The 55566-nt window shown below is 70.6% G+C and carries 61 protein-coding genes (2 of these 61 cut by a window edge); 33 read left to right on the forward strand and 28 right to left on the reverse strand.

Annotation, left to right across the window (positions count from 1 at the left end; genetic code table 11):
- On the forward strand, nt 1-180 hold the 3' portion of the coding sequence (locus AB0J02_RS09335) for a hypothetical protein (RefSeq protein WP_363192965.1). Its footprint begins 12 nt before the window's first position; only the last 180 of its 192 coding nucleotides appear in the window; the start codon falls outside the window, past its left edge; it ends in the stop codon at nt 178-180.
- On the opposite strand, the gene AB0J02_RS09340 is transcribed toward AB0J02_RS09335, so the two are convergent.
- From AB0J02_RS09340 to AB0J02_RS09350, 3 genes are all read right to left on the reverse strand, one after another.
- Nucleotides 171-1100, reverse strand: a complete 930-nt coding sequence (locus AB0J02_RS09340; protein ID WP_363192966.1) for a winged helix-turn-helix domain-containing protein — start codon at nt 1098-1100, stop codon at nt 171-173. The genes AB0J02_RS09335 and AB0J02_RS09340 overlap by 10 nt on opposite strands.
- Nucleotides 1101-1176: 76 nt before the next feature.
- On the reverse strand, nt 1177-1881 hold the full coding sequence (locus AB0J02_RS09345) for an HAD family hydrolase (RefSeq protein ID WP_363192967.1): 705 nt from the start codon (nt 1879-1881) through the stop codon (nt 1177-1179).
- Between the two features lie 62 nt (nt 1882-1943).
- A complete protein-coding gene (locus AB0J02_RS09350; RefSeq protein ID WP_363192968.1) occupies nt 1944-2840 on the reverse strand; it encodes a GntR family transcriptional regulator in 897 nt (298 codons plus the stop codon).
- 240 nt (nt 2841-3080) lie between these two features.
- Here AB0J02_RS09350 and AB0J02_RS09355 point away from each other — a divergent pair, with 240 nt between their 5' ends.
- Complete coding sequence (locus AB0J02_RS09355) at nt 3081-3272, forward strand: hypothetical protein (protein WP_363192969.1); 192 nt, start codon at nt 3081-3083, stop codon at nt 3270-3272.
- A 20-nt stretch (nt 3273-3292) separates the two neighbouring features.
- Here AB0J02_RS09355 and AB0J02_RS09360 read toward each other — a convergent pair whose 3' ends face one another.
- Nucleotides 3293-4213: a winged helix-turn-helix domain-containing protein gene (locus AB0J02_RS09360; protein ID WP_363192970.1), complete on the reverse strand. Its 921-nt coding sequence runs from the start codon at nt 4211-4213 to the stop codon at nt 3293-3295.
- A 213-nt stretch (nt 4214-4426) separates the two neighbouring features.
- On the opposite strand from AB0J02_RS09360, the gene AB0J02_RS09365 reads away from it, so the two are divergent.
- A complete protein-coding gene (locus AB0J02_RS09365; protein ID WP_363192971.1) occupies nt 4427-4612 on the forward strand; it encodes a hypothetical protein in 186 nt (61 codons plus the stop codon).
- Nucleotides 4613-4704: 92 nt separating this feature from the next.
- On the opposite strand, the gene AB0J02_RS09370 is transcribed toward AB0J02_RS09365, so the two are convergent.
- Nucleotides 4705-5982: a GNAT family N-acetyltransferase gene (locus AB0J02_RS09370; protein WP_363192972.1), complete on the reverse strand. Its 1278-nt coding sequence runs from the start codon at nt 5980-5982 to the stop codon at nt 4705-4707.
- A 79-nt stretch (nt 5983-6061) separates the two neighbouring features.
- Entirely contained in the window at nt 6062-6595 is a 534-nt protein-coding gene (locus AB0J02_RS09375; RefSeq protein WP_363193050.1) for an ABC transporter substrate-binding protein, read from the reverse strand.
- A gap of 259 nt (nt 6596-6854) precedes the next feature.
- Here AB0J02_RS09375 and dtd point away from each other — a divergent pair, with 259 nt between their 5' ends.
- Complete coding sequence (gene dtd / locus AB0J02_RS09380) at nt 6855-7292, forward strand: D-aminoacyl-tRNA deacylase (RefSeq protein ID WP_363192973.1); 438 nt, start codon at nt 6855-6857, stop codon at nt 7290-7292.
- A 23-nt stretch (nt 7293-7315) separates the two neighbouring features.
- On the opposite strand, the gene AB0J02_RS09385 is transcribed toward dtd, so the two are convergent.
- The 6 genes from AB0J02_RS09385 to AB0J02_RS09410 all read right to left on the reverse strand — a co-directional run bounded on the left by AB0J02_RS09385 (nt 7316) and on the right by AB0J02_RS09410 (nt 12127).
- Nucleotides 7316-8281, reverse strand: coding sequence for a folate-binding protein (locus tag AB0J02_RS09385; RefSeq protein ID WP_363192974.1), 966 nt, complete (start codon nt 8279-8281; stop codon nt 7316-7318).
- A gap of 76 nt (nt 8282-8357) precedes the next feature.
- Nucleotides 8358-8804, reverse strand: a complete 447-nt coding sequence (locus AB0J02_RS09390) for a transcriptional repressor (RefSeq protein ID WP_363192975.1) — start codon at nt 8802-8804, stop codon at nt 8358-8360.
- A 30-nt stretch (nt 8805-8834) separates the two neighbouring features.
- Entirely contained in the window at nt 8835-9407 is a 573-nt protein-coding gene (locus AB0J02_RS09395) for an FABP family protein (protein ID WP_363192976.1), read from the reverse strand.
- A 247-nt stretch (nt 9408-9654) separates the two neighbouring features.
- Nucleotides 9655-10530 (reverse strand): hypothetical protein, encoded by an 876-nt coding sequence (locus AB0J02_RS09400; RefSeq protein ID WP_363192977.1) that lies wholly within the window; start codon nt 10528-10530, stop codon nt 9655-9657.
- Nucleotides 10527-11405, reverse strand: coding sequence for a hypothetical protein (locus AB0J02_RS09405; RefSeq protein WP_363192978.1), 879 nt, complete (start codon nt 11403-11405; stop codon nt 10527-10529). Before AB0J02_RS09405 ends, AB0J02_RS09400 begins: the two co-directional genes overlap by 4 nt.
- Nucleotides 11402-12127: a hypothetical protein gene (locus AB0J02_RS09410; protein ID WP_363192979.1), complete on the reverse strand. Its 726-nt coding sequence runs from the start codon at nt 12125-12127 to the stop codon at nt 11402-11404. The genes AB0J02_RS09405 and AB0J02_RS09410 overlap by 4 nt, the downstream gene beginning before the upstream one ends.
- Before the next feature lie 255 nt (nt 12128-12382).
- Between AB0J02_RS09410 and AB0J02_RS09415 the strand changes: the two genes are divergently transcribed.
- Nucleotides 12383-12547 (forward strand): hypothetical protein, encoded by a 165-nt coding sequence (locus AB0J02_RS09415; protein WP_363192980.1) that lies wholly within the window; start codon nt 12383-12385, stop codon nt 12545-12547.
- A 75-nt stretch (nt 12548-12622) separates the two neighbouring features.
- Here AB0J02_RS09415 and AB0J02_RS09420 read toward each other — a convergent pair whose 3' ends face one another.
- The 8 genes from AB0J02_RS09420 to AB0J02_RS09455 all read right to left on the reverse strand — a co-directional run bounded on the left by AB0J02_RS09420 (nt 12623) and on the right by AB0J02_RS09455 (nt 17827).
- The gene (locus tag AB0J02_RS09420; protein ID WP_363192981.1) at nt 12623-12886 is read right to left on the reverse strand and encodes a DUF3099 domain-containing protein; all 264 of its coding nucleotides are present in this window, start codon (nt 12884-12886) and stop codon (nt 12623-12625) included.
- A gap of 124 nt (nt 12887-13010) precedes the next feature.
- Entirely contained in the window at nt 13011-13298 is a 288-nt protein-coding gene (locus tag AB0J02_RS09425) for a DUF1416 domain-containing protein (protein ID WP_127832476.1), read from the reverse strand.
- Nucleotides 13299-13346: 48 nt separating this feature from the next.
- Nucleotides 13347-14192 carry a sulfurtransferase gene (locus AB0J02_RS09430; protein ID WP_363192982.1) on the reverse strand — a complete coding sequence of 282 codons (846 nt, stop codon included), beginning with the start codon at nt 14190-14192 and terminating at the stop codon, nt 13347-13349.
- Nucleotides 14193-14347: 155 nt separating this feature from the next.
- Nucleotides 14348-14428 (reverse strand): putative leader peptide, encoded by an 81-nt coding sequence (locus tag AB0J02_RS09435; RefSeq protein ID WP_350203226.1) that lies wholly within the window; start codon nt 14426-14428, stop codon nt 14348-14350.
- A gap of 202 nt (nt 14429-14630) precedes the next feature.
- Nucleotides 14631-15359, reverse strand: coding sequence for a DUF2993 domain-containing protein (locus tag AB0J02_RS09440; protein ID WP_363192983.1), 729 nt, complete (start codon nt 15357-15359; stop codon nt 14631-14633).
- 165 nt (nt 15360-15524) lie between these two features.
- A complete protein-coding gene (locus tag AB0J02_RS09445) occupies nt 15525-16769 on the reverse strand; it encodes a hypothetical protein (RefSeq protein ID WP_363192984.1) in 1245 nt (414 codons plus the stop codon).
- Nucleotides 16770-16775: 6 nt separating this feature from the next.
- The gene (locus tag AB0J02_RS09450; protein WP_363192985.1) at nt 16776-17030 is read right to left on the reverse strand and encodes a MoaD/ThiS family protein; all 255 of its coding nucleotides are present in this window, start codon (nt 17028-17030) and stop codon (nt 16776-16778) included.
- A 35-nt stretch (nt 17031-17065) separates the two neighbouring features.
- Nucleotides 17066-17827, reverse strand: a complete 762-nt coding sequence (locus tag AB0J02_RS09455) for an alpha/beta hydrolase (RefSeq protein ID WP_363192986.1) — start codon at nt 17825-17827, stop codon at nt 17066-17068.
- A gap of 316 nt (nt 17828-18143) precedes the next feature.
- Here AB0J02_RS09455 and AB0J02_RS09460 point away from each other — a divergent pair, with 316 nt between their 5' ends.
- The 6 genes from AB0J02_RS09460 to AB0J02_RS09485 all read left to right on the forward strand — a co-directional run bounded on the left by AB0J02_RS09460 (nt 18144) and on the right by AB0J02_RS09485 (nt 23657).
- A complete protein-coding gene (locus tag AB0J02_RS09460; RefSeq protein WP_363192987.1) occupies nt 18144-18941 on the forward strand; it encodes a response regulator transcription factor in 798 nt (265 codons plus the stop codon).
- Between the two features lie 53 nt (nt 18942-18994).
- Complete coding sequence (locus tag AB0J02_RS09465; RefSeq protein ID WP_363192988.1) at nt 18995-20017, forward strand: LacI family DNA-binding transcriptional regulator; 1023 nt, start codon at nt 18995-18997, stop codon at nt 20015-20017.
- A 99-nt stretch (nt 20018-20116) separates the two neighbouring features.
- A complete protein-coding gene (locus AB0J02_RS09470; protein WP_363192989.1) occupies nt 20117-21262 on the forward strand; it encodes a trypsin-like peptidase domain-containing protein in 1146 nt (381 codons plus the stop codon).
- Between the two features lie 36 nt (nt 21263-21298).
- Nucleotides 21299-21469: a hypothetical protein gene (locus AB0J02_RS09475; protein ID WP_363192990.1), complete on the forward strand. Its 171-nt coding sequence runs from the start codon at nt 21299-21301 to the stop codon at nt 21467-21469.
- Between the two features lie 41 nt (nt 21470-21510).
- A complete protein-coding gene (locus tag AB0J02_RS09480; protein WP_363192991.1) occupies nt 21511-22242 on the forward strand; it encodes a response regulator transcription factor in 732 nt (243 codons plus the stop codon).
- Complete coding sequence (locus tag AB0J02_RS09485; RefSeq protein ID WP_363192992.1) at nt 22239-23657, forward strand: HAMP domain-containing sensor histidine kinase; 1419 nt, start codon at nt 22239-22241, stop codon at nt 23655-23657. The genes AB0J02_RS09480 and AB0J02_RS09485 overlap by 4 nt, the downstream gene beginning before the upstream one ends.
- Nucleotides 23658-23679: 22 nt before the next feature.
- Here the strand turns inward: AB0J02_RS09485 and AB0J02_RS09490 are convergent, their stop codons facing one another.
- On the reverse strand, nt 23680-24942 hold the full coding sequence (locus AB0J02_RS09490) for a DUF2993 domain-containing protein (RefSeq protein ID WP_363192993.1): 1263 nt from the start codon (nt 24940-24942) through the stop codon (nt 23680-23682).
- Between the two features lie 131 nt (nt 24943-25073).
- Nucleotides 25074-26915 (reverse strand): bifunctional metallophosphatase/5'-nucleotidase, encoded by a 1842-nt coding sequence (locus tag AB0J02_RS09495; RefSeq protein WP_363192994.1) that lies wholly within the window; start codon nt 26913-26915, stop codon nt 25074-25076.
- Between the two features lie 178 nt (nt 26916-27093).
- On the opposite strand from AB0J02_RS09495, the gene mshD reads away from it, so the two are divergent.
- The 13 genes from mshD to pstB all read left to right on the forward strand — a co-directional run bounded on the left by mshD (nt 27094) and on the right by pstB (nt 40712).
- The gene (gene mshD, locus AB0J02_RS09500; protein WP_363192995.1) at nt 27094-28029 is read left to right on the forward strand and encodes a mycothiol synthase; all 936 of its coding nucleotides are present in this window, start codon (nt 27094-27096) and stop codon (nt 28027-28029) included.
- 130 nt (nt 28030-28159) lie between these two features.
- Nucleotides 28160-28573, forward strand: a complete 414-nt coding sequence (locus tag AB0J02_RS09505; protein WP_363192996.1) for a GntR family transcriptional regulator — start codon at nt 28160-28162, stop codon at nt 28571-28573.
- Complete coding sequence (locus AB0J02_RS09510; protein ID WP_363192997.1) at nt 28570-29466, forward strand: ABC transporter ATP-binding protein; 897 nt, start codon at nt 28570-28572, stop codon at nt 29464-29466. The genes AB0J02_RS09505 and AB0J02_RS09510 overlap by 4 nt, the downstream gene beginning before the upstream one ends.
- Nucleotides 29463-30467 (forward strand): hypothetical protein, encoded by a 1005-nt coding sequence (locus tag AB0J02_RS09515; RefSeq protein ID WP_363192998.1) that lies wholly within the window; start codon nt 29463-29465, stop codon nt 30465-30467. The genes AB0J02_RS09510 and AB0J02_RS09515 overlap by 4 nt, the downstream gene beginning before the upstream one ends.
- Nucleotides 30464-31405: an ABC transporter permease gene (locus AB0J02_RS09520; RefSeq protein WP_363192999.1), complete on the forward strand. Its 942-nt coding sequence runs from the start codon at nt 30464-30466 to the stop codon at nt 31403-31405. The genes AB0J02_RS09515 and AB0J02_RS09520 overlap by 4 nt, the downstream gene beginning before the upstream one ends.
- Nucleotides 31402-32361, forward strand: a complete 960-nt coding sequence (locus tag AB0J02_RS09525; RefSeq protein ID WP_363193000.1) for a hypothetical protein — start codon at nt 31402-31404, stop codon at nt 32359-32361. Before AB0J02_RS09520 ends, AB0J02_RS09525 begins: the two co-directional genes overlap by 4 nt.
- 166 nt (nt 32362-32527) lie before the next feature.
- Nucleotides 32528-34954 (forward strand): RNA degradosome polyphosphate kinase, encoded by a 2427-nt coding sequence (locus AB0J02_RS09530; RefSeq protein ID WP_363193001.1) that lies wholly within the window; start codon nt 32528-32530, stop codon nt 34952-34954.
- Nucleotides 34935-35921, forward strand: a complete 987-nt coding sequence (locus AB0J02_RS09535) for a CHAD domain-containing protein (protein WP_363193002.1) — start codon at nt 34935-34937, stop codon at nt 35919-35921. The genes AB0J02_RS09530 and AB0J02_RS09535 overlap by 20 nt, the downstream gene beginning before the upstream one ends.
- Nucleotides 35918-36367, forward strand: a complete 450-nt coding sequence (locus AB0J02_RS09540; RefSeq protein WP_363193003.1) for an NUDIX hydrolase — start codon at nt 35918-35920, stop codon at nt 36365-36367. Before AB0J02_RS09535 ends, AB0J02_RS09540 begins: the two co-directional genes overlap by 4 nt.
- A 194-nt stretch (nt 36368-36561) precedes the next feature.
- On the forward strand, nt 36562-37692 hold the full coding sequence (pstS, locus tag AB0J02_RS09545; RefSeq protein ID WP_363193004.1) for a phosphate ABC transporter substrate-binding protein PstS: 1131 nt from the start codon (nt 36562-36564) through the stop codon (nt 37690-37692).
- A 115-nt stretch (nt 37693-37807) separates the two neighbouring features.
- A complete protein-coding gene (gene pstC, locus AB0J02_RS09550) occupies nt 37808-38815 on the forward strand; it encodes a phosphate ABC transporter permease subunit PstC (protein WP_363193005.1) in 1008 nt (335 codons plus the stop codon).
- Nucleotides 38812-39888 (forward strand): phosphate ABC transporter permease PstA, encoded by a 1077-nt coding sequence (gene pstA / locus AB0J02_RS09555; protein WP_363193006.1) that lies wholly within the window; start codon nt 38812-38814, stop codon nt 39886-39888. Before pstC ends, pstA begins: the two co-directional genes overlap by 4 nt.
- 47 nt (nt 39889-39935) lie before the next feature.
- Entirely contained in the window at nt 39936-40712 is a 777-nt protein-coding gene (pstB, locus tag AB0J02_RS09560; protein WP_363193007.1) for a phosphate ABC transporter ATP-binding protein PstB, read from the forward strand.
- A gap of 108 nt (nt 40713-40820) precedes the next feature.
- Here the strand turns inward: pstB and AB0J02_RS09565 are convergent, their stop codons facing one another.
- Both AB0J02_RS09565 and AB0J02_RS09570 read right to left on the reverse strand, forming a co-directional pair.
- Nucleotides 40821-41819, reverse strand: a complete 999-nt coding sequence (locus AB0J02_RS09565; protein WP_363193008.1) for an inorganic phosphate transporter — start codon at nt 41817-41819, stop codon at nt 40821-40823.
- Between the two features lie 9 nt (nt 41820-41828).
- A complete protein-coding gene (locus AB0J02_RS09570) occupies nt 41829-42449 on the reverse strand; it encodes a DUF47 family protein (protein WP_324767024.1) in 621 nt (206 codons plus the stop codon).
- Nucleotides 42450-42649: 200 nt separating this feature from the next.
- Here AB0J02_RS09570 and AB0J02_RS09575 point away from each other — a divergent pair, with 200 nt between their 5' ends.
- Nucleotides 42650-43021: a metal-sensitive transcriptional regulator gene (locus AB0J02_RS09575; protein WP_363193009.1), complete on the forward strand. Its 372-nt coding sequence runs from the start codon at nt 42650-42652 to the stop codon at nt 43019-43021.
- A gap of 74 nt (nt 43022-43095) precedes the next feature.
- Here AB0J02_RS09575 and AB0J02_RS09580 read toward each other — a convergent pair whose 3' ends face one another.
- On the reverse strand, nt 43096-43281 hold the full coding sequence (locus AB0J02_RS09580) for a hypothetical protein (protein WP_363193010.1): 186 nt from the start codon (nt 43279-43281) through the stop codon (nt 43096-43098).
- A gap of 99 nt (nt 43282-43380) precedes the next feature.
- Nucleotides 43381-44211 carry a hypothetical protein gene (locus AB0J02_RS09585; RefSeq protein ID WP_363193011.1) on the reverse strand — a complete coding sequence of 277 codons (831 nt, stop codon included), beginning with the start codon at nt 44209-44211 and terminating at the stop codon, nt 43381-43383.
- Between the two features lie 118 nt (nt 44212-44329).
- On the opposite strand from AB0J02_RS09585, the gene AB0J02_RS09590 reads away from it, so the two are divergent.
- A complete protein-coding gene (locus AB0J02_RS09590; RefSeq protein ID WP_363193012.1) occupies nt 44330-44479 on the forward strand; it encodes a hypothetical protein in 150 nt (49 codons plus the stop codon).
- An 88-nt stretch (nt 44480-44567) separates the two neighbouring features.
- Nucleotides 44568-46148, forward strand: coding sequence for an FAD-binding oxidoreductase (locus tag AB0J02_RS09595; RefSeq protein WP_363193013.1), 1581 nt, complete (start codon nt 44568-44570; stop codon nt 46146-46148).
- Between the two features lie 298 nt (nt 46149-46446).
- Here the strand turns inward: AB0J02_RS09595 and AB0J02_RS09600 are convergent, their stop codons facing one another.
- Nucleotides 46447-47166 (reverse strand): phosphatase PAP2 family protein, encoded by a 720-nt coding sequence (locus AB0J02_RS09600; RefSeq protein WP_363193014.1) that lies wholly within the window; start codon nt 47164-47166, stop codon nt 46447-46449.
- Nucleotides 47167-47344: 178 nt separating this feature from the next.
- Complete coding sequence (locus AB0J02_RS09605; protein WP_363193051.1) at nt 47345-48355, reverse strand: bifunctional lytic transglycosylase/C40 family peptidase; 1011 nt, start codon at nt 48353-48355, stop codon at nt 47345-47347.
- A 335-nt stretch (nt 48356-48690) separates the two neighbouring features.
- On the opposite strand from AB0J02_RS09605, the gene AB0J02_RS09610 reads away from it, so the two are divergent.
- The 6 genes from AB0J02_RS09610 to AB0J02_RS09635 all read left to right on the forward strand — a co-directional run.
- Nucleotides 48691-48999, forward strand: coding sequence for a hypothetical protein (locus AB0J02_RS09610; RefSeq protein WP_344535914.1), 309 nt, complete (start codon nt 48691-48693; stop codon nt 48997-48999).
- Between the two features lie 229 nt (nt 49000-49228).
- Nucleotides 49229-50038: a hypothetical protein gene (locus AB0J02_RS09615; RefSeq protein ID WP_363193053.1), complete on the forward strand. Its 810-nt coding sequence runs from the start codon at nt 49229-49231 to the stop codon at nt 50036-50038.
- On the forward strand, nt 50028-51380 hold the full coding sequence (locus AB0J02_RS09620) for a hypothetical protein (RefSeq protein ID WP_363193015.1): 1353 nt from the start codon (nt 50028-50030) through the stop codon (nt 51378-51380). The genes AB0J02_RS09615 and AB0J02_RS09620 overlap by 11 nt, the downstream gene beginning before the upstream one ends.
- Nucleotides 51377-52936 (forward strand): SCO6880 family protein, encoded by a 1560-nt coding sequence (locus tag AB0J02_RS09625; protein ID WP_363193016.1) that lies wholly within the window; start codon nt 51377-51379, stop codon nt 52934-52936. Before AB0J02_RS09620 ends, AB0J02_RS09625 begins: the two co-directional genes overlap by 4 nt.
- A gap of 38 nt (nt 52937-52974) precedes the next feature.
- Complete coding sequence (locus tag AB0J02_RS09630) at nt 52975-54390, forward strand: ATP-binding protein (RefSeq protein ID WP_363193017.1); 1416 nt, start codon at nt 52975-52977, stop codon at nt 54388-54390.
- Nucleotides 54391-54402: 12 nt separating this feature from the next.
- On the forward strand, nt 54403-55566 hold the 5' portion of the coding sequence (locus tag AB0J02_RS09635) for a type VI secretion protein (protein ID WP_363193018.1). 471 nt of this gene lie beyond the right edge of the window; 1164 of the gene's 1635 nt are visible here — the first part of the coding sequence; the start codon lies at nt 54403-54405; its stop codon lies off the right edge, out of view.

Below are 55566 nucleotides of genomic sequence, written 5' to 3' on the forward strand. Positions count from 1 at the left end.
TGGCAAGTCCTGACGCCGCTGATCGGCTACGGCGTGGAACAGTTCCTCCAGTCCAGATACGGGGTGTTCGGCGTCCTGGCGCTGGCCGCCCTGACCCTCTTCCGGTCGGCCGAGCACAAGTCCACCCCGTGGGCGTTCGCCGGAGCCCTCCTGATGTTCCTGCTCCTGGCTCAGGCCTGACCCCTGGCCACGTGGTCCCAGATGCCGTCGAACATCATCTGCTCGGCCTGCACGAAGGCCGCCTCGTCGCCTCTGCTGCCGGCGTCGAAGACGAACATGGGTGTGTCGAAGCCCTCCACGTCGCACAGCGGCACCGGGTTCGCGCCCTCGTACTCCTCGATCTCCCGCAGGAATCTGCCCGGAATGTAGTGGCCGACGAGAGCCTCCCGCCGGTTGAGCAGATACGCCTTCCGGCTGGGGGTGCCGAGGGTGTAGCGGAAGTCGACCCGCGCGTCGATGCCGGTGCGGCGCAGGCCCGCGATGGTGTTGGCGAGGACCGTGGTCTGGGCCTCCCGCTGGGCGCGGCTGCGCTCCTTGACCGCTCTGTCCAGCTTCTCGTCGTGGCCCCAGCCCTTGTCGGGCGAGGGGTAGTCGAAGTCCTGGTCGAGGCGGGGCAGCAGCACCCGCAGCCGCACGGACTCCGGCCGCGCGTCGCCCTCGTACACCCGGCGCAGCGGCTCCCCCAGCGCCGTCATCAGCGTCTCCGCCGTCAGGCAGGCCACGTCCACCCGCACCCGCGGCTCCCCGAACGCCGCCACGAGCCGCGGTCCGAGGATGCTCCGCGCCGCCCGGGAACCGCCGGGGTGCCGGGGTGCCGTCGGCGCCGCCGCCACCACGGGCGGGCTGCCCTTGCTCACGTTGGTCAGCAGGCCGTCCGCCTGGAGGCGCTGCAGCGCGTGCCTGATCGCGCCGCGCTCCACGCCGAACTCCTCGGAGAGGGCGGCCTGCGTGGGCAGTCGGCCGCCCGTCTTGAGCACACCGGTTCTGATGCGCTCCCGCAGGATGCCGGCGATCTCGTCGGCGGTGGGGTTGGGGTGAGGGGTGGGGGTGGGGGTGGGGTTCTCTTTGTGGTTCACCGCGACGTACTCCCGTCCCGCCATGCCACGTTCCGTCAACCCTACGTCAGTTGGCTGCCAACTCCCCCCGGCCTGCCTCCGGGAACTGGAACGGCGCAGATCAGGAGGGCGTCCGCAGGATGGTGAGGATCGGCTCCAGGGAGCCGATCACACGGCGTGCCCCCGCGTCGCGCAGGCGTCCCGCCTTGCGTTCGCTGCGCGCGTACCCCAGGAAGGCGACGCCCGCGGCCTGCGCGGCGTAGAGGTCCGTCGGGGTGTCCCCGATCATGAGGGCGCCGCCCGGGGCCGCTCCCATGGCCCGCAGGGCGCGGTTGAGGCAGTACGGATCGGGCTTGAGGAGCCTGAGGTCCTGGGTGCGGCCGTAGATGTGCGGCTCGAAGCACCCGGAGAGGCCGCGGCCCTCGATGTAGCGCCGTGCCGCTTCGGGCGAGTTGTTGGTGGTGATGGCGAGCCGGGCGCCGACCGCGGTCCAGGTGCGGATCAGCGGGTCGGCGTGCTCGGTGGGCCAGGCCGAGTGGACGGCCCGCAGCTCCTGCTCGGTGAGACGTTTCTCCATCTCGATGACCAGGTCGCTGTCCGGGCGCTGGAGCCCCAGGCTGCGCAGCGCGCCGTGCGGGTCCTCGTCGGTGCGTTCCGCCGTGGTCAGCACCTCGCCCAGGCCCTGCTCGTCCAGCCAGTGGACCTGCTCCCGCGCGATCACCGGCGCCGGTATCCCCGCGAACAGCCGGCAGATCGGCCCGTCGAAGTCGAAGAGCACGTGCCGTACGCCCCGGACCAGCTCGGCCAACCGGTCCGATTCGCTCAACTCCCTTTCGTTTTCGCTCTCTTGGGACACGGGATCGGTCTGATTCGTCGTATCTGAGGTCACTAGGAGAGTGTGAGGTCGGACGTGATGGTTTCCCAGAGGGCGGTGAACCACTTCTGCGACTCCTCCACGAACGCGCGGTCCCGGTGGCCCGCGCGCTTCTCGAAGGAGAACAGCAGGGCCTGGGAGCCGGTGGCGGCGTACATCTCCAGCTTGGTGCCGCTGTCGATCTCCTCCTCGCGGCGCGTGACCAGGTAGTACGAGAGGAGCGCCTCCGCGTCGTTGAGCAGGTAGAGCTTGACCGGGGGCGTGAACGGCAGGGCGCGGAAGGTGACCTGGACGTCGATGCCGTGGGAGGAGCGCAGGGAGCGCAGGTTGTGCCGCAGGACCTGGCCCTGGGCGTTGCGGGTGGAGAGCCAGCGCTGGTGCACCGCCTCGTCGTCGGCCCGGTCGGTGCTGTCCGTGTCGTCGGGGACCGGGACGGGGAAGGCGAGGTCGATGTCGCGGCCCGGCAGCAGGATGCGGACGTCGATGGCCTCGGGGCGCATCCGGCCCTCGTGGATGAGGCGCAGCGGTTCGCCGAGGGCCAGCATCAGGGTCTCGGAGGTCATGCAGACGGCGTCGATGCGCACCTTGGGCGAGGTGAACGCCTCCACCAGGCGGGGGGCCAGCGCGACCATGGTGGGCTGCGGTGCGTCGCGGCCCGGGTTGACGGTGGCGATGCGCGGCGGGCTGCCTTTGCTGACGTTGCTCAACAGGCCGTCGGACTGCAGGAGTTGGAGGGCCTGGCGGACCGTGCCGCGCTCCACGCCGAACTCGTCCGCCAGCGTGGCCTGGGTGGGCAGCCGGTCGCCGGCCTTGAGCCGGCCGGCCCTGATCCGCTCGCGCAGGTCGTCGGCGATCTCCTGGGGCGAGAGCCTTCTGCTGTGGTGCAACGTCGCGTCTGCTGTGTCAGCCATGTCTGCCACGCTCTCCTGGGTCACAACCAAACGCTACAACTTCCGTTGATTTGGCGGCAGTTGTTGTTGGCTTGTTTATTTCTGGCGACCAAGTGGGGACAACCATAGTGCAGTTGGTCGCCAACTTGGCGCAAGATGGCCACGGATGGCGAACAAGTGAACCAACCGCCCCTCACCACCCAGGCCCGATCAGGACCAACCAGCTCCACCGATGCCGTCGTCGATGCAGGAGGAAACGTCATGGCTTTGCTGAGCCTCCTCTCCGCGGTGTTCGTGATCACCTTCGAGCAGCTCGTCCAGTGGCACTACGGACCGGCCGGCCTCGCCGGTCTGCTCCTGCTGACGATCGGCGCCAAGGCGAGGAACTCCACGTGCAGTTCCGTCGGCGGCGTCCTGCTCGCGATCATGGTGGCCGGCCCCGCGCTCCACTGACCCACACCGAGGAACAGCCGCTACGAGTCCAGCGTCAGGTCCGTGCTGATCGTGTTCCAGAGGCTGTTGAACCAGAGGTGCGACTGCTCCACGAACGTCGTGTCGCGCAGCCCCGACCCGTGCTCGAACGCGAACAGCATCTGCCGTACCCCCTGCGCGTCGTAGACGTCCACCCGCTCGTGGTCGAGCTGCTCGTCGCGCCGGGTCAGCGTGTAGTACGCGAACAGCGCCTGCGCGTTGTTGAGCAGGTAGAGCTTGACCGGCGGCGTGAACGGCAGGGCGCGGAACGACACCCGCACGTCGATGCCGTGCGTGGCGCGCAGGGCCAGCAGGTTGTGCCGCAGCACCTGCCCCTGCGCGTTGCGCTGCTCCAGCCAGTTGCGCCGCAGTCTGCCGCCCGTCACCCCGTCCGCCCCCACCGCGGCGTCGGCCGGCGCGGGGAAGGCGAGGTTGATGTCCCGGCTGGGCAGCAGCACGCGTACCCGCACCTTGGCCGGTTTTATGCGGCCCGCGTGGATGTGGCGCAGCGGTTCGCCCATGGCGAGGGTCAGCGAGACCGACGTCAGGCACAGGGCGTCGATCTCCACGTCCTGCCTGCGGAAGGCGGCCGAGACCTTCTGGGACAGCGCGGCCATCGTCAGCTGCGGGGGCGCGCCGGGTCCGCTGAACGCGGCCTGCGTGTTCTCCGCGACGGTGGCCGGGCTGCCCTTCGAGACGTTGGCCAGCAGGTGTTCGGACTGCAGGATGCGCAGCGCCTGGCGTACGGCGGAGCGCTCCACCCCGAAGTCGTCCGCCAACTGGGCCTGAGTAGGCATGCGTTGGCCGGGACGAAGAAGCCCGGACCGAATCCGGGCGCGCAGCTCATCAGCCACTTCGCGGTACGTCCACTGCGCCCGCTCCGGCTGGCTCCGTCCATTGACGGCAGCATGCTCCCCGTTCACAGCCGAACCCTACAACTTCCCGCCATCTTTGGGGAGTTGAGAAGAAGGTGGTTATGAGTCGCGTCAGCGGAGATAAGTACCTGTGAGTTGGTGACCAACTTGGGCGACATGGCGGACAACCTCGGGGGTTGGCGTCGGCCACACAGGTTGGTCTACGTCACCGCAATGTCGTCGGAGTTGGTCACCACTCGAACCCGAAGGAGGACAGTCCCCATGCCGGTCTTCGCCATCCTCATCGCCGCCCTCGCCATCGGATTCGAGCAGCTCATCCAGTGGAAGTACGGCCCGATGGGCATCCTCGCCTTCGTCGTGCTCACCATCGGACTCAAAGCCAAGAACACCATGCTCAGCGGCGTCGGGGCCGTCGTCCTCGTCATGCTGCTGGCCCAGAGCGGCTGACCGGGCTCTCCTCCGGAGGGGAGCCGGGAGCCCGGTCGGTCAAGCACCTCCTGCGCGCGTCCCGCGCCGCGTACGAGGGTGCGCCGCGCGATTCAGAACATGTCGGGGCACCACGGTCGCCGCGGCGTACGCAGCAGGGCGTCGGCGGCGACGGCGGCGCCCGCCTCCTCCTCCACCAGCCGGCCCAGGGCGGCCAGCCGCACCGCGGACGCGTCGCCCAGCCAGAGCGCACCCAACTCACCGATGTCTAGGGTGACTTGTGCCGCGTCGGTACTCGGCTCGCAGACCGCGCCCCCGGGCGTCGCCGCCAGCCGGAACCGTCCCCCGGCGAGCCCGGCCCGGTCCCGCACCTCCAGGACCAGCTCCCCGCTCGCCTCGTACGAGCGTGCCTCCAGGGCCCGTACGACATCCAGGATCCGCACCCACAGGAAGTCGGCCTGCGTCACGATGCGGGCGGCGCGCGGGTCGGGCAGCAGATGCGGCACCAGATCGTCGGTGGCGCGGCCGCCCGTCCTGACGGCCGTGACCCAGTCGGCCGAGCAGACGTAGGTCCACAGCGCCCGCTCGGCCGCCGGGGTGACCCCGGTCAGCTTCAGCACCTGCGCCGTGTTCCCCGGCATCTTGCTCTCGCCCCAGTGGCCGTCGCACCGGTACACGACCAGCCCCTCCACCTCGCCCCGCGCGTTGCGGTACACGGCGTGGAAGGGCTCGGCCCAGACGTCCTCGGGCGTCTGCCACAGACCCGTCTCGTACTGCCACCAGAAGTCGTCACGGGACACGACACCGGCGACCCGGGCGCGCAGCCGCTCGTGCAGCTCGGGCCCGATCTTGCGCACCTCGTCGGCGTCGGCCAGGTCGATCCGGCCGCCGTCGTCCGGGCCCGACCAGCGCGGGTCGAAGCCGGCCCGCACCACGTCGATCTCCCACTCCGTACCGGTGGCCGCGGGCCCGAACCCGTACCGCCCGTAGATCCGGTACTCGGCGGCGATCAGGGTCGCCGCGACATCGCCGCGCTCCTTCGCCTCGGTGAGGTCGGCGGCCATCATCCGGCTGAGCAGGCCGCGGCGGCGGTGGGTGGGGCTGACGGTCACGTTCGTGACGGCGTCGGTGGGGACCGTGGCGCCACCGGGGACGCTGAGGTGCTGCGCGAACGAACGGAACGTGGCGACCTGCCGCGTCCCGCCGTCGCCCGTGGGGGCGAAGGCCGCACGGGTACGGGCGAGATCGAAGTGGGCGAGGCGCTTGGCGGCCGTCTCCGGCGACGCGGCCGGGGAGCGCAGGAACCCGGTGTTGAGAGCACGGCACCACGCGGGCAGCTCGTCCTCGGTGATGGCCCGTATGTCGATGTCTTCGCTGGAGCGGCTGGTCATGACCCCACGCTAGGCGTGGCGATGGGGGTTGTCGCCCGGATTCCCGCCGGGCCCGGCCGCCCCACCGCGCCGGGCCGCGTCAGCCGTTCAGCAGGTCGGCGACCTGTGCCTCGCCCTCGCGGTAGCGGCGCGCGATCTCCGCGCTGCAGTCGTCCGCCGTGCGCTGCAGGAGCTGGCGGCGCCGCGAGACCTGCTGCTCGTAGCGGACGAGGCGGCCCATCGCCGCGTGCAGCTCGTCGTCCGTGCGGGCCGCCAGGTCGGAGAGCTCGACCTCGGAGAGCATCTCGGCGGCGAGGCGCCGGAACTCCTCACTGTGCGGGGTGCCCAGCGTGACGTGCCGGGCCGACGACCGCTGCCGCGTGGGCTGGTCGCGCAGGATCTCCGAGAGCCGGTCCACGACGGGCGACTCCGGGTCGCGGCGCCGGCCCAGCTCGGCCCGCAGGATGTCGATACGGCCCTGGAGCAGCCGGCGTACGTAGCTCAGGTCGGCCTCGTCCTGCTGCGCGTCCCGGCGCACCCGGCGCAGCTCGGGCAGGCGCAGGTCCGAGAGGTCGTGCTCGGGGACGGCCGGCAGCTCGGGGCTTCCGGTGCGCTGCGCGGGCGGCCGGGCCATCGAAGCGACCCGGCCGGTGTGCGTCAGGGAGACAGGATCCCCGGGCGGGCTCGTACTCGATGTGTGGCTCATGGCATGAGCATCCATGGTCTGCTTACCGTCCCCTCGACCGGACTGACGCGGCGCGCCATCGGCGCACTACGTGTGAGCATGGTGCCACTCCTGGTGCCCGCTCTGTGCGCGAGTACCCCATATCCGCCCCGGATGGGGGGTTCGGGTGGGGTCGGGAGCGGGCCGTGGGGCACGGCATGATGGCCGTATGCGTGCAGTGGTACAGCGAGTGGACGGCGCGAGCGTCGTCGTGGACGAGGACAACCAGCGGAAGACCGTCGGCGAGATCAAGGGCGAGGGCCTGTGCGTCCTCGTCGGGGTCACGCACGAGGACACCAAGGAGAAAGCGGCCCAACTGGCCCGCAAACTCTGGTCGGTGCGGATGCTCGCCGACGAGAAGTCGTGCAGCGACATCGACGCGCCGCTGCTGGTGATCAGCCAGTTCACGCTCTACGGCGACGCCCGTAAGGGCCGCCGCCCCACCTGGAACGCGGCGGCGCCGGGTGACGTCGCCGAGCCGCTGGTCAACGAGGTCGTGGCCCGGCTGCGGGAGCTCGGCGCGACCGTGGCGACGGGCCGGTTCGGGGCGCAGATGCGGGTCTCCCTGACGAACGACGGCCCGTTCACGGTGCTGCTGGAGATGTAACCGCAGAGACGCGGCCGGAGAGGCTACGGCTCCACGACCGCTTCCTGCGCCGCCGCCGTGGTCTCCGCCATCAGCTCGGCGTCGAGCGGCACGTTCCGCTTAACCAGCGCGAGAGCGATCGGGCCCAGCTCGTGGTGGCGTACGGACGTCGTCACGAAGCCGATCTTCCGGCCGTCCGGGCCGTCCGCGGCGAGCCGCACCTCGGCGCCGTGGGGCGGCAGGTGGACCTCGCTGCCGTCCAGGTGCAGGAAGACCAGGCGCCGCGGCGGCTTGCCCAGGTTCTGCACGCGGGCGACGGTCTCCTGCCCGCGGTAGCAGCCCTTCTGCAGGTGGACGGCCGAGTCGAGCCAGCCCAGCTCGTGCGGGATGGTGCGGTGGTCGGTCTCGAAGCCGAGACGCGGCAGGTGCCGCTCGACGCGCAGCGCCTCGTGGGCGAGCAGCCCGACCGCCGGACCGCTCTCCTTCGCGTACGACTCCAGGTCGCCGCGCGGCAGGAAGAGGTCACGCCCGTACGCGGTCTCGCGCACGGCCACCCCGTCCGGCACCGGCGCGATGGACCCGGCGGGCAGGTGCACGACGGCGAACTCACCCGTGCTGTCGGCGACTTCGACCCGGTAGAAGAACTTCATCGACTCCAGGTACGCGACGAGGGCGTCCTGCGTGCCGGGTTCCACGTGCGCCCACGTCGTCGTGCCGTCGTCGACGAGGTACAGGGCGTGCTCGATGTGGCCGTTGGCGGAGAGGATCAGCGCCTCGGTCGACTGCCCCGGGGGCAGGTCGGTGACGTGCTGGGTCAGCAGCAGATGCAGCCAGCTCAGCCGGTCGTCGCCGGTGACCGTGATCACGCCGCGGTGCGAGAGGTCGACGACGCCCGCTCCGTCGGCGAGGGAGCGCTGCTCGCGGAACAGGTCGCCGTAGTGCGCGGCGACGCCTTCGTCCACGCCCTCACCGGGGACGGCGCCGGGCAGCGTAAGCAGGGGGCTCTTCATGTTCACAAAGACTACGACGAGCAGCCGGACGCGCTTATTCCTGCCCGGCTGTTCCTGCGCGGCTATTCCTGCGCGGCTATTCCTGCGCGGCTTCGTGTTCCTTGGCGCAGTTCTCGCAGCGGCCGAAGATCGCGAAGTGCTTCAGGTCGGTGTCGAAGCCGAACTGGGCCCGCAGCTTGGCGGTGAACTCCGCCGCCACGTCGACGTCGGCCTCGATCACGTTCGTACAGTCCCGGCACACCATGTGGATGTGGTGGTGCCGGTCGGCCAGGTGGTACGTGGGCGCCCCGTGGCCGAGATGCGCGTGCGAGACGAGACCGAGCTCCTCCAGGAGCTCCAGGGTCCGGTACACCGTGGAGATGTTGACCCCCGATGCCGTCCTGCGCACTTCGCACAGGATGTCGTCGGGGGTCGCGTGCTCCAGGGTGTCCACGGCCTCGAGAACAAGCTGGCGCTGCGGCGTCAGCCGGTAGCCGCGCTGCCGCAGATCGCTCTTCCAGTCGATTCCCTCGGTGCTCACCACACCGTCGAGTCTACCGACCGGTCCCGGGGCCTACTTGAAGAAGGCGATGCCGTCGTCGGGCATGTCCGGGAGGTTGCGCGCCATCTCGGCGACCTCCTCCGGCGAGACGACCTTCTTGAGCTGGGCCGACATGTAGGGGCGCAGCGGAACCTCGGGGGTCTGCTTCTCGCCGACCCACATGAGGTCGCCCTTCACGTAGCCGTACAGGCGCTTGCCGCCGCTGTACGGGCCGGAGGCCGCGGTACGGGCGATCGCGTCGGTGGCCAGGTCGATCTGCGGCTTCTTGTCGGCCAGCTCGCCGTACCAGACCTCGACGACGCCGTCGTCGCGGACCATGACGACCTCGACCTTGCGGTCCTTGTCGATCCGCCAGAAACCGGCCTCGGACTCCAGCGGCTTGACCTTGTTGCCGTCGCTGTCGAGGACCCAGCTGTGCGAGCGGAACTCGAGGAAGTCCCGCCCGTCGTGGGTGAAGGAGACCTCTTGGCCGAAGTTGGCCTTCTCGGCGCCCGGGAAGTCGGTGACGCCGGCGCCCGCCCAGTCGCCCAGAAGGAACGCGAGCGGGACGAGATCGGGGTGCAGGTCGGACGGGATCTGGATCATGAGCGGTTCAGACGTCTCTCGGTGGACTGTCGTACGGGGGTCAGCGCTGGCCCTGGTACAGCTTCTTCACGGTCAGACCGGCGAAGGCGAGAACGCCGACGCAGACCAGGACAAGGAGAGCGGAGAAGAAGGCCTCAAGCACGGGTGCTCCTCGGTGAGCGGTACTGGCGGATCGTTGTGGTTACAGAGCCGGGCCCCACTCTAGTCGGGTGGGGCCCGGGGCTCTCGGCGAGGTCCGCCGGCGGGGTCAGCCGAGCAGCTGGTTCTGCAGGGCGACCGTCTGCCGGAAGGGGATCTTGGCCACCGCGTCCCGGTCGGACTGCACGACGAGGGCGAGCACGTCACCGGACTGGATGTAGGCCTCTCGGACCTGCTCCTTGCCGTACGGCTTCTGCTCGTCGTAGACGTGCAGCGAGGTGAAGGGCACCTCGCTGCCCTTGCCCGACCAGTCGTAGACCTCCTCCACATCGGCGGCGCCCACGAGGGTGGCCCCGTTGTCCGTGACGGCGTTCGCGTGCTCACGGGCGAACGCGGCGGTGTCGAACCGCAGCAGATAGATACGGGTGCGGGTGCCGTCGGGCATGGTCCAGCCGCGGGCGGTGATCTGCCGCAGGCCGCCCTCCTTGAGGGACAGGCCCAGGTCCGAGCGGCTGTCCTCGGCGTACGCCGCGAGGTACGCCGAGGTGGACAGCCAGCCGTCGCGGCCTGCCAGTGCCTTGTCCTCGGTGGCGCCCTTCGGGGCGGGCAGCACCAGTTCGCGCAGGTCGGCGAAGTGTTCCTCGCGGATGTTGGACACGGCGAACGGGGCGGGGGCGCCCGAGGGCAGCGCCGGGAACGCGAGCGCCGGGTACTCCCAGCGGCCGTCGTCCTCGGTGGCCAGGCCCGGCAGATCACCGCGGGTCTGCTGCGTCACGCCGTACGCGGCACCGGCGCCGACGGCCGCGAACACCACGACGGCGGCGGTCCAGCGCAGGGCGGCGCGGAGCACGCGCCGGTCCTTTTTCACGGGCGGGGGCGGGAGCACGGTTGCGGACTCGGGCTGCTCGGGGTGCTCCGGCTGCTCGGTCAGCGGGGCCGACTGGGTCGGCTGGGTCGGCTGAGTGATCTGAGTCGGCTGGGTCATACGAGTTCTCCCCGCGACGAGATGTGGTCGAGCTGCTGGGCGAGGAGCGTGGCGACAGCCTCACTGTCGAGGGACTTCGGGCCGTACGCGGTGACGGACACCAGCAGGTCGTCCTCGTACGCGCTGCACATCAGCAGATCGAGCTTGGTGTCCTTGTCCCGGGGTGCACGGAAGCAGTCCGCGTTGCGGTGCCCCTTGATCTTCGGGCCCTTGGTGAAGACGCCCAGCGCGCGCAGGAACTCCGACTGGAACGCGGACAGATCGCGGCCGGCCCGGCGGTTCTGCAGCTGGGCGAGCTGGACCTCGACGACGAGGTCGGTGTCCTGCGCGGAGTAGCTGCGCATCGCGAGCCCCTTGAGCCGGAGCTTGTCGATGGACCGGCGCTGGGCGTCGCGCTGCCGGGCCGGGAGGTCGTCGGCGCCCTTCTTGAGCCGGGCCACCGCCTCCTTGGCGCCGATCGCCTTGTCGCTGCCGAACTCGTCGATGTCGGGGCCCGGGGTGTAGAGGTCGGGCATCGGAAGCAGCCGCGACCGCAGATCGGACTCCTTGGAGTCACCGCCCGCGCGCTGCTTGTGCGCCTTCGGCTCTCCCCACACCTTGGTGGAGACCGTACGGTCGGCGTCCCGCACCTTCATGACGGTGAACCCGGTCCCGCCCGCGACGGCGAGCACGACGGCGCAGGCGACGAGGACGGCCGGCCAACGCCGACGGCCCCGCACCGGCCCGGTGGTGGCGCCGGGGTCCCGCGGGAATTCGGGGGCCGGCGGGAGCTGCGGCATCGGCGGGAGGTTCGGGGCCTGCGGGGCCTCGGGCGTCGGCACCGTCCCGGAGGTCTGCTGAGCCGCCTCGGGCGACTGCTCGGTTCTGTCGCTCACAGGCGCTCCAGCTGTCGCTTCGCGAGGTCCATCGCGGTCTTCTTCGAAATCGGCCTGGTGTCGTACAGCCAGACGTCCATGACGATGTCGCCGCGCGCGGCGAGCGCCCTGGCCTGGTACAGCGGCAGGTAACCGGCCTTGGTCTGCGGATGGTCGAAGACGTAGACCCGGCCCATCGAGCTGCCCGGGATGGGCTCCCCGTCGTTGCCCGCCCAATCGTCCAGCCGCATATAGCTCTGCTGGCCGCTGAGGAATTCGCGGGAGCCGAGTTTTTCGGCGTCCCGGAACTGGATGAGGTGGGCCTCGCCCGCCGACTGCCCCTTCTCCCAGGCGATCAGCGCGGCCCGCCGGAAGGACGCGTCGGAGAGGTCGACGAACATCTCGTCCGGCTCCTGGTAGTGGTTGGCGTAGCCGTACTGGTCCATCCAGCCCTGCGCGGAGTCCGCCTTCTGGGCGCCCGCGGGGCGCGGGACGAGCAGCTTGCGCAGATCGCCGTCCGTCGTGACGCGGTGGTCCCGGGCGGCGGGGAGCGCCTCAACTGCCGTGCCGCCCTTGGCCTGCGACAGATTCTGCTGAGCGAGCGGCGGCAGCGGATCGGGAGCGCGGCCGGCCTGCACGACATACCCGGTGCACACCCCCGCGACGACACCGAGCACGGCGGCGCAGGCGATGAGCAGGGTGGTGCGGCCCCGGCGCCGGGCCGGGCGGGGCGTTCCGGGCACGGGTTGTGGTGCCTCGGGTATCAACTGCGGCTCCACAGGCGGCGCCTGAGGCGCCGTTTGCGGAGTTTGTACGTCTTCCAACGGGTCCCCCCACGGAACTCGACACGCGGATTCCGTATCCGCGCGCACAGGAGACCCACAAGATCCCGTGGTGGTTGCACGGATTCTGATAACGAAAGCGCTTCGACGGACAGCGGCCTCAGGCGTGCGACGCGCTCTCAGACGCCCGTCAGGTCGAGCCCCGCCCTCGCCTACGTGAGACCGCGCCCCGGCACCGCACCCGACGCCGTACGCGCGGCACCGACGCGAGCCACCCGGGGCCACAGCGCCACCGCCCTCACCAGGGCCCGATGGAGCACGGACGGCGCGCCGGCCCTGCCGGCCGCGGGCGCGGCGGCCCTGAGCCTGGCGGGGCTGTGATGGTCGGTGCTGCGCCTGCCGGGCCCGGTGCCCAGGAACGTAGAACCGCCACGAACCATCCAGGCACCCAGGCACTCAGGGCCGGCGCCGGCCCTTCCCGTCCAGCTCGTCCCACCAGTCGTCGGACTTCGCGTCGCCCGACGGTTCGTCCCACCAACGGTCGTCGGGACCACGCCGGTTCGCGGTGATGGCGGCGACCGGCGGGATGACCATGGCGACCACGCACATGGCGACGGCGGCGGGCACGGACCAGAGGCGCACGACGCCCCAGGCCAGGACGAAGAGCCCGATGCACAGGCCCATCATGGCGAAGTACAGATGCTTCCGCCGCGCGTACATGACCCCAGCGTAAGCCCGCCCGAACGGCCCCGCACAAGCCGAAGGACCACACCCCGAACCAGGTGGCGTCCAACCCCCGGGGGTGCGGCCCTTCAGCCGTTCGATGCGCGTCGCGGCGCCACCGTCACACGGCGATCGCGACCTCCGCGAGTCCGCCCGTCTGGGCGACGACCGTGCGGTCCGCGGTGCCGCCCGGGACCAGCGCGCGCAGCGTCCACGTGCCCTCGGCCGCGTAGAAGCGGAACTGGCCCGTGGCCGAGGTGGGCACCTCGGCGGTGAACTCGCCGGTCGAGTCCAGGAGGCGGACGTAGCCCGTCACCGGCTCGCCGTCGCGGGTCACCTGGCCCTGGATCGTGGTCTCACCGGGCTTGATCGTCGAGGCGTCGGGGCCGCCGGCCTTCGCTCCACACATACGTAACTCCTAGGAAGGAAAGGTCAGTTGGGACCTTGAAGACTGGGCTTACTTGGCCGCGCCGAGCTCGATCGGCACACCGACGAGGGAGCCGTACTCGGTCCACGAGCCGTCGTAGTTCTTGACGTTCTCGACGCCGAGCAGCTCGTGCAGCACGAACCAGGTGAGCGCGGAACGCTCACCGATGCGGCAGTACGCGATGGTGTCCTTGGCGAGGTCCACACCCTCCTGGGTGTAGAGCTCCTGGAGCTCGTCGTCCGACTTGAACGTGCCGTCGTCGTTGGCGTTCTTCGACCACGGGATGTTGCGCGCGGACGGGACGTGGCCCGGACGCTGCGACTGCTCCTGCGGCAGGTGCGCCGGGGCGAGCAGCTTGCCGGAGAACTCGTCGGGCGAGCGGACGTCGACCAGGTTCTGCTTGCCGATCGCGTTCACGGCGTCGTCGCGGAAGGCGCGGATCGAGGAGTCCTGCGGCTTGGCCTTGTACTGCGTGGCCGCGCGGTTCGGGACCTTGTCGCCGTCGACCAGGTCGCGGGAGTCGAGCTCCCACTTCTTGCGGCCGCCGTCGAGGAGCTTCACGTCCTGGTGGCCGTAGAGCTTGAAGTACCAGTACGCGTAGGAGGCGAACCAGTTGTTGTTGCCGCCGTAGAGGACGACGGTCGTGTCGTTGGCGATGCCCTTCTTCGACAGGAGCTGCTCGAAGCCCTCCTGGTCGATGAAGTCACGCCGGACCGGGTCCTGGAGGTCCTTGGTCCAGTCGATGCGGATCGCGTTCTTGATGTGGTTCTTGTCGTACGCCGACGTGTCCTCGTCGACCTCGACGATCGCCACGTTCTCGTTGTCGAGGTTGGCCTCGACCCAGTCGGCATCGACCAGGACGTCGCTGCGGCTCATGCTGTCTTCCTCCGGGGCAGTTGCGGCGGTGCATGCGGAAATCAGTGCGCGGGAAAGGCGCGGGGTGACCCGAGTCGGTTCGGCCGACGGTGTCGGCCCGGTCGTCTCGAAGGGTCCGGGGAAGGCGGGGGTCGACCGGAGTGGCCGGGGCCCGCTCAGACAGTGCGACAGAGCATGGCGGCGACGCGGCACAGGTCTACTGCCCGCCGCTTCGTGAGGTCCGCCTGTCGCTTCATGCGTCCGATCGTAAGGACGCATCGGTGGCCGTGTCACCGGCATGTCGAATGCTGAGACGCAATCATCCAATATATGAGAATGATCGCGTCCCGGAGCCGCTTCCGCCGGGCTCCGGGGCCGCACGGGCTCCGCCGGTCGCCACCGATCTCTGCTGCGCGGACGGCGCCGTCTCGCAGTGCGGACGCGCCGTCTTGGGGAGTCCTACCCGACGAGGTCGAGGTCCGAACCCTTCACCGTGATCTCGACGCCGTCCTTGACGGCCTGGACCTTGTCCAGCTCGATGCCCGCGGGCAGGTTGTCGATCGCCTGCTGGAAGTCGGTGACGGCGCGGATCCGGCCCTCGGCCAGGTCGAGCGCGCCGGTCTTGGGCAGGCTGTCGGCGCGCGCCGAGACCTTGCCGTCGGTGACCTCGACGGTGCTGAGCACGGTCGGGTGCAGGGTGAGCACCGGCGTCTTCACGGTGACCGCCACCTTGACCTTGTCGCCGCCGCCGTACGAGAGGCCGTCGATCCGGGCGGTCACGCCCGGGGCGACCTGCGCCACGTCCTGCTTCTTCACGGCCTTCAGGAGCTCGTCGTAGGAGATCCGGGCGGTGCCGGTCGCCGAGTCGGCGGTGGCGCTGCTGTAACTGCTGTTGAACTTCACGCCGTGCATCTCGGCGTCCAGATCGGCGATGCGGATGCTGTCGCCGCCGCTCTTCGCGTCGTAGTCCTGGATGCCGATCTCGACGTCGTCCAGGCTGCCGCCCACGACCTGGGTGAGGAACGGGAAGCCCTTGATGTTCACGTCGGGCGTCTGGGCCAGGCCCTCGCTCGTGCGCAGCTTGTCGGCGGCCTTGCCCTCGGCGAAGTTGACCGCGACGCGGTCGGCGATCACGAAGAGGCCGCCGACGATGACGACGAAGATCAGCAGTATTCGCAGTGCGCGCATGGCCTTGAGGCTCCCCCATGTCCGACGTCCCCCGGCGCTCCGTGTCCCCCGGCCGGAGGTGATTCTTGCGGCGAGAGTACGTGGCCGGGCTGTGCGGCGACGGCCCAGGGGCACAGTTGTTCCCAAGTTGTCGATCGGATCGGCACCGGGGGCCGCCGGAGAACGTCAGCCCAGCGCGCGGCCCAGCAGATAGACGGCCGGAGCCGCGGCGGCGAGGGGCAGGGCCACGCCCGCCGTCATGTGGACGAAGCGGGACGGGTAGTCGTACGACGCGACGCGGTGGCCGATCAGCGCGCAGACCCCCGCGCCGAGGCCGAGCAGTGCTCCGCCCGTGCCGAGGTCCGTCATGCCGCCGACGGCGATCCCGGCGCCGGCGGACGCGAGGAGCGCGACGACCACGGACGCGGGCGTGGGCAGCGGCAGGGCGCGGGCCACGACCGCGACGGCCACGGCGAGCGCGCCGACCGTGACCGCGTCCGGCTCGGCCGCCAGGTGACCGGTGGCCACGATGGCGAGCGCCGCCGAGGTGACAGTCGCCATCAGGCCGTACATCCGCTCGTCCGGCGAGGCGTGCGAGCGGAGCTGGAGGACGAGGGTGAGCAGCACCCAGACGCCGAGCGTGCCCAGGATCGCGGCGGGCCCGTTCTCCCGGCCGGCCGCGAGCAGCGCGATGTCGGCGACGACGCCGCCCAGGAAGGCGAGGGCGATGCCCTGGCGGGCGGGCCACATGCCGTTGAGCCGGAACCAGCCCGCGGCCGTGACCGCCTGCAAAAGCACCAGGGGGACGAGCAGCGCGTACGGGCCGACGGCGGCGCCGCCCGCGAGCAGCAGCCCGAGTACGGCGGTGAGTGCGGCGGGCTGGATGCCCGGCTCGATGACGGGTGAGCGGCCCTCGGCGCGGGCGCGCTGGGCGTCGGTGACGCGGGTGTTACCGGTGGTGGTGGCGGCCCCGTACGAGGGTTCTTCGTCGGAGGCGGAGGCGGGCGGCGCGGCGGCGGGTGCCGGGGAGGGCGTCGGTTCCGGAGCGGGCGTCGGCTCGTGCGCCGCCCATTCCTGCTGCTGGGGCGGCAGCGGCGGCTGGGCCCCGTGCTCGTTCTCGTGCCCCTGCGGCGGCAGATACGGCTGCGGTGCGGGCTGCATCTGCGTGTCCCAGGTCTGCGCCTGCCACTGCTGTGTCTGCGGCGCGTCGTCGTACCCCTGCTGCCCGTACTGCTGCTGCCCGTACTGCTGCTGGCCGTACTGCTGTTGCCCGTACTGCTGTTGCTGGGCGTAGGGCTGCTCGGTGTAGGGCTGCTGTCCGTACTGCTGGCGGCTGTACGGCCGCCCGTACTGGTCGTACTCGGTGTGCTCGGTGTACTCGGTGTACTCGGTGTATGGGGGCTGCTGCGGATACTGCTGGTCGTTGCTCATCGGGTGTCACCCTCCTGCGAACGGCGGGAGCACCTCGACCGTGCCGCCCTCGGCAAGCCGTACCGTCTCATGACCGCGGGTCCCCACGGGGTCCCCGTCGATCAGGAACGAGGAACGCTGCAGCACCCGCACCAGGTCACCGGGGTGCCGCGTGCGGGCCGCCGTCAGGGCCGCGGCCAGGGTGTCGGCGTCGTACGGTTCCTCCGCGACGCCGGCGGCCGCCTTGGCTGCCGCCCAGTAGCGGATCGTGCCCTGAGCCATGTCGGCGGCTCCTCTTCTCGTGTTCGGTCGGCGTCCTATTGTGCGGCACCCGCGGCGGCGGCCCATGTACCGATCCGGTCGAGCAGCGCGTCGCTCGCCGCGTTCTCCGCGTGCCCCATACCCGGCTCCAGCCACAACTCGGCGCCGCCGTCCGCCGCTTCGGCCAGCATCCGGGGGTGGTCGACGGGGAAGTACGGGTCGCGGTCGCCGTGCACCACGAGCAAAGGCGTCGGCGCGATCAGCGGCACCGACTCGACCGGCGACAGCGGGACCGGGTCCCAGGCGCCTCCCGACAGGGGGTGGATACGTGTACGCAACCCGAGACGGCCGATCATCCGGCCCGTCGGCCGGGTCACCACCCAGTGCAGCCGCCGCATCGGAGCCGTACCCCGGTAGAACCAACGCGCCGGGGCGCTGACCGCCACGACGGCGTCCGTGCGCGCTTCCGTGCGCCCCCTGTGCGACGCCGCGTGCCGGAGCACCACGGAACCACCCATCGAAAACCCGACCGTCACCACCCGCGCGTGCCCGAGGACGCGCGCCCACTCGACGGCCGCCGCGAGATCGAGCACCTCGCGGTCGCCGACCGTCGAGCGTCCGCCGGAGCGCCCGTGCCCCCGGAAGGAGAACGTGATCACGGCCGCACGCTGCGCGAACACCGCCGCGGCGCGCAGGACGTGAGGCCGCTCCAGATCGCCGGTGAAGCCGTGCGCGAGCACGATCACCGGGCCGTCGCCCGGCGCCTCTCCCGGGTGGTAGACCGCGTCGATCGCGATCCCGTCCTGTGTACGCAGCATCACGCGCAGTGTTCGTTCAGTGATCGGCCGCACAGAAGATCCGCTCTTTTCACCTGCCGGACCCCAAGTCATGTGGGCTATTGTGCTGGGAAGAGGACTCGGGCAATGCAGCCCCCGGGTCCTTTTGTGCTTTCACGAGCGTTGTATACGAAGGCGCGGGGTCCAAGGCGCGGGCCCCAGCACGACAGGCAGCACAAGCACCACCAGCAACACGAAGCAGTGCCGCAAACGTCCTCGCAGGGACCGAGGAGGAACCAGACGTTATGGGCGAGCGAACCGTGCACGAACGCAGGACGACCCAGGCAGGTGGGACGCGATGAGTTCATTGCTGCTCCTCACCAATGCCCTTCAGCCGTCGACGGAGGTGCTTCCCGCTCTCGGCCTGCTCCTGCACCACGTGCGGGTCGCCCCCGCCGAGGGACCCGCTCTCGTCGACACCCCCGGTGCCGACGTCATCCTCATCGACGGGCGCCGCGACCTCCCGCAGGTCCGCAGCCTCTGTCAGCTGCTCCGCTCCACCGGGCCCGGCTGTCCGCTGGTGCTCGTCGTGACGGAGGGCGGCCTCGCCGCCGTCACCGCCGACTGGGGCATCGACGACGTACTCCTCGACACCGCGGGACCGGCCGAGGTCGAGGCCCGGCTGCGGCTCGCGATGGGCCGCCAGCAGATCGTCGCCGACGACTCCCCCATGGAGATCCGCAACGGCGACCTCTCCGTGGACGAGGCGACGTACAGCGCGAAGCTCAAGGGCCGGGTCCTCGACCTGACCTTCAAGGAGTTCGAGCTCCTGAAGTACCTGGCACAGCACCCCGGCCGCGTGTTCACGCGCGCCCAGCTGCTCCAGGAGGTCTGGGGCTACGACTACTTCGGCGGCACCCGGACCGTGGACGTCCACGTACGACGGCTGCGCGCCAAGCTCGGCCCCGAGCACGAGTCGCTCATCGGCACCGTGCGCAACGTGGGCTACCGCTTCGTCACCCCGGAGAAGCCGGAGAAGAAGGCCGACAAGCAGGCCGAGCAGAAGACCGAGCAGAAGGCCGGTAGCGGCGTCAACACGGACGAAGCGGACAGCCCGGCCGTCACGCGCGCCGAGGCGGTCACGGCAGAGCCCTAGGAAGGGCCCTTACGCCCTGCCCACAAGCAGGTCCATCCGCGTAGACTCCGCGCGTGGCCAAGGTGACTCGGGACGACGTTGCGCGACTGGCGGGTACTTCGACCGCCGTCGTGTCCTACGTGATCAACAACGGACCCCGGCCGGTCGCCCCGGCCACGCGCGAGCGCGTGCAAGCCGCGATCAAGGAGCTGGGGTACCGGCCCGACCGGGTCGCCCAGGCGATGGCGTCGCGGCGGACCGACCTCATAGGCATGATCGTGCCGGACGCGCGCCAGCCGTTCTTCGCGGAGATGGCGCACGCGGTGGAACAGGCCGCGTCCGAGCGCGGAAAGATGGTCCTCGTCGGCAACTCCGACTACGTCGGTGACCGCGAGGTCCACTACCTGCGCGCGTTCCTCGGCATGCGGGTCTCGGGCCTGATCCTCGTCAGCCACGGGTTCAACGACCTGGCGGCCGCCGAGATCGAGGCCTGGGACGCCCGCGTCGTCCTGCTGCACGAGCGGCCCGAGGCGATCGACGACGTCGCCGTCGTCACCGACGACATCGGCGGCGCCCAGCTCGCCACCCGCCACCTCCTGGAACACGGGAACGAGTACGTTGCCTGCCTCGGCGGCACCGCCGAGACCCCGTCCGTCGGCGACCCGGTCTCCGACCACGTCGAGGGCTGGCGCCGCGCGATGCAGGAGGCGGGCCGCTCCACGGAGGGCCGGCTCTTCGAGGCGCCGTACAACCGCTACGACGCGTACCAGGTGGCGCTCGGGCTGCTGGCCGGGCCGCAGCGGCCGCCCGCGATCTTCTGCTCCACCGACGACCAGGCCATCGGTGTGCTGCGGGCCGCGCGCGAGCTGCGTATCGACGTGCCGGGCGAGCTGGCCGTGGCCGGGTTCGACGACGTGAAGGAGGCGGGTCTGACGGATCCGCCGATGACCACGGTCGCCTCGGACCGGTCGGCGATGGCGCGGGCCGCGGTGGACCTGGTGCTCGACGACTCGCTGCGGGTCGCGGGGTCGCGGCGCGAGCGGCTGAAGCTGTTCCCCTCGCGACTCGTCGTACGCCAGTCCTGCGGCTGCGCCTGACACCTGCCCCGCGGTTCTTTATTTCGGGCAAACAGGGTTCTGCCGGGACTCTCAGGGCACGCTCAGGTGGCTCTCATGTACGCGCCACACGCTTGTCCCATGACCGAGAGCTACCGCCGAAGCGGCGAGTACCCCCAGTACGGCACGGACGGCACCGACCAGCAGCAGTCCGCGTACGCCGAGAGCGCGTACCCTCCCCCGCCGTCGTACCAGCCCGTGAGCGTCGCTCCGGGACAGACGGTGTGGCCGGCGGGCGGCGACTCCGGACACGGCGGCCACGGCGACGGGCACACCGCCCAGTTCGCCGCGTACGGGTCCGAACAGCCCGCGGCCCCGAAGAAGAGGAAGCGGCTGCGCGGCCCGGTCGGGCTGCTCGCGGCCGTGGCGGTCGCGGCGGCGGCCGTCGGCGGCGGCACCGCGTACGCCTTCCAGGAACTGAGCGGCTCGGACACCACGGCGTCCAGCTCCACCAGCACCACCGTCGTGCCCAGCAGCCAGAAGGGCACCGTCTCCGGCGTCGCCACGGCGGTCAGCCCGTCGATCGTCGAGGTCAACGCGACGCTGTCCTCGGGCTCCTCCACCGGCTCCGGCGTCATCACGACCAGCTCCGGCGAGATCCTCACCAACAACCACGTCATCTCCGGCGCCTCCTCGATCAAGGTGCAGACGAGCGACGGCAAGTCGTACACCGCCGAGGTCGTCGGCACCGACGCCAAGAAGGACCTGGCGCTCATCAAGCTGAAGAACGCCTCGGGCCTGACGGCCGCCACGCTCGGCGACTCCGACGGCGTCAAGGTCGGCGACCAGGTCGTCGCCATCGGCTCCCCCGAGGGCCTGACCGGCACCGTCACCAGCGGCATCGTCTCCGCGCTCGACCGCGACGTCACCGTCTCCACGGACGAGGGCCAGGAGCAGCAACAGCAGCAGCAGGGCGGCGGCAGCGGCGAGTGGCCGTTCGAGTTCGGCGGCCAGGAGTTCAACGGTGACACCGGCTCGTCCACGACGACGTACAAGGCGCTGCAGACCGACGCGTCCCTCAACCCCGGCAACTCCGGCGGCGCCCTCATCGACATGAACGGCAACATCATCGGCATCAACTCCGCGATGTACTCCGCCAGTTCGGACTCCTCTGGTTCGTCGGGGGACTCGTCGAGCGCGGGCAGCGTCGGCCTCGGCTTCGCCATCCCGATCAACACCGTCAAGGCCGACCTCGACACGCTGCGCGCCGGAGGCGCCGACAACTGACCGACCGACCCCGCCCCCGAACCGGGAGGACCCGTCATGATCCGCACCGTCCGTCACCCCGAAGAAGCCCCCGTGGGCCCCGCCGACCTGGGCCTCGCCCTCACCGTCGTCTCGGCTCTGCACCGGCCTGTCACCCGTGCCCCCGAAGTGGTGCCGACGGCGACGCGCCGTGCCGTACGCGGCCGCCGCGCCGCCGTGCGAGGCTGAGAACGGCCCTGCCCGCACCCATCTGTAAGGAAGCGCAGCCCATGAGCCCCGCCGAAGGCGACCGCGACCCGCACCGCATCCTCATCGTCGACGACGAGCCGGCGGTGCGGGAGGCACTCCAGCGCTCCCTCGCCTTCGAGGGCTACGGCACCGAGGTCGCCGTCGACGGCGCCGACGCGCTGGAGAAGTCGGCCGCCTACCACCCGGACCTGGTCGTCCTGGACATCCAGATGCCGCGCATGGACGGCCTCACCGCGGCCCGCCGGCTCCGCGCCACCGGCTCCACGACCCCGATCCTCATGCTCACCGCGCGCGACACCGTCGGCGACCGGGTCACCGGGCTCGACGCCGGCGCCGACGACTACTTGGTCAAGCCGTTCGAACTGGACGAGCTGTTCGCGCGGGTCCGCGCGCTGCTGCGGCGCAGCTCCTACGCCGCCGCGGCCGGCTCCGTGGACGACTCGGACGTGCTGTCCTTCGCCGACCTGCGGATGGATCTGGCGACCCGTGAGGTCATGCGGGGTGACCGTCCTGTCGAGCTGACCCGCACCGAGTTCACGCTCCTGGAGATGTTCCTGGCCCACCCGCGCCAGGTCCTCACCCGCGAACAGATCCTCAAGGCCGTGTGGGGCTTCGACTTCGAGCCGTCGTCCAACTCGCTGGACGTGTACGTGATGTACCTCCGGCGCAAGACCGAGGGCGGGGGCGAGCCGCGGCTCGTCCACACGGTGCGGGGTGTGGGGTACGTGTTGCGCTCCGGCGGGGCCGAATGAACGGGGTGTTCCGGCGGTTGCGGGGGTTGCCTCTGCGGTCGCGGCTGGCGTTGCTTGTGGCGGTGGCGGTGGCTGCGGCGGTCGCGGCGGTGGCGGTGACGTGCTGGTTCATCACGCGGGGTCAGTTGTACGGCCAGATGGACAACGAGCTGCGTAGTCAGGTCGGCTCCCTGAACCAGAACCGCCAGGTGGTCGCCCTGCTGGCCTGTCCCAACACGGGTCAGCGCAACATCCCCGGCCCGACCATCCAGGTGATCAACTCCGACGGCACCGTCTGTACCTGGCGGGGCGACAAGGCAATCCCCGCCCAGCCGTCCGACCTTGCCGTCGCCGACGGCACTTCAGAGCGGGCCCTGCACACCACGGACGACGACGACGGCAAGGCCATGCGAGTACTGACGGTCCCCGTCACCTCCGGGCCCAACAACCCGGTCCAAGGCGTCGCCGTCTCCATCGCCAACCCGCTCGACGAAGTCACCAAGCCCCTCACCACCTTGGCCTGGGTCCTCCTCCTCGTCGGCGGCATCGGCGTACTCGGTGCGACGGCCGCCGGTCTATGGATCGCCCGCACCGGCCTGCGCCCCGTCGACAAGCTCACCGAGGCCGTGGAGCACGTGGCCAGGACCGAGGACCTCACCGTCCGGATCCCGGTCGAGGGCGATGACGAGATCGCCCGGCTGTCCGAGTCGTTCAACTCGATGACGGCCTCGCTCGCGTCCTCCCGCGAGCTGCAACAGCAGCTGATCGCCGACGCGGGTCACGAGCTGCGCACGCCGCTCACCTCGATGCGGACCAACATCGAACTGCTCACCCGCAGCGAGGAGACGGGCCGCGCCATCCCCCCGGACGACCGCAAGGCGCTGATGGCGTCCGTGAAGGCGCAGATGACCGAACTGGCCGCGCTCATCGGGGACTTGCAGGAGCTGTCGCGTACCGGGCTGAACGGGAGCGACGGCCCCCTCAAGGTCGTCTCCCTGCACGACACCGTCCGTACCGCCATCGAGCGCGCCCGCCTGCGCGGCCCGGAGCTGACCATCGACTCCGAGCTGGCCCCCTGGTACGTCCGGGCGGAACCGGCGGCGCTGGAGCGGGCGGTCGTGAACCTGCTCGACAACGCCGTGAAGTTCAGCCCGGAGAAGGGCACGGTCGAGGTGCGGCTGATGCGCGGGACGCTCACCGTGCGGGACCACGGTCCGGGCATCCCCGCCGATGAACTCCCGTACGTCTTCGACCGGTTCTGGCGTTCGCCGACGGCTCGCGCGCTGCCCGGCTCGGGGCTCGGCCTGTCCATCGTGGCCCGTACCGTCGAGGCGAACGGCGGTGAGGTCGCCCTCGCGGCGGCGGACGGCGGCGGCACGGTCGCGACGATGCGGCTGCCCGGCGCCCCGACGCCACCGCCGGAGATCATCCCCTGACCAGGACGGGCGCTCAGGGCTCTCAGTGCCCCACGGAGAGTCCCGCACCCGACAGGTCCACCCGGATCCCGTCCTTCTCCACGGTCACGTCGCGCAGCCGTACGTAGCCGTGGTCGCCCGGCAGCTTCGGCAGCCGGAACGCGAGGGAGAGGCGGTCGGCGAGTTCGGGGCGGGTGAGGTCGGAGAGGCCGTCGAGCAGGGACGGGTCCAGGCCCAGCTTCTGCAGGATCCAGGGGTGGTCGAGCGCGATGTCGACCAGGTTCATCCCCATCAGGCTCTTCACGAAGCGGGGCGTACCGGTCACCTCGCTCACCTTCTTGTCGCCGCGCAGCGCCTGGCGGACGGCCGAGTCGGGGACGCCGGCCCGGTGCACGATGGCGGGTATGGACAGCAGCCGCTTGGCCTTGTCGGCCTCCTCGGTGATCCGCCGCACCGACTTGGCCGTCAGATGCAGGCCCTCGCCCGCGCCGGTGCCGGGCCGGTAGGTGGCGAGGTCGCCGATGTCCAGGCGCATGCCGTCGATGTCGGTGGAGATACCGGTCCCGCCGAGGCGGCGGATCGTGGCGTCGGCCCGTACCTTCACCTCGTGTCCGGCGACCGGCAGGGTGCCGCGGGCCAGTACCCGGTCGTGGCCGTGGCCGGTGAACGTGACCTGGGAGGCGCCCAGTTCACGGTTCATGTCGGCGAAGCTGAGCAGCACCTCGCCGTGCATCGCGTCGACGTACGCGCCGCTGATGTCGGTGAGGCCCGAGCCCTCGATGCGTACGTCGCGCGCGGTCGCCGAGACCTTGGCGAGGGTGACGCGGTCGGCGGCGACGTCGGGGACGGTGACCTTCATCTCGTCGACGCGGCGGTCGGCGAGCTGGGTGAGGAAGGGGAAGCCCTTGATCTCGACCTCGGGCGCCGCGGTCAGCTTCATCTCCTTCTTGAGCTGCTGCGCGGCGCGGTGCTCGGCGTACAGGACGGCCCAGCGGTCGCCGAGGGCGAGGAACGCGGTGAGGACGAGGACCGCGACCAGGCCCTTCACGGCGATCGAGAGCCCCGCGAAACGGGTGCGGCGGCGGCTGCCACGCCGGTGGTTGGGCGGCAGCCAGGCGTCCTCGGGGTCGTGCGGGTCGTGCGGGTCGTCCGGCTCGTCGTGGAGGACCTCGTCGAGCGGATTGTCCGCGAGCGCGGCCAGCTCCTCGTACGGGTTGACCGTCCGCAAAGGTTCCGGGGGAACCGATTCGTCAGGCCAACCATCGGATGGGGCACGGTCGTTGGCTATGCGGTGGGGGGTACGCATCGGGTGATTTCACCACACACCCCCACCCTTTACGCAATCAACCTTCACAAACGACGGGTGGCCCACGGTCCACCGTAGGCCACCCGTATGCACACGAAGTTTCCGGTCAGTTCATGATCCGGTCGTTTCGGTCACTTCACGATCGTGATCCGGTCCGTCTTCGGCGGCGCGATCGGGTTCGCGGCCGACGAGTTCGCGGTCAGGTAGTCGTTGAACGCCTTCAGGTCGTCCGCGCCGACCAGCGGGTTCTTGCCCTGCCCGAGCGCCGCGAAGCCGTCGCCGCCGCCCGCGAGGAAGGAGTTCATCGCGACGCGGTAGGTGGCGGCCGGGTCGATCGCCGCTCCGTTCAGCCTGATCGAGTCGACGAGGACGCGGGCGGCGCCGGTCTTCGTCATGTCGAGCGTGTACGTGAGCCCGGCCGAGGGCTGGAGGATCTTCGGCGAGGCCTCGTTGGAGCCGCTGACCTGCTGCTGCAGCGCCTGGACCACCTGCGCGCCGGTGAGGTCGGCGAGATTGACCGTGTTGCTGAACGGCTGGACGGTGAACGCCTCGCCGTACGTCACGACCCCGTCGCCCTCGCTCCCGCTCGCCTTGAACACCAGGTCGGAGCGGACCCCGCCCGGGTTCATCAGCGCCAGGGCCGCCTTCGGGTCGAGGGACTTGGCGTGGGCGAGCTGCGCGTCCGCGATGAGGTCGCCGAGCGGCTCCTCCGGGGTACCGGCGCCGCGGCCGGGGATGTCGGCGGAGATGTGGCCGACGGCCTGGTTCGATACGGGCGCGGCGAGCTTGTTCCACCGGCCGATCAGCGCGGTCATGTCGGGCGCCTTGGCCTGCGTGCGCGAGACGACGTGGTTCGCCGACGTGGGCGACTTCACCGACGTACGGACGATGTCCTTGGTACGGCGGTCGTAGGTGAGCGTGGTGTCCGTGTAGAGCTTCCCGTAGGAGGCAGCCGACGTGACCATGCGCGGCTTGCCCGCCGGGTCGGGGATGGTGCATACGTAGGCGTTGTGCGTGTGGCCGGTGACCAGCGCGTCCACCTTCGGGGTGATGCCCTTGGCGATGTCGACGATCGGGCCCGAGACACCGGAGCCGGCGGCCGGGGAGTCACAGTCGTAGTTGTAGGAGGACGAGGCGGGCACGCCGCCTTCGTGGATGAGGGCGACGATCGACTTCACGCCCTGCTTGTCGAGGATCTTCGCGTACTTGTTGACGGTCTCGATCTCGTCGTGGAACTTCAGGCCCTTGACGCCGTCCGCCGACACGATGTTCGGCGTGCCCTCCAGCGTGACGCCGATGAAGCCGACCTTCACGCCCTTGTTCTTCCAGACCCAGTACGGCTTGAGGACCGGCTTGCCGGTCTTCTCGTCCGTGACGTTCGCCGCGAGGTAGGGGTAGTCCGCGCCCTTGAACGTGCGGCCCTTCTCGAAGCAGCCGTCCTTGGGGTGACAGCCGCCGTTCTGTATGCGCGCCAGCTCGGTGGCGCCCTCGTCGAACTCGTGGTTGCCGACACCGGTGACGTCCAGGTCGAGCTTGTTCATCGCCTCGACGGTCGGCTCGTCATGGAAGAGGCCCGACAGCAGCGGGCTCGCGCCGATCAGGTCGCCGGCGGCCGCCGTGACGCTGTACGGGTGCCCCTTGCGGGCGGTGCGCAAGGAAGTGGCCAGGTACTCCGCGCCGCCCGCGTCGACCTGCTTCGTCGTGCCGTCGGCCTGCTTCTCCGCGACCTGCCCGGACGAGCCGGCCGGCGGCTCCAGGTTCCCGTGGAAGTCGTTGAACGACAGCAGCTGTACGTCCTGGTAGCGGCCCTGACCGTGGTGCCCGCCGCCGTGCCTGTCGTGGGCGGCGCCCGCGGGCAGCGCGGCGATCAGCGCCCCCGCGGTGGTGAGGGTCGCGACGGCCCCGAGCACCGCCTTGACGCGGCGGCGGAGCGGACGGGCTCCTGGTCTGACTCCGTGTGGCGTGACGGGCATACGTCCCCCTGGAACTGGAACCTGTGGATGCTGTGCGGTGGCTGTGGCCGTGCGAGCGATTGCCTGTGCGAGCACGGCTGCCGGAAGCCTAGGGTCAACGCGCGTAGCGCAACAGGGGGTTGCCGGTTACGAGCTGGTTGCCGCCACCTGGCCGGGAGGGCGCCGTACCCTCGTCTGCATGACCACCGACCCCGCCCCCGCCAGCGATCCGGCCCCCACTGGACGCCAGATCGACACCCTCTCCGCCCTGACCGACGCGCAGTCCGCGACCGTGCTCGCGCTGCTGACCGACGCCGCCCGCGCCGACGGGCAGCAGGCCGTGTCGGAGCAGGGCCGGCTCCAGCTGCGGGGCGGGGAGCGCGACGGCGTGCACCACTTGCTGCTCAGCGTCGACGGGGAGTTGCTCGGGTACGCGCAGCTGGAGGACACCGACCCGGTCGAGGCGCCGGCCGCCGAGCTGGTCGTGCACCCCGCGCACCGCGGGCGCGGGCACGGGCGGGCGCTCGGCGCGGCGCTGCTGGCCACCTCCGGGAAGCGGCTGCGGGTCTGGGCGCACGGCGGGCACGGCGCGGCGCGGCACCTCGCGCAGGTGCTCGGGCTGACCCTGTTCCGTGAACTGCGCCAGATGCGGCGCCCGTTGGCCGGCCTGGACCTGCCCGATCCCGTGCTGCCCGCGGGCGTGCGCGTTCGCACCTTCGTGCCGGGTCAGGACGACACGGCCTGGCTGGCGGTGAACGCGGCGGCGTTCGCGCACCACCCCGAGCAGGGCTCCCTCACCCAGCGCGACCTGGACGACCGCAAGGCCGAGCCGTGGTTCGACCCGGCGGGCTTCTTCCTCGCGTTCAAGAACGACGAGCTGGTCGGTTTCCACTGGACGAAGGAGCACGCCGAGGAGGGGCTCGGCGAGGTGTACGTGGTGGGTGTCGCGCCCGGGAACCAGGGCGGCGGCCTCGGCAAGGCGCTGACCACGACGGGCCTGCGCCATCTCGCCGCGGCCGGCCTGCCGACGGCGATGCTGTACGTCGACGCCGACAACAAGGCGGCGGTGAGCGTGTACGAGCGGCTGGGCTTCACGACGTACGAGACGGATCTGATGTACCGAACAGAGTCCTGACCTGGGGTTTTAAAGGTTCGGAGGGCCTCTCGCGGGGCCTTTCGGGACTTCGAGGGGGCGGCGTCGCTTGACGCCGCCCCCTCTCTTGCATCACCCTTTCACTACTTGATTAGTGAAAGGGGGTGAGCCGGTGAGCGAACGCGAGTACGTCATCGAGTTCCGGATCGACCGCCACAGCGGCGTAGCCACCTATCTGCAGATCGTCCACCAGACCGAGCAGGCCCTGCGCATGGGCATGCTCGAACCCGGCGACAAGCTGCCGACCGCCCGCGAGGTGGTCGAGGCGACGGCCATCAACCCGAACACCGTGCTCAAGGCGTACCGCGAGCTGGAGCGGGCGGGGCTCGTCGAGGCCCGCCGGGGCCTGGGCACGTTCGTCCGTAGATCCCTCGGGTCCGCACCGGCCGACTCGCCCCTGCGGGCGGAGCTCGACGACTGGACGAGACGGGCGAAGGAGACGGGGCTCGACCGCGAGGACGTGGCCGCCCTGTTCGCCAGCGCATTGGAAGCACACTTCAGCACCACCACCAAGGGGAACGCATGAGCACGGCCATCGAGGCGACCGGCCTCGTCAAGCGGTACGGGCGGCGCGGCGCCGCCGCCCTGGACGACTGCTCGTTCCGGCTGCCCGCGGGCCGGATCAGCGCGCTCGTCGGGCCCAACGGGGCGGGCAAGTCCACCCTGCTGGCGATCGCCGCGGGCCTGATGCGACAGACCACGGGGCGGATCGAGGTGCTCGGCGGCGCCCCCGGCGAGCACCGCGCCAAGGTCGCCTACCTCTCGCAGGACAAGCCCCTGCACCCCCAGCTGTCCATCGCCGACACACTGCGCATGGGCGCCGAGCTGAACCCCGGCCGCTGGGACGCGGCCTACGCGGCGAAGATCATCGAGCAGGGCTCCCTCGACCCGAAGACCCGCGTCCGCGCGCTCTCCGGCGGCCAGCGCACCCGCGTCGCGCTCGCCCTGGCCCTGGGCAAGCGACCCGAGCTGATGCTCCTGGACGAACCGATGGCCGACCTGGACCCCCTCGCCCGGCACGAGCTGATGGGCACGCTGATGGCGGACGCCGCCGAGCACGGCACGACCGTGCTGGTGTCCTCGCACATCGTGGCCGAGCTGGCCGACGCCTGCGACCACCTGCTGCTCCTGGGCGGCGGCCGGATCCGGCTCGGCGGCGGCATCGACGACCTGACCGGCGCGCACGCCCTGGTCACCGGGCGCGGCGACCTGTCCGGGCACACGGTCGTGGAGTCCCGCGCCTCGGGCCGCGGCACCATCGCCCTGATCCGCCGCGACGGACCGCTCGGCGAGGGATGGCAGGTCCAGGAGCCCTCCCTGGAAGAGCTGCTCCTGGCCCACCTGCGCTCCCCCGACGCCCCGGCCCTGCTCACCCCCGGCACCACCGCCCGCACGACCGTTACGGCGGTGTCCGCATGAGCACGGCGACCCTGAAGCGTCCCGACACCGAGGCCCGTCCGCCCCGGCGCACCCTGCCCGGCCCCGACGGACTGGTGTGGACGGTGCTGCGGCTGCACCGCACGGCCCTGTGGATGTGGCTCGGCTACCTCGTGATCAGCCTCGGCCTGCTGCTGTGGCTGTGGGGACCCGGCTCGTCGGACGCCCAGAAGGCGTTCGACGCGTTCGGCTACAGCGGGGCGCAGGACACCGCCTTTCGTGGACTGTCCTCCGGACTCCCCTTCTTCGGCTCCTTCGACTCGGGTTTCTACGACCCGCTGTCGCTGACGCGGATCGCCGCGGTCGCCGTCGCCGTGTTCGCCGCGGGTCCGCTGATCGCGCGGGAACTGGAGTCGGGCACCGCCCAGTGGGCTTGGACGCAGTCCGTGTCACCGGCCCGCTGGCTCACGGCCAAGCTGGCCGTGCCCGCCCTGCTCGTCACCGTCGGCACCGGTCTGGTCGTCGCCCTGTACCGATGGGTCTGGGACGGGCGCAACCACCTCCTCGTCGCCGGTATCCGCCCGCGCGACATCGCCTTCTCCATCGGCCCGGCCACGGTGGCGAACGCCCTGTTCGGCCTCGCGTTCGGCGTCCTCGTCGCGCTGGTCGTGCGCCGTACGCTGCCCGCGCTGGCCGTCGCCGGCATCGGCCAGTTCCTGGTCGGCGCCCTGCGAGGCAACTCCTGGCCGTTCCAGGGCCAGTACCAGCAGCCCGAGCTCCCGGTCCACAGCAAGGCCGTCACGTCCGGCGGCACCGAGATCAGCGACCCCGGCTGCTACAAGGACCTGAACTGCCTCGACCAGCACCACATCACCGGCTTCACCCGCACCTACCTGCCCTCCCCCGACTACTGGCCCCGCCAGCTCACCGAGACGGGCATCCTGCTCGGCCTCACCGTGCTCGCCGTAGTCGCCGCGTTCCTCGTCCTGCGCCGGTACCAGCCGCGCCGCGCCGCGAAGGTCACGAAGGGAGCCACCGCATGAGCATCGCGCTGACCCGCCCGAAGGGCCTCACCTGGACGGTGCTGCGCCTGCACCAGGTCGCCCTGTGGGCATGGATCGGTTACGTCGCCGTGGCGGCCGGGCTGCTGCTGTGGCTGTGGGGGCCTGGGACCGACGGCCTCGACCTCGTCGGCGCCTGCGCGGGGGGCCCGGCGGTCGACTGCATCGCGCACGGGCCGACCACGGACTCGTACCACCACGTCCTCGACGCCGTCGACATCTCCCTGAACTTCCTGCCCCTGGCCGTCGCGGTGTTCGCCGGCGGCGTGCTCACAGGACGGGAACTGGAGCGCGGCACCGCCCAGTTGGCGTGGACCCAGTCGGTGTCCCCCGCCCGCTGGCTCGCCACCCGGCTGACCGTTCCGGCCCTCCTGATCACCGCCGGCACGGGGCTCCTGGTGGCACTGCGCCACGCGGTCGCGTCCCGGGCGAGCGGCCTCGACGACAACCAGTGGTACACGGGCGCCTTCGACATCCTCGGACCGACCGCGGTGGCACTGCCGCTGGCCGCCCTCGCCTGCGGCGTGCTCGCGGCCCTGCTGCTGCGGCGGACACTGCCCGGGGAGATCCTCGGCTTCGTCCTGACGATCCTGCTGTCGGCGGCCGTCTCGTACGCGCACCCGTACCTGTGGTCCACCCGGACCCGCGTGGGCACCCCCGAGCAGGGCTACACCAGCTACACCGGCGAAATCGTCGGCCAAGGCGCCGTCACCGGATCCGGCGCGCACATCGCCGACCCGATGTGCATCGACGACCGGGCCTGCATCACCGACCACGACATCACCGGCTTCTACACCGAAGGCCACCCGCCCTCCCACTTCTGGCCGCTCCAACTGGTACAGACAGGGCTGCTGCTGGTCCTGGCCGGAGCCATCACGCTCCTCGCGTTCCGCATCCTGAAGAGGAGAACCGCCTCGTGACCACCGCCGCCCTCACCCTGCCGCGCACCCGGCCCGCCGGCCGGCTGCGGACCGTACTGAGCCTGCACCGCACGGCACTCCGGGTATGGGCGGGATACGTCCTCCTCGTCGGCGGGGCGCTGCTGTGGCTGCGCGGGCCGGGGGCGGCGGCCGCGCGGCGGGACGAGGCGCGCTGCGCGGGCGACATGTGCGAGGTCGTCAACGGCCCACTGAGCCACTACTCGCAGCTCACCGAATGGACGGGCCTGCTCCTCACGGTGACCCCGTTCCTCGTGGCGGCGTACGCGGGCGCCGTCCTGGTCGGCCGCGAGCTGGAGCGGGGCACCGCCGCGCTGCTGTGGACCCAGTCCGTCTCCCCTGCGCGCTGGCTCGCCACGACCCTGGCCGCGCCGGCCGCCCTGATCATCGCGACCCTGACCCCGCTCGCCCTGCTGAACCGGGCGGCGTGGAGCGCCTCCGACGACTTCCTCGGCACCCTTTGGTACGCCGACGACGTGTTCGTCCCCACCGGCCTCCTCCCGGTCGCGTACGCGCTGCTGGGTCTCGCGCTCGGCGCGCTCGCGGGCCTGTTCACCCGCAGCACCTACAAGAGCCCGGTGCTCGCCGTCGCCGCGCTGTTCGCCGTCTCCACCCTGCTCGGGCGCTACCGGGTCAGCCTGTGGCCGACGGTCACCGACACCGGTCAGGGCGCCCTGCGCCCGCCGGCCGACGCCCAGGTCCTGGTGCACGGCGCCGTCCTGCGCACCGGCGAACGCATCACGAACAACAACGCCTGCACCGGCGAGCAGGGCGCCGATCTGCGTCGCTGCACCGCCCAGTTCCGCGATTTCTGGGTCACGTACCACCCGTCGTCCCACTACTGGCCCCTCCAACTGGCGGAATCCGCCGCCGTCCTTACAATCGCCGGGGCCGCGGTCGCCGCCACGTTCTGGCTGCTGAGACGCCGCACCGCCTGACAGTGAGGGCGCGCCCCGGCCCCGCCGACGCCCAAGGCCGGGCGCCCCTGAAACGCGCCCCCTCGACACGAACGAGCCCCCGTAGACGCCCCGGAGCCGCCCGCCCATAGCCCGCACGTCATGTCGCCGTAACCGGCGATTCAGACGGGCTTGCGACGCTCACGGAATGCAGCCCCCCGCGTCCGATCCCTCGAAGGCCCCGCCGGAGCCGCCGCACGGCCGGCTCCGTCTCGCGCCCGCGCTCTCCGATCTGCCCAGCGCGCCCGAGACGGTCTCCGCGCGGAAGAATGGGGCCATGAGCCAGCCGAACGCCGCACAGGACCCGACCGCCACCGCGCCGCCGGCCACCTCGGCCCCACAGCCCCAGCCGTCCGTGGGCTCGCTGGCCGCGCACCGCCCGCAGCCCGTGGCGGGCCGCGACTTCGAGCGGGCGGCCGCCAAGCTCGCCGGTATCGTCGTCGACATCGACGCGGACCCCGACGACTACGAGGACGAGTACGCGGGCCAGGCCGACGCGGAGCTGCCGCAGGGCCGCTTCCTGGACCGCGAGCGCAGCTGGCTGGCGTTCAACGAGCGGGTCCTGGAGCTGGCCGAGGACCCGAACACCCCTCTCCTGGAGCGCGCGAACTTCCTGGCGATCTTCGCCTCGAACCTCGACGAGTTCTTCATGGTCCGCGTGGCCGGCCTCAAGCGGCGCATCGCGACCGGCGTCGCCACCCGTTCGGCCTCGGGGCTGCAGCCCCGCGAGGTCCTGGAGCTGATCTGGAACCGCTCCCGCGAACTCATGGCCCGGCACGCCGCCTGCTACCAGGACGAGGTCGCCCCGTCCCTGGCCGACGAGGGCATCCACGTCGTGCGCTGGAACGAGCTGACCGAGAAGGAACAGGCCCGGCTCTACACGCTGTTCATGCAGCAGATCTTCCCGGTCCTGACGCCGCTGGCCGTCGACCCCGCGCACCCGTTCCCGTACATCTCGGGGCTCTCCCTCAACCTCGCGGTCGTCGTCTCCAACCCCGTCTCGGGCCACCGCCACTTCGCCCGCGTCAAGGTGCCGCCCCTCCTCGCCCGCTTCCTGGAGGCCTCCCCGCAGCGCTACGTCCCCATCGAGGACGTCATCGCCGCCCCCCGCCACCTCGGCGAGCTGTTCCCCGGCATGACGGTCGAGGAGCACCACATGTTCCGGCTGACCCGCAACGAGGACCTCGAGGTCGAGGAGGACGACGCCGAGAACCTGCTCCAGGCCCTGGAGAAGGAACTCATGCGGCGCCGCTTCGGACCGCCGGTGCGCCTGGAGGTCGAGGAGACCATCGACTCCGAGGTACTGAGCCTGCTCGTAAGGGAGTTGAAGATCAGCGAGGCCGAGGTGTACCCGCTGCCGGGCCCCCTCGACCTCACCGGCCTCTTCGCGCTGGCGGTCCTGGACCGGCCCGAGCTGAAGTACCCGAAGTTCGTGGCGGGCACCCACCGCGACCTCGCCGAGGTCGAGTCGTCCTCGGCGCCCGACGTCTTCGCCGCGCTGCGCGGCCACGACGTCCTGCTGCACCACCCGTACGACAGTTTCTCCACGTCCGTGCAGGCCTTCCTGGAGCAGGCCGCGAACGACCCGGACGTGCTCGCCATAAAGCAGACGCTGTACCGGACGTCGGGCGACTCCCCGATCGTGGACGCGCTGATAGACGCCGCCGAGTCCGGCAAGCAGGTCCTCGTCCTGGTGGAGATCAAGGCACGCTTCGACGAGCAGGCCAACATCAAGTGGGCGCGCAAGCTGGAGGAGGCGGGCTGCCACGTCGTCTACGGTCTCGTCGGCCTGAAGACGCACTGCAAGCTCTCCCTCGTCGTCCGCCAGGAGGGCGACCAGCTCGTCCGCTACTCGCACGTCGGCACCGGCAACTACCACCCCAAGACCGCCCGCCTGTACGAGGACTTGGGGCTGCTGACGGCCAACCAGGAAGTCGGCGCCGACCTCTCCGACCTCTTCAACCGGCTCTCCGGCTACTCGCGCCGCGAGACCTACCGCCGCCTCCTCGTCGCCCCCAAGTCGCTGCGCACGGGCCTGGTCACGCGGATCGAGAAAGAGGTCCAGCACCACCGCGCGGGCCGTCCCGCGTACGTCCGTGTCAAGGTCAACTCGATGGTCGACGAGGCCGTCATCGACGCCCTGTACCGGGCGTCGCAGGCAGGCGTCCCGGTGGACGTGTGGGTACGCGGGATCTGCGCCGTGCGGCCCGGGGTCGCGGGCCTCTCCCAGAACATCCGGGTCCGCTCCGTACTCGGCCGCTTCCTGGAGCACTCCCGCGTCTTCGCCTTCGGCAACGGCGGCGAGCCCGAGGTGTGGATCGGCAGCGCCGACATGATGCACCGCAACCTCGACCGCCGCATCGAGGCCCTGGTCCGCGTCGAGGACCCGGCCCACCGCGCGGCCCTCAGCCGTCTGCTCGAAACGGGGATGTCCGACACCACCGCCTCCTGGCACCTGGGCCCGGACGGCAACTGGACCCGGCACGCCCTCGACGGCGACGGGCGGCCGCTGCGGAACGTACAGGAGATGCTCATAGACGCCCGGAGGCGCCGGCGTGGCACAGCGACACCTTGACCCCGGCACGGCGCACACCGCCGACGCCGTCCTCGCGTCCTACCTGCGGGCCCAGGCGACCGAGTTCCTGCGCGCGCTGCGCCAGCACCGCGAGAGCGGCGCGGCCGGGGAGACGGCGGGCGCGGCCCGCGCCCTGCGCCGCGCCGCCCGCCGCATCAGCGGCACCCTGCACACGTTCCGCCCGCTGCTCGACGCGGAGTGGTCCGACGGCCTGCGCCCCGAACTGGCATGGCTCTCGGGCACGTTGGCCCAGGAGCACGCGTACGCGGAGCGCTTGCAGCGGCTGAACGAGGCACTGCACCGGCTCACCGCCGCGAACCGGGGCGGGCCCGCCGGGCCTCCGGCGCCGCGCACGGAAAGGGAAGCGGCACCGCCCGCGCGGGAGACCCTCACGCTCGGCGCGGCGAAGGCGGCGGCCCTGCTGGACCGCCAGCTGACCCTCGCCAAGACGCGATCCCACAGCACGGCTCTGGGCGCCCTCGGCTCGTCCCGGTTCCACGCGGTCGCGGACAGCGTCGCCGTACTCGCCAGCGAGGTCCCGCTCCGCGGCGAGGACATCGAGCTGCGAAAGCTCGCCGCGGCCGCCGAGAACCGGCTCACCGAGGCGGTCGCCGCGCTGCACGACACCGGCCACCCCTACAACCCGGACGCCGACACCCCCTGGCACCACGTACGCCTGCTGCTGCGCCTGCACCGCTACGCCCAGGAGGTCGCCCCGGAGGACCCCGCCAGCGACATCCGCCGCGAGGAGAACCGCAAGGAGGACGAGGCCGCGCACGCCCTGAACGCGCACCGCGACGCCGCCGAGGCCGCCGGCGCGGCCGCCCAGGCGGCCCGCACCCCGCGCATCGCCCCGGCGACGGCGTACGCCCTGGGCGTGCTCCACGCCGACCAGCGCCACCAGGTGGAGGCCGCCCGGATCGCGTTCAGGGGGGCATGGCAACGAGAGGCAGTGGGAACCCCGTGACCGTGCACGACAGCGACACGAACACCATTCGCGCGGCGGGCTGCGTCCTGTGGCGCCGGTCGGTGATCGACGACGGCCTGGAGATCTGCCTCGTCCACCGGCCCAAGTACGACGACTGGTCGCATCCCAAGGGCAAGCTGAAGCGCGGCGAGGACCCGTTGACGGGCGCGCTGCGTGAGGTACGGGAGGAAACCGGCCACGCGTGCGCCCCCGGTGCCACGCTGCCCACCGTGCGCTACCTCGCGAACGGCCGCCCCAAGAAGGTCGACTACTGGGCCGCCGAGGCCACGTCGGGCAGGTTCACCCCGAACAACGAGGTCGACCGCATCGTGTGGCTCCCGCCGACGGCGGCCCGCAACCGCCTGACCCAGCCCCGCGACCGCAAGCTCCTGGACGCCCTGCCGGCCGCCCTCCACACCACCCGACGTAATCGCTCCGTGACCTAACCACACCGCCTGCTTAGGTTCACCCTGCGTTCACTCACGGCCATCGGTCGCTTCACCTGTTCTGCCTAATTTCGGCCGTAGACGGTGTGCCCCCGCGACAGCGGACCGCCGCACCGTTCACTGAAACATCCGCAGACTTCGCACGCCGCCACAGACGTCACAAGGCCGGCGGCTCCTGGAAGGAACATCCGAAGGTGAAGCTTCAGCGCAAGAACCGGCTCCGCGCCCTCTCTCTCGGCGCTCTCGCCGTCTCCGGCGCCCTGGCCCTCACGGCGTGCGGCTCCGACGACACCAACAGCACCGGCGGTGGCGGCTCCAGTTCGTCGGCCAAGGCCGGCAACATCAAGTGCGACGACGCCAAGGGCCAGCTCCTCGGCATCGGCTCCTCGGCCCAGGCCAACGCGATCGACGCCTGGCGCCAGGCCTACTCCCAGACCTGCTCGGGTGTGCAGATCAACTACAAGCCCGACGGTTCCGGCGCCGGTGTCACCGCGTTCAACCAGGGCCAGGTCGCCTTCGCCGGCTCCGACTCGGCGCTCAAGCCCGAAGAGGTCACCGCCTCGAAGAAGGTCTGCTCCAGCGGCCAGGGCATCGACCTGCCGATGGTCGGCGGCCCGATCGCCGTCGCGTACAACGTCTCGGGCGTCGACAACCTCGTCCTGGACGGCAAGACCCTCGCCCAGATCTTCGACTCGAAGATCACGAAGTGGAACGACCCGGCGATCGCGAAGCTCAACCCCGACGCGAAGCTGCCGTCCACCAAGATCCAGGCGTACCACCGCTCGGACGAGTCCGGCACCACGGACAACTTCACCAAGTACCTCAAGGCCACGGCCGCGAGCGACTGGAAGTACGAGGGCGGCAAGGCCTGGCAGGCCAAGGGCGGCCAGTCCGCACAGGGCTCGTCCGGTCTGGCCCAGCAGGTCAAGCAGACCGACGGCGCCATCTCCTACTTCGAGCTGTCCTACGCCAAGGACGGCGTGAAGACCGTCGACATCGACACGGGCGCCGCCGCCCCGGTCAAGGCCACCACGGAGAACGCCTCGAAGGCGATCGCCGACGCCAAGGTCATCGGCACCGGCAAGGACCTCGCCCTGTCGCTGAACTACGCGACCAAGGCCGAGGGCGCCTACCCGATCACCCTGGTCACGTACGAGATCGTCTGCGACAAGGGCAACAAGGCGGACACCCTGGCCGCCACCAAGTCCTTCCTGACCTACACGGCCTCCGAAGAGGGCCAGGCCGCCCTCTCCGACCTGGGCTACGCCCCGATCCCCACGGAGATCAACGCCAAGGTCCGCGAGACCGTCGCCAGCATCAGCTAGCCCGCGTGCGGGCCACCCCATCCACGGGTGGCCCGCACCGTCCGGTGCACCGCCGCCAGAAGTCCCGTACGCGACCGCCGCATGCGGCCAGGGACTTCGCAGACCGGAGAACCCCATGGACATAACCACGCAATCACCCGCGCCACCGGCGCCCGCCGATCGCCCCTCCCCAGCCCAGCAGAAGGCCGCCGCACGCGGCGCCACCCGCCCCGGTGACCGGATCTTCCTCGGTCTCTCGCGCGGCTCGGGCATTTTGCTGCTGGTGATCATGGCCGCGATCGCGGTCTTCCTGACCTACCGCGCCTCGCTGGTCCTCTCGAAGAACGAGGGCAACTTCCTCACCACCTTCGAGTGGAACGCGACCGCGACCCCGCCCGTCTTCGGCATCGCCGTCCTCGCCTTCGGCACGATCGTCACCTCGGTCATCGCCATGCTGATCGCGGTCCCCGTCGCCGTCGGCATCGCGCTCTTCCTGACGCACTACGCGCCGAAGAAGCTGAGCGGCGTCATCGCCTACGTCATCGACCTGCTGGCCGCCGTGCCGTCCATCGTGTACGGCCTGTGGGGCGCCCTCTTCCTGGTGCCGCACATGACCGGCCTGTACAGCTGGCTCGACGACTACTTCGGCTGGACCGGCATCTTCTCCTGGCAGGGCGGCGCACCGCGCACCCTGCTCGCCGTCGGCGTCCTGCTGGCGATCATGATCCTGCCGATCATCACGAACGTCTCCCGCGAGGTCTTCCGACAGGCCCCCCTGATGCACCAGGAGGCGGCCCTCGCGCTCGGCGCGACCCGCTGGGAGGTCATCCGCATGTCGGTGATCCCCTTCGGCCGCTCCGGTGTGATCTCCGCGTCGATGCTCGGCCTCGGCCGCGCGCTCGGCGAGACGATGGCCGTCGCCACGGTCCTCTCCCCCGACTTCCTGATCCACGCCAGCCTGCTCGACCCGGGCGGCGGCACCTTCGCGCAGAACATCGCCGCGAAGTTCTCCGAGGCCAACGACCAGGGCCGCGACGCCCTCATCGCCTCCGGCCTCGTCCTCTTCGTCATCACCCTGCTGGTCAACGGCGCGGCCCGGATGATCATCGCCCGCCGCAAGGAGTACTCGGGGGCCAACGCATGAGCCACGCCACCGCACCCGCCCCCGCGCCCTCGAAGCGCCCCTCCTCCCTCCGGGGCGCGCGCCTGCCCAGCTGGTCCCCCTGGGCCATCGCGCTCGGCTCGATCGCCGCGGGCTGCGCGATCGGCCTGGGCGCCGGCCTGAGCAGCCGCATCCAGTGGGGCCTGCTCGCCGCCCTGCTCTTCGTCCTCGTCACCTACGGCCTCGCCGCCAAGGTCGAGGGCAGGCGCCAGGCCAAGGACAGGACCGCGACCAGCATCGTCTGGGTCGCCTTCCTCCTGGCCGTGATCCCGCTCGCCTCCCTCGTCTACGAGACGGTCAAGCGCGGCATCACCGTCCTCGACCCGTACTTCCTGTCGCACTCGATGGGCTTCGTCACCGCCTACCAGCCCGGCGGCGGCATCTACCACGCGATCCTCGGCACCCTGGAGCAGGTCGGCCTCGCCACCCTGATCTCGGTCCCGATCGGCCTGCTGACCGCGATCTACCTGGTGGAGTACGGCCGCGGCAGGCTCGCCAAGGCGGTGACCTTCTTCGTCGACGTCATGACGGGCATCCCGTCGATCGTCGCGGGCCTGTTCATCCTCAGCTTCTGGATCCTGATCCTCGGCTTCGGCTTCTCCGGCTTCGCCGGCTCGATGGCCCTGTCCATCCTGATGATCCCGGTCGTGGTCCGCTCCACCGAGGAGATGCTCAAGCTCGTCCCGAACGAGCTGCGCGAGGCCTCCCTCGCCCTCGGCGTCCCGAAGTGGCGCACCATCCTCAAGGTCGTCCTGCCGACCTCGCTCGGCGGCATCCTGACCGGCGTGATGCTGGCGGTCGCCCGCATCGCGGGCGAGACGGCGCCGGTGCTGCTGCTGGTCTTCGGCAACCCGCTGATCAACGGCAACCCGTTCGAGGGCCCGCAGGCCTCGCTGCCGCTGTACATCTACCAGCAGTACGCGAGCAGCGGCGGCAGCCAGGCGGCGTACGACCGTGCCTGGGCCGCGGCCCTGGTCCTCATCGCCTTCATCATGATCCTGAATCTCGTGGCCCGCGGCGTCGCCCGCTGGAAGGCCCCGAAGACGAGCCGCTGACGCGGCACTTGAGCTACTCAGCGACTCGAACCGGAAGTGAACCAGTCATGGCCAAGCGAATCGACGTAAGCGGACTCACCGCCTTCTACGGATCCCACAAGGCGATCGAAGACATCTCGATGACGGTCGAGCCCCGCTCGGTGACGGCCTTCATCGGCCCCTCCGGCTGCGGCAAGTCGACCTTCCTGCGCACCCTGAACCGGATGCACGAGGTCACCCCCGGCGGCCGCGTCGAGGGCAAGGTCCTCCTGGACGACGAGGACCTGTACGGCACCCACATCGACCCGGTGGCCGTGCGCCGCACGGTCGGCATGGTCTTCCAGCGCCCCAACCCCTTCCCCACGATGTCGATCTTCGACAACGTGGCGGCGGGCCTGAAGCTCAACGGCCAGTACAAGAAGTCCGAGCTCAGCGACGTCGTCGAGAAGTCCCTCAAGGGCGCCAACCTCTGGAACGAGGTCAAGGACCGCCTCAACAAGCCGGGCTCGGGCCTCTCCGGCGGTCAGCAGCAGCGCCTGTGCATCGCCCGCGCCATCGCGGTCGAGCCGGACGTGCTGCTCATGGACGAGCCCTGCTCGGCGCTCGACCCGATCTCCACCCTCGCCATCGAGGACCTGATCGGCGAGCTGAAGGAGCGCTTCACGATCGTCATCGTGACGCACAACATGCAGCAGGCGGCCCGCGTCTCGGACCGCACGGCGTTCTTCAACCTCGCGGCGGTCGGCCAGCCCGGCAAGCTCGTGGAGATCGACGAGACGGAGCGCATCTTCTCCAACCCGTCGGTCCAGGCCACGGAGGACTACATCTCGGGCCGTTTCGGCTAGACCGACACCTCCACCAGCCCCTCGTGGTGCTGCATGGCGGTGCCACCACGAGGCACAAGAAAAGGCCCGCCCCCGAGGGGGCGGGCCTTTTCGGCGGGCGGCCGGAACTCAGCCGAACGCCAGCCACACAATCCCGTACGAAGCGGCGGCGACAAGGGCCGCGGCCGGCATCGTGATGAACCACCCGATGACGATGTTCTTGGCGACACCCCAGCGCACGGCATTGACGCGCTTCGTCGCGCCGACACCCATGATCGCCGAGGTGATGACGTGCGTCGTCGAGATCGGCGCGTGGAACAGGAACGCCGACCCGAACATGATCGAGGCCCCCGTGGTCTCCGCGGCGAACCCCTGCGGCGGGTCCAGCTCGATGATCTTGCGGCCGAGGGTGCGCATGATCCGCCAGCCACCGGCATACGTACCGAGCGACAGCATCACGGCACACACGATCTTGACCCAGACCGGAATCGGGTCCTCGAACGTCTCGTGGCCGCCGATGACGAGCGCCATGACCACGATGCCCATGGTCTTCTGCGCGTCCTGCAGACCGTGACCGAGCGCCATACCGGCCGCCGAGACGGTCTGCGCGATCCGGAATCCGCGCTTGGCCTTGTGCGGGTTGGAGCGCCGGAACAGCCACATGATGAGCGTCATCACGAGGTAGCCGACGACGAGACCGATCACCGGCGACGTGAACATCGGGATGACGATCTTGTCGAGCACGCCGGACCAGTAGACGGTCGTCCCGCCGGCCATCGCCGCGCCGACCATGCCACCGAACAAGGCATGCGAGGACGACGAGGGCAGCCCGAAGTACCAGGTGATGAGGTTCCAGACGATCGCGCCGGCCAGCGCCGCGAAGAGGATCCCCATCCCCTTCTGTCCCTCAGGGGTGGCGATGATCCCTTCGCTGACCGTCTTGGCGACCCCACTGCCCAGGAAGGCACCGGCGAGGTTCATCACCGCGGCCATGGCGAGTGCCGCACGAGGCGTCAGCGCACGGGTGGAGACGGATGTGGCGATGGCGTTCGCAGAGTCGTGAAAGCCGTTCGTATACGTAAATCCGAGCGCGACGCCGATCGTCACGATCAGGGTGAAGGTGTCCATGAGCCGGCCTCAGGACTCCTTCACGGCGATGGTCTCCACCGTGTTGGCCACGTGCTCGAAGGCGTCAGCCGCCTCTTCCAGCACATCGACGATCTGCTTCAGCTTCAGGACTTCCATGGCGTCGTACTTGCCGTTGAAGAGCTGGGCGAGCAGCTTGCGGTGGATCTGGTCGGCCTGGTTCTCCAGCCGGTTGACCTCGATCCAGTACTCGGTGAGGTTCGACATCGTGCGCAGGTTCGGCATGGCCTCCGCGGTCAGCTCGGCGGCCCGGGCGAGGACCTCGATCTGCTGCTCCACACCCTTGGGAAGCTCCTCGACCTGGTAGAGGACGACCAGGTCGACGGCCTCCTCCATGAAGTCCATGATGTCGTCGAGGGACGACGCGAGGTTGTAGATGTCCTCGCGGTCGAACGGCGTGATGAACGAGGAGTTGAGTTGGTGGAAGATCGCGTGGGTGGCGTCGTCACCGGCGTGTTCGGCTGCCCGCATCCGCTCCGCGATCTCGGCCCGGGCGGAGGAGTCCGCGCCGAGCAGTTCCATCAGGAGCTTCGAGCCCGTGACGATGTTGTCCGCGGATGCGGCGAACATGTCGTAGAAGCTCGTCTCCCTGGGGGTCAGACGAAAGCGCACGTGGGGTCCTCGGGGTGCTCTGGATTCGGTCAGGCTGATGCTAGGCGCATCATCCGGCCACGGCTAACCGGCGTTCCCCCAGTGTCGCCCATCAGGCACAGTGATCAGCACGGGGTCCCGCGAACCGCCGGGACCCGCGGAAAGTCCGGTATCATATACCCGCAGGGGGTATGTGGAACCATCACGGGAGGTCGGACACGATGACCACGGAAGCGAGCCAGCCGGCGGCGGACGCCGCACAGACGCCGACGGCCGTGGATGCCGGGATCGTGACCGACCACGACCGCGGCATCCACGGCTACCACCACCAGAAGGACGAGCACCTCAAGCGCCTGCGCCGCGTCGAGGGCCAGATCCGCGGCCTGCAACGGATGGTCGACGAGGACGTCTACTGCATCGACATACTCACGCAGGTCTCGGCCTCCACGAAGGCCCTGCAGTCCTTCGCGCTCCAGCTCCTCGAAGAGCACCTGCGGCACTGTGTCGCCGACGCCGCGGTCAAGGGCGGCGACGAGATCGACGCCAAGGTCGAAGAGGCCACGAAGGCGATCGCCCGGCTCCTGCGTACCTGACGGCCAGATGTCCGGCGGCTGAGTGGCTGAGGAGTTCCCCGGGCGAGGACTGGGCCCGGGGTCCCTGTCCACGGTCAGTCCTCGCCGTTCGTACCGCCGGGCAGCGTGTCGGCCACCCGCAGCACCTCATCGATCCGGTCCGCGCTGAGCCGCCCCTCGGAGGCGGCGGACGCCGCGATGATCAACTCACCGCACAGCTCGATCTCGGCGAGGGCGACGTGGTCCTGGACCGCTGTACCGCTCAGGGGAGCCACGTTCATCACCTCTTCCAGCCATCGTCGGTCGACTTCCCAGGGTAGGGAGGGCCGCACGGCCCGCGCATGGCACGGAAGAACCATTTCCGGCCCCCGACCGGACCCCTATCTCTCCGCTACCCGGCCCGCGTAGATGTCCTTCTTCCGCGGCAGCCGCACGCTCGCGGGCTTCCCGAACCCGTAGAGCAGCGTCGTCGACGCCACCGCGACGTCCTTCTTCTCCTGGGCGTTGGCGAAACTGAACCGGTGCCTGACCTTGCGGATGAGGCCCTCGTCGTCGAGATACACGTCGAACGGCACCGGCGACGTGCCGAACCCTTTCGCCGCCGCGGCGATCGCGCCCTTGTTCCCCGCGGACGCCGCCTTCGCCGCGACCCGGAGATCGACGGTCCCCTTGTAATGGCGGGTCCGCACACCCGCGATGTCGCCCTCGCCCGCGTACGTCACATCACGTGCGCCCCGCAGCAGTTCGGCCGCCGCGAGCGGATCGGTGGCGCCGCCCGTGACCAGATTGCCGTCCGTGAGCGAGGCGGTGTCGACCCGCACCCACTTGTCGGCGGGCACACCCGCGCCGCGGTTCTTCATGAAGAGGGCGCCGGGGGCGAGGAGTTCGGTGATCGGCCGGTGCTCCTGCGCGCCGGCCGCGTCCTGCGGCAGCTGCACCTTCAGCTCGCCCAGGCCCTTGCGGTAGTCGTAGACGCCCGTGCCCCGGATGGTGACCCGCGTGCCACCGCTGGCCATCTCCATCGACGTACGCGCCTGCGAACTGCCCTCGCGCACCAGCCGGTCGGGGGCCTGCCGCACGGCCTGGGCCGGATCCGCGTTCCGGTCGCCCGCCTCGGCGCCGCCGCCGCAGCCGGCGGCACCGGCCACGATCCCCGCCGCGGCGAGGGCCACCGCCGCTCGTCTCGTCGGGCGCCTGTGCTGCACCACCATCGCTTGTCTACCCCCAAGCTTGTCCGTGCGTCTGCGGCCCCGCTGCTGACCGGTTAACGACGAGTAGGGTCGACCGTCACGCGAACGGGGGTTTACATGAGCCCGCTACCGTGGCCGCGTGGCGCAACAGCAGCATGATCATGCGACGACGGTCGTGGAACAGGGCCGGTTCTGCCTGGCCCGGTGCACCTGCGGCTGGCGCGGCCCCGCGCGAAGGGCCCGCAGCAAGGCCCGTACCGACGCGGAGGAGCATGCCGAGGCCGCCTAGAACCGCCCCGGGCGGGCACCGGGAACCCGTGGCTCACGGATCTCGTCTCGTACCACGGGAAGCAACCGGTGGCCCAGGGAGACACGGCATGCAGCGGCGTACGTTCATAGCGGCCTCGGCGGCCGCACTCGGCGCGGGCGCGATATCCGCCTGCAGCGCGGACGGCGGCACCGCGTCCTCACCCCCGTCGCCCGCCGCCTCGTCCTCGGACCCGGTCCGTTCCACGAGCGCGAGCGCCTCCGCGACGGTCCGCGCCGCCGCGAACCTGGACGCGCTGGCCAAGGACCTCGACGGCTCCCTCGTCCGCCCCGGCCAGTCGGCCTGGGCCGCGGCCAGACAGCTCTACAACACCCGCTTCGACGAGCTGAGGCCGAGCGCGGTCGCCTACGTCGCCGGCCCCGACGACCTGCGAACGGCCCTCGCGTACGCCCGCGCCCGCAAGGTCCCGGTCGCCATCCGCAACGGCGGCCACTCGTACGCGGGCTGGTCCTCGGGCAACGGGCGGCTGATCCTCGACGTGTCCCGCATGAAGACGGTCCGCGCCTCCGGTGGCGAGGCCGTGGTCGGCGCGGGCGCCAAACTCATCGACGTCTACCGGGCCCTGGCCGCGAAGGGCGTCACGATACCGGCGGGCTCCTGCCCCACGGTCGGCGTCTCCGGGCTCACCCTCGGCGGCGGCCACGGAGTGGTCTCCCGCGCCTACGGCCTGACCTGCGACAGCCTGACCGGGGCCACGCTGATCACCGCGGACGGCAAGCAGCTGACCGCCGACTCCTCGACGAACAAGGACCTGTTCTGGGCGCTGCGCGGCGCGGGCAACGGCCAGTTCGGCGTGGTCACCGAGCTCCGCTTCAAGACCCATGCCGCACCACAGGCCGTCTCCGCGTACATGACGTGGCCTTGGTCGAAGGCGGCGACGGTCCTCAAGGCCTGGCAGAAGTGGGGCCCGGACCAGTCCGACGAGATCTGGTCGTCGCTGCACGTGGCCAACGCGGCGGGCGGCCGCCCCACGATCTCCATATCGGTCTTCTCGCTCGGCACGTACACCGAACTCCAGAACGCGGTCGACCGCCTCGCCGACGGCCCCGGCGGCCCGGGCCCGGCCACCTCGGTCTCGCTCAAGCGCCGCTCGTACGAGGAGTCGATGGAGGTCTACGCGGGCTGCTCCGCCTTCTCCTCCGACGCCCAGTGCCACCTCCCGGGCGCCACCCCCGGCCGCTCCTCGCAGGGCGCGCTGCAACGCGAGACGTACGCGGCGCACTCGGACTTCTTCGACCGCTCGCTGTCGGACGCGGGCGTGCGCGCCCTGCTCAAGCAGCTGGAGACGGTGACGGCGGGCGCGGGCTCCGTCGCCTTCACGGCCCTCGGCGGCGCGATCAACCGGGTCGACCCGACAGCCACGGCGTTCGTCCACCGCCGCTCGCGGATGCTCGCGCAGTACATCGTGTCGTGGCGGCCCGGCACCTCCGGCACGGCGGCCCAGGGGTGGCTGAAAAAGGCCCACACCGCGATGCGCCCGTACGCGTCCGGGGCGGCGTACCAGAACTACACGGACGCGACCCTGACGGACTGGAAGCAGGCCTACTACGGGGCCGCCGCCGACCGGCTGACGAAGGTGAAGCGCCAGTACGACCCGTCGGGCTTCTTCAGTTTCCCGCAATCGCTGTAGCCGCTCCACGGGCCAAGTGGGGCTGGACCGGGGAACCCCCCGCCCCGTATGGAGCACGCGACACGCCCTCGGGTGGCCCTAAGCGCCGGGCGGGGTTGCGCTGAACTCATGAACAAGCCCCGAATAGCCGCGGCCTCCGCGGCCACCGCCGCCGTCCTCGCCCTGGGTGCCGCCGTGGCGGCCGCCACGGACGACGGATCGGCCCACTCCCAGGCGGGCCCCCTCACGGCGGTCTCCGCGGCCGTGGCGCTTGCCGCCGGCGCCGGTCTCGCCCGCTCGCGGGCGAAGAGCGAGGCGGTTACGCGGCCAGATCCCGCTCCTCCGGCGAGCCGGACGACCCCCGCGCCTCTGGAAGCTCCACCGTTCCCGGAGCCGGCGCCATGACCCTGGGCGCCCAGACCAGCCATCCGGCACGGGACCGCCCGATCGCTCTGGCCACCGGCGTGAGCAGCGCCGACGCGAGCGGCGAGAGCAGCAGCGCGACGGCGGTGCCGAGCGCGAACCCGCCGATGACGTCGGTCGGGTAGTGCACGCCCATGAAGACCCGGCAGAACCCCTCCAGGACGGCGAGCCCGATCCCGGCGAGGCCGAGCTTGCGGTTGGCGACGAAGAGCGCGGCGCCCATCGCCATGGCCAGCGTCGCGTGGTCGCTGACGAACGAGAAGTCGTTCTTCCCCGACACCAGGACGGTGAGCCCGTCATGGTCCTTGAAGGGCCGCGGCCGCTCGACGAAGGACCGGATCGGCACGTTCACCAGGACCGCGGCGGCCGCGGCGAGCGGCGCCCACACCACGGCGGCGACGGACGAGGCGGCGTCGTCGAGCGCACCCCGCCGGCGGGCTCCCCACCAGCTCCACAGCACCACGACCACGAGCCCGAGCAGGATTCCGTACTCGCCGACGAACTCCATGGCCTTGTCGAACCAGCCCGGAGTGCCGTCCGTCAGCCCGTTGATGTCGTAGAGCAGCGAGACGTCAGGGTTTGATCCGGAACTCTCGAGTGCCTCGAGTCCAGCCATGATTCAGCGGCCCCTTCGTCTTCAGCCACCCCCGTGGTCTGTTTTCCGGTTCAGCAAGAGGAACGCACATTCCCGTTCCCAACGTTCCGCACTCCACCGAACGATCACGCAGACGTTATCGAAGAGAGATGGAAACCCGCAGCTCAGGGCCGGGCGTTAACGGAGAGTTCAAGCCACGTCACACTTCCGGTGACGCGCTGGGCAGCGCCTCGGCGCCGTCCTGGGTGACCCGCGTCGCGCCGAAGTAGTCCGGCGTGTCGACGGGGTCGAAACGAATGACCGCCCCAGGTCGCGGCGCGTCGATCATGTAACCGCCGCCGACGTAGATCCCCACATGCCGGATGGCGCGGCTGTTGCTGAGATCGTCCGAGAAGAACACCAGATCCCCCGGCAGCAACTCGTCCCTCTTCGGATGCGCCCCGGCGTTGTACTGATCGTTGGCGACGCGCGGCAGCTCGACCCCCACGGACTCGTACGCGGCCTTGGTCAGCCCGGAACAGTCGAACCGCCCGCCCTGGTCCGCCGTCCCGTTACCGCCCCACAGATAGGGGGTGCCCAGCTTCTTCTGCGCGTAGTAGATGGCCGCCGCTGCCTGCTGCGACGGCTGCACCCGCCCCACGGGCCGGGCGAACGACTTCTCCAGCGTCGTGATCGTCTTCACGTAGTTCTGCGTCTCGCGGTACGGCGGCACGCCCTTGTACTTGATGACGGCGTACGCCCCCGCGTTGTACGCGGCGAGCATGTTCTTCGTCGCGTCACCGGGCGCGTCCTTCACGTACGAGGCGAGCTTGCAGTCGTACGAGGCGGCCGACGGGATCGCGTCGTTCGGGTCCCAGATGTCCCGGTCCCCGTCCCCGTCCCCGTCGACCCCGTGCGCGGCCCAGGTTCCCGCGATGAACTGCGCGATGCCGTACGCCTTCGCCGGCGACGTGGCCTTCGGATTGAAACCGCTCTCCTGGTAGAGCTGCGCGGCGAGCAGCGCAGGGTTGATGGCCGGGCACAGATTGCCCCACTTCTGCACCAGCGACTGATAGGCGACCGGCACGGCACCCTTGGCGAGCCCGACGGCCCCCTGGCCCACCCCGTTCGTCAGGCTCCCGGCCGCCATGTACGTACCGACGACGAGCAGGCTCACGAACCCGGTCCCCCCGGCGACGGCCGACCCTGCGACGATCCACGCCTTACGCACCGTCAACCACCCTTCGCCGCACGGGAGTCCACCGGCGCAACAGTCTAAAGGCGCCCCGGCCGCACGACCGGCAGTTCACCTGGCGTTCTTCGACAGCCGGACACCACGAACCCTCATTGCCCGGCGTGACCAGGCGTGATACACAGAGTGACCATACGTTCCCACGCATACGGAACCGCCCCGCGAGGCGGCCCCGCGACCGCGGGACCGTAGAAACTCGGCCAACGAATGGCGTCAAGTGTGCAGGCATCAGCGCCAATCTGGGTCAGAATGGGCCTGACCTCTGCGCTGCGGCGGAGGCGACAGAACTACCCACTTGGGGCGGTGAGTTACACATGCTGCTGGCAGCCGAAAAAGGCGACATCACGACCATCATCGGCGGGATCGCCCCCGACTGGGGCCCGTTCGGGAGCCTGGGCAACGAGGCACGCGTAATGATCGAGGTGGTGATGGCGGTGGCCATCCTGCTCTGCCTCGGCATCGCGATCTGGGGCGCGGCCAAACAACGGATCGGGGCAACGGCCCTGCGCGACACCTTCAGCGCCGAACAGGGCAAGGGATTGATCGTCGCGGGCCTGACCGGGGTCTTCATCATCGGATCCCTCGGCACGCTCTTCACGATCGTGTACGGCATGGCCGTGTAGCCCGGCGGCCCCCGGTCACCTCGCCGAATGTCCTGCGGCGAGCACACCGTCAGTTTCGGTCCGGTCCCACCCGGTTACCTCTAACCATCCGTCCCGTCGTGCCCACCGACTGAGGTTGCGTCTCCCTGATGTCCAGTCACCACACCGCGCCCGCGCGGCAATCAGTGCGGCTACCGTCGTATGCGGCGAATTCGGCGGTTCAGCCCGAGGTTGAGGGGACGTGCGCGCAATGAGTGTCGACGACCGGCAGGACGACGACGTATACGGCGGCACCGGACAGACCCGGACACGGCTCCCCGAGGGCTCCGGCGGCGACGTGTACGGAGGCGCGCGCAGAGCAGGCCGCTCCTCGTCCCGCTCCCTGATCACCGTGGTCGGCGTCGTGGTGCTCCTGATCGCCGCGATCGCCTTCGCGAACCGGGGCGACGACAGCGCCTCCGACGGGGCCGCCAGATCGGACGCGGGCCCGAAATCCTCCCCGACGTCCCCCACCGGCACGAAGGCGGTGGGGTCGGGGTTCGCCCATGACGAGCAGGGGGTTCAGTCGGCGGCGGCGAATTATGCGGTGCAGTTGGGCGGGGATGGCATGTTCAGCGCCGACCGGCGGCACGCCATCGTGGATGGCATCTACACGCCCGCCGCCGCGGCGAAGCTCACCGGCCCCATGGACAAGGCCTACTCCACAGACTTCCTGAGCAAGCTCGGGCTGGATGCGAACGGCAACCCACCCCAGGGCAGCACGTTCGTCTCCCGCACCATTCCCGTGGGCACCAAGACGCTCCAGTACGGCGACACTGCGAGAGTCTCGGTCTGGTACATGGGGCTGCTCGGCATTTCGGGCGCCAACTCGACCAACCCCGTCACCACGTCGTGGGGGACCTGGACCTTCAACCTCCGGTGGACCGGCAACGACTGGAAGATCACCTCGGACTCCCAGAAGAATGGGCCCACCCCCGTTCCTGGCGATGAACGAGCCTCCAACTCCGAAGACATCAGCAAGGCCATCGAGGAGTACGGAGGGTTCTCGTATGCCCGATAGCCCACGCCTGGCGCTGAAACTCACCGCCACAATCGGTGCCGTACAGGCCGTGGCCCTCCTGACAGCCACCCGTGTCTTCGCGGCACCGAACCCCGACCCGTCGAACGACCCCTGCGACCTGCTGATCGGCCCCGCCAAGAAGTACTGCACCCGGGACGACAACGGCGGCAGCACTGGTGGCACCACCGGCGGCAACATGCCCCCCGACACCACCAACCCCCTCGACCCCCTCTCCAGCCTCGCCAAGGGCTGCGCGGACGCCGCCTCCTGGACTGTCGACAAGCTCAGCGAAGCCGTACAGAAGACCGCCGAAGTCGACTTCACCAACCAGAAATTCCTGCAGCAGTACGCCGTCGTCTTCGCCGCGTCCGCCGTCCTGACGATCCTGCTGTGGCTGCTCGCCGTCGCCAAGCGGGCCGTGCGCGGCGTACCGCTGACCACGGCGATCTCGGAGGCCGTCGGCTTCCTGTGGCTGACCGTGCTCGCCTCGGCGTTCACGCCCCTCATCCTGTACACCGTCGTGTCCGCCACGGACGGTGTCACCGACGTCCTGGCCAAGGCGACGGGCAATCAGACGGACACGTTCTTCGGGACGTTCTCCGAGGCCCTCAAACAGGGCGACAACATCGGCGGCGGCCCGATCATGCTGATCGTCGTGTCGCTGGTCTCGATCGTCGCGGCCGGCGTGCTCTACATGGAGCTGTACCTGCGGGCCGTGCTGCTGTACGTAGGCGCCCTGCTCGGCGTCGTCGTGTACTCGGGGATGGTCGACAAGAACCTGTGGGGCCATGTCCGCCGCTGGGTCGGGATCATGGTCGCGATCATTCTCGTCAAACCGGTCATCGTGATCGTGCTGGGTCTCGCCGGCGCGCTGGCCACGAGCAGCGGCGGCCCCGACTCGCTGGCCGCGGTCGTCTCGGGCCTCGCCATCGTGCTGCTCGCCATCTTCGCGAGCGGCATGATCTACCGCTTCGTCCCGGGCTTCGGCGACGAGATGGCCAACGTACGCAAGAACCGCATCATGCAGGGCGCGGAGGGCAAGGCGGCCGCCGCGTTCACCTCGCCCGCCTCGCTCGTCTCGCAGGGCATCAAGACCCACAGCTCCCGCTCGGACAGCGGCGGCGGGGGCGGAGCCAACCAGGCCCGTCCCGCCAACCCCGTGTCCGGCGGCGTGGCCGCGCACAGCTCGCGCCCGGCCGCCGGGGGCGGCGGCGGATCTGTTCCCTCCGCCGCACCCCCGCCCCGTACGAGCCCCACGAACACCCCGCACGCGGGTAACCGCGGCAGCGGGGGCGGCAATTCCGGCTACAACAGCAAACCGCAAGGAGGTGCAGGGCGTTGACGACCCAGTCCCATGTGTCCCCTCCGGTCACGCCCCGCCGTACATATCTGATCGGCCGGGCCCGGCCGAACGCGATCGTCGGCAGGAACCGCGAGTCCGGCGAGATCGCCCTGATCATCGGCGGGGCGTTCCTCGGCATGATGTGCGGGCTGCTCGTCCCCGTCCTGTCGATGCGGATCGTGCTGCTGATGGGGTTCCCGCTCCTCGCGCTGGCCGCGGTCTACGTCCCGTACAAGCACCGCACCTTCTACAAGTGGTTCGAGATCAACCGGAGTTACAAGCGGTCGCTCAAGCGGGGGACCGCCTACCGTTCGCGGACGATGGAGGCCGGGGTCCGGTTCGACGGGCGCGAGGTCGAGGTCGGGCCGCCGCCGGGGATCGGGCGCCTCACGTGGCTCGCCGCCCCGTTCGGCCCGGACGAGATCGCGGTCCTGCTGCACGCCGACCGGCGCACGGTCACCGCGGCCATCGAGATCGAGGGCCCGGGCGTCGGGCTGCGCGACTCGGAGGACCAGGAGGCGCTGGTCGACCGGTTCGGGACGCTGCTGAAGCACGTGGCGAACGGGGACGGGTTCGTGACCCGCCTCCAGATGCTCGCCCGCACCCTGCCCGCCGACCCGGACGCGCACGCCAAGGACGTGGCCGTACGCGGTGACGACCGCGCCCTGGGCTGGCTGCAGGAGTCGTACGACCAGCTGCAGTCCATGGTGTCGACCAGCAGCGAGCAGCACCGCGCCTACCTCGTGGCCTGCATGCACTTCACCCGCGAGCTGGCCTCCGAGGCGAACGCGATGGCGCGGGCCACCCGCCCGAAGGCCGGCAAGAAGGTCGACCGGGACGCCGGTCTCGCCGTCGTCATGGCGCGCGAGCTGACCGACATCTGCTCGCGGCTCCAGGAAGCCGACATCCGCGTACGGCAGCCGCTCGGCCAGGGCCGCCTCTCCTCGCTCATCCACTCCATGTACGACCCGGACCACCCCATCGACCACATCCAGGCGATGACGAAGCGGAACGCCTGGCCGGCCGAGCTCGACGCGATGGAGCCGACCTACCTCCAGGCGAAGACCCGGGAGTCGTCGACGCGCGCGCCCTGGTGCCACGCCACCGCGTGGGTCAAGGAGTGGCCGATGACGCCGGTCGGCGTCAACTTCCTCGCGCCGCTGCTCGTCCACACCCCGGACGTCATCAGAACCGTCGCCGTCACGATGGACCTGGAGCCCACCGAGGTCGCCATCGAGCGGATGCTGACCGAGAAGACCAACGACGACGCGGAGGCGTCCCGCGCCGCCAAGATGAACCGGACCGTCGACCCGCGCGACATCGCCGCCCACGGCCGTCTGGACCAGCGCGGCGAGGACCTGGCGAGCGGAGCGGCGGGGGTCAACATCGTCGGCTACATCACGGTCTCGTCCCGCAACCCGGACTCTCTCGCCCGGGACAAGCGCACCATCCGGGCCTCGGCCGGAAAGTCGTACCTGAAGCTGGAATGGTGCGACCGGGAGCACCACCGGGCGTTCGTGAACACCTTGCCGTTCGCCACCGGCATCCGCCGGTAGACCCCGTGTCCCACAAGGCCAGAAGGTAGGCGCTGCTCATGCGGGATCCGTTGTCCCTCCTCACCGACGCCTTCACCTCCTTCCTGTTCGGGAAGGTGGAGACGACCCGGCTGCCCGTGCGTACGTCCACGGGACAGGCCCAGGCCGTCTATCTGCCGACCGCGGCGCCCGGCCTCGGCGACTCGGGCGTGATCATCGGTCGTGAGGTCTACTCCGGCAAGGGCTACATCTACGACCCGTTCCAGCTGTACGGGCAGCAGCTGCCGGCCCCGCACTGGCTGGTCCTCGGCGAGTCCGGAAACGGCAAGTCGGCGCTGGAGAAGACCTACGTACTACGGCAGTTGAGGTTCCGGGACCGGCAGGTCGTCGTCCTCGACGCGCAGGGCGAGGACGGGGCCGGCGAATGGAACCTCATCGCGCAGGAGCTGGGTATAACCCCCATCCGGCTCGATCCGACCGCCGCCCTGGACATGGGTATCCGGCTCAATCCCCTCGATCCCGCGATCACGACGACCGGGCAGCTCGCGCTGCTGCGGACCATCATCGAGGTCGCGATGGGGCATGGCCTGGACGAGCGGTCCGGTTTCGCGCTCAAGGTCGCGCACGCCTTCGTCAACGAGACGATCGTCGAGCGGCAGCCGGTCCTGACCGACATCGTCGACCAGCTCCGCCACCCCGAGCCGGAGTCGGCCGAGGCGATGAACGTGGCCATAGAGGACGTACGCGCGTGGGGACTCGACGTCGCGCTCGTCCTGGACCGCCTTGTCGACGGTGACCTCAGGGGCATGTTCGACGGCCCGACGACGGTCGGGATCGATCTCGACGCCCCGCTGATCGTCTTCGACCTCTCGCACATCGACCGCAACTCGATCGCGATGCCGATCCTGATGGCGATCGTCGGCGTGTGGCTGGAGCACACCTGGATCCGCCCCGACCGGAAGAAGCGCATCTTCCTGGTCGAGGAGGCCTGGCACATCATCAACTCGCCTTTCGTGGCGCAGCTGTTCCAGCGTCTGCTGAAGTTCGGGCGGCGCCTCGGCCTGTCCTTCGTGGCGGTCGTGCACCACCTGAGCGACGTGGTGGACGGGGCGGCCGCGAAGGAGGCCGCGGCGATCCTCAAGATGGCGTCCACGCGCACGATCTACGCCCAGAAGGCGGACGAGGCACGGGCGACGGGCCGGGTGCTCGGTCTGCCCCGCTGGGCCGTGGAGATCATCCCCACCCTCACGCCCGGCATCGCGGTCTGGGACGTCAACGGCAACGTCCAGGTGGTCAAACACCTGATCACCGACACGGAGCGGCCACTGGTCTTCACCGACCGCGCGATGACCGAGTCGTCCGATGCCACGCTCGCCGACGACGCCCTGCACGCGGCCGAGCTGGAGGCCGAGGAACGGGCCGCGTCCTTCGTCGAGCAGCGTCTCAGCGATTCCTCCGAGTCCACGGTGGCGTGAGGTGGCGTGCTGATGCGGGACGAACGGCGGTACCCCAACGAGCGCGGCGGGCGCGGCGAGAGCGCCCGGGGCATTCCCGACGGGCTGCTGGTCGGCATCCTGGCGTTCCTGCTGGGCATGACGATCATGGTGTGGTCGGCGACGGGCCTGGCGGGCCTGTTCACCAAGGGCGCGTGGCCCTCGAAGGTGACGTTCGGTCATACGCCTCTGGCCATACGCTATTTGGTCGCCAAGCCGCACGATCTGCCGGGCGCCTGGCCGAACACCCCGAAGGCGGAACTCTCCGGGTACGGGCTCTTCTGGGGTCTGTTCATCGGCCAGTTGATGATCCTGGTGGTGCTGGCCATCTTCGTGGCGGGCACGGTGGCGAGATGGCGGGCGGTACGGGCGGGCCGGGGGCCGGTCGCCGCGTCTGTCGCCGGGCCGGTCACCGCCGGGCCGATGGCTGACAGACCGATGGCTGACGGGCCGATGGCTGACAGTCCGGTCCCCGCGCCGGTGCAAGCGCCGACTCAGGGGCGCGAGGGCGTGCCGATCAACGGCTCCGCCCCGGCGCAACCCCAACCACCCGCGACGGCTGCGGCCACGAACCCGGCGCCGAGGGTCACGCCCGCCGAGCCCCCGGCCACGCAGACCCCCGAGTTCCACCCCGTCGAGCCCGCACTGGCAGCCACCGCCGTCCCCGCAGCCCTGGCCGACCCCACCCCCGTCCCGGCCCCCCGCGGCCCCCTCCTCCTCGGCCCCCCGACGGACCGCCACCCGCTGGCCGTACAGGCGATCCGGGACGCCGAGGGCCCCGCCCTCGTGATCACCTCGGCCCCCGGGGTCTGGGAGGAGACCAAGGACGCCCGGGCCAAACTCGGCCCGGTCCTCCTGTACGACCCGACGCACCGGTGCGACACCCCGGCCCGCATGCACTGGAACCCCGCCGCGGGCTGCGAGGACAGAGCCACGGCGGGCACCCGCGCGGCGGCGCTGCTCGCCCCGACCCGGCCGACGGCCAAGCTGGACTCGGCGGTGGCCGAGACAGCGGACACGCTGCTGCGCAGCTACCTCCACGCGGCCGCCGTCGACGGCAAACCGTTCCGCCACGTCCACCGCTGGGCCCAGGGCAGCCAGGTGCAGGACGCCGTACGCATTCTGCGGACGAGCCCGAAGGCGGCCGCCGGCTCCGCG

Origin of the sequence: Streptomyces sp. NPDC050264 (genome assembly GCF_040655895.1) — a bacterium.
Classification (GTDB): domain Bacteria; phylum Actinomycetota; class Actinomycetes; order Streptomycetales; family Streptomycetaceae; genus Streptomyces.

Coding starts and splice junctions, on each gene's coding strand:
- AB0J02_RS09585 (WP_363193011.1), bottom strand. CDS start 44,211: ATGGTGGTGCAGCACAGGCGCCCGACGAGACGAGCGGCGGTGGCCCTC.
- AB0J02_RS09620 (WP_363193015.1), top strand. CDS start 50,028: ATGCCCGATAGCCCACGCCTGGCGCTGAAACTCACCGCCACAATCGGT.
- AB0J02_RS09480 (WP_363192991.1), top strand. CDS start 21,511: ATGAGCCCCGCCGAAGGCGACCGCGACCCGCACCGCATCCTCATCGTC.
- AB0J02_RS09440 (WP_363192983.1), bottom strand. CDS start 15,359: ATGCGCGCACTGCGAATACTGCTGATCTTCGTCGTCATCGTCGGCGGC.
- AB0J02_RS09445 (WP_363192984.1), bottom strand. CDS start 16,769: ATGAGCAACGACCAGCAGTATCCGCAGCAGCCCCCATACACCGAGTAC.
- pstC (WP_363193005.1), top strand. CDS start 37,808: ATGGACATAACCACGCAATCACCCGCGCCACCGGCGCCCGCCGATCGC.
- AB0J02_RS09515 (WP_363192998.1), top strand. CDS start 29,463: ATGAGCACGGCGACCCTGAAGCGTCCCGACACCGAGGCCCGTCCGCCC.
- pstB (WP_363193007.1), top strand. CDS start 39,936: ATGGCCAAGCGAATCGACGTAAGCGGACTCACCGCCTTCTACGGATCC.
- AB0J02_RS09630 (WP_363193017.1), top strand. CDS start 52,975: ATGCGGGATCCGTTGTCCCTCCTCACCGACGCCTTCACCTCCTTCCTG.
- AB0J02_RS09595 (WP_363193013.1), top strand. CDS start 44,568: ATGCAGCGGCGTACGTTCATAGCGGCCTCGGCGGCCGCACTCGGCGCG.
- AB0J02_RS09510 (WP_363192997.1), top strand. CDS start 28,570: ATGAGCACGGCCATCGAGGCGACCGGCCTCGTCAAGCGGTACGGGCGG.
- AB0J02_RS09450 (WP_363192985.1), bottom strand. CDS start 17,030: ATGGCTCAGGGCACGATCCGCTACTGGGCGGCAGCCAAGGCGGCCGCC.
- AB0J02_RS09375 (WP_363193050.1), bottom strand. CDS start 6,595: ATGGCCCGGCCGCCCGCGCAGCGCACCGGAAGCCCCGAGCTGCCGGCC.
- AB0J02_RS09340 (WP_363192966.1), bottom strand. CDS start 1,100: ATGGCGGGACGGGAGTACGTCGCGGTGAACCACAAAGAGAACCCCACC.
- AB0J02_RS09425 (WP_127832476.1), bottom strand. CDS start 13,298: ATGTGTGGAGCGAAGGCCGGCGGCCCCGACGCCTCGACGATCAAGCCC.
- AB0J02_RS09520 (WP_363192999.1), top strand. CDS start 30,464: ATGAGCATCGCGCTGACCCGCCCGAAGGGCCTCACCTGGACGGTGCTG.
- AB0J02_RS09470 (WP_363192989.1), top strand. CDS start 20,117: ATGACCGAGAGCTACCGCCGAAGCGGCGAGTACCCCCAGTACGGCACG.
- AB0J02_RS09580 (WP_363193010.1), bottom strand. CDS start 43,281: ATGAACGTGGCTCCCCTGAGCGGTACAGCGGTCCAGGACCACGTCGCC.
- mshD (WP_363192995.1), top strand. CDS start 27,094: ATGACCACCGACCCCGCCCCCGCCAGCGATCCGGCCCCCACTGGACGC.
- AB0J02_RS09430 (WP_363192982.1), bottom strand. CDS start 14,192: ATGAGCCGCAGCGACGTCCTGGTCGATGCCGACTGGGTCGAGGCCAAC.
- AB0J02_RS09385 (WP_363192974.1), bottom strand. CDS start 8,281: ATGAAGAGCCCCCTGCTTACGCTGCCCGGCGCCGTCCCCGGTGAGGGC.
- AB0J02_RS09615 (WP_363193053.1), top strand. CDS start 49,229: ATGAGTGTCGACGACCGGCAGGACGACGACGTATACGGCGGCACCGGA.
- AB0J02_RS09350 (WP_363192968.1), bottom strand. CDS start 2,840: ATGGCTGACACAGCAGACGCGACGTTGCACCACAGCAGAAGGCTCTCG.
- AB0J02_RS09565 (WP_363193008.1), bottom strand. CDS start 41,819: ATGGACACCTTCACCCTGATCGTGACGATCGGCGTCGCGCTCGGATTT.
- AB0J02_RS09490 (WP_363192993.1), bottom strand. CDS start 24,942: ATGCGTACCCCCCACCGCATAGCCAACGACCGTGCCCCATCCGATGGT.
- AB0J02_RS09460 (WP_363192987.1), top strand. CDS start 18,144: ATGAGTTCATTGCTGCTCCTCACCAATGCCCTTCAGCCGTCGACGGAG.
- AB0J02_RS09575 (WP_363193009.1), top strand. CDS start 42,650: ATGACCACGGAAGCGAGCCAGCCGGCGGCGGACGCCGCACAGACGCCG.
- AB0J02_RS09435 (WP_350203226.1), bottom strand. CDS start 14,428: ATGAAGCGACAGGCGGACCTCACGAAGCGGCGGGCAGTAGACCTGTGC.
- AB0J02_RS09355 (WP_363192969.1), top strand. CDS start 3,081: ATGGCTTTGCTGAGCCTCCTCTCCGCGGTGTTCGTGATCACCTTCGAG.
- AB0J02_RS09530 (WP_363193001.1), top strand. CDS start 32,528: ATGCAGCCCCCCGCGTCCGATCCCTCGAAGGCCCCGCCGGAGCCGCCG.
- AB0J02_RS09495 (WP_363192994.1), bottom strand. CDS start 26,915: ATGCCCGTCACGCCACACGGAGTCAGACCAGGAGCCCGTCCGCTCCGC.
- pstA (WP_363193006.1), top strand. CDS start 38,812: ATGAGCCACGCCACCGCACCCGCCCCCGCGCCCTCGAAGCGCCCCTCC.
- AB0J02_RS09365 (WP_363192971.1), top strand. CDS start 4,427: ATGCCGGTCTTCGCCATCCTCATCGCCGCCCTCGCCATCGGATTCGAG.
- AB0J02_RS09400 (WP_363192977.1), bottom strand. CDS start 10,530: ATGACCCAGCCGACTCAGATCACTCAGCCGACCCAGCCGACCCAGTCG.
- AB0J02_RS09610 (WP_344535914.1), top strand. CDS start 48,691: ATGCTGCTGGCAGCCGAAAAAGGCGACATCACGACCATCATCGGCGGG.
- AB0J02_RS09475 (WP_363192990.1), top strand. CDS start 21,299: ATGATCCGCACCGTCCGTCACCCCGAAGAAGCCCCCGTGGGCCCCGCC.
- AB0J02_RS09485 (WP_363192992.1), top strand. CDS start 22,239: ATGAACGGGGTGTTCCGGCGGTTGCGGGGGTTGCCTCTGCGGTCGCGG.
- AB0J02_RS09420 (WP_363192981.1), bottom strand. CDS start 12,886: ATGTACGCGCGGCGGAAGCATCTGTACTTCGCCATGATGGGCCTGTGC.
- AB0J02_RS09370 (WP_363192972.1), bottom strand. CDS start 5,982: ATGACCAGCCGCTCCAGCGAAGACATCGACATACGGGCCATCACCGAG.
- AB0J02_RS09455 (WP_363192986.1), bottom strand. CDS start 17,827: ATGCTGCGTACACAGGACGGGATCGCGATCGACGCGGTCTACCACCCG.
- AB0J02_RS09600 (WP_363193014.1), bottom strand. CDS start 47,166: ATGGCTGGACTCGAGGCACTCGAGAGTTCCGGATCAAACCCTGACGTC.
- AB0J02_RS09395 (WP_363192976.1), bottom strand. CDS start 9,407: ATGATCCAGATCCCGTCCGACCTGCACCCCGATCTCGTCCCGCTCGCG.
- dtd (WP_363192973.1), top strand. CDS start 6,855: ATGCGTGCAGTGGTACAGCGAGTGGACGGCGCGAGCGTCGTCGTGGAC.